At 65.0% G+C, this 57,671-nt stretch carries 42 protein-coding genes, 1 tRNA gene and 4 pseudogenes (1 of these 47 running past the window's edge); 19 read left to right on the top strand and 28 right to left on the bottom strand.

Annotation, left to right across the window (positions count from 1 at the left end; all coding sequences use genetic code 11):
- The 5 genes from ACQUS8_RS14600 to ACQUS8_RS14580 all read right to left on the bottom strand — a co-directional run.
- Window positions 1-657, bottom strand: the 5' portion of a protein-coding gene (locus ACQUS8_RS14600; RefSeq protein ID WP_435102407.1) for a transcription initiation factor IIB. 258 nt of this gene lie to the left of the window's left edge; the window shows 657 of its 915 coding nt (coding positions 1-657); the start codon lies at window positions 655-657; the stop codon falls past the left edge of the window.
- 66 nt (window positions 658-723) lie between these two features.
- Window positions 724-1,875 carry a hypothetical protein gene (locus ACQUS8_RS14595; RefSeq protein WP_435102405.1) on the bottom strand — a complete coding sequence of 384 codons (1,152 nt, stop codon included), beginning with the start codon at window positions 1,873-1,875 and terminating at the stop codon, window positions 724-726.
- Window positions 1,876-1,950: 75 nt separating this feature from the next.
- Window positions 1,951-2,433, bottom strand: coding sequence for an SWIM zinc finger family protein (locus tag ACQUS8_RS14590; protein ID WP_435102403.1), 483 nt, complete (start codon window positions 2,431-2,433; stop codon window positions 1,951-1,953).
- Between the two features lie 286 nt (window positions 2,434-2,719).
- Window positions 2,720-3,022, bottom strand: a complete 303-nt coding sequence (locus ACQUS8_RS14585) for a hypothetical protein (RefSeq protein WP_435102401.1) — start codon at window positions 3,020-3,022, stop codon at window positions 2,720-2,722.
- A gap of 35 nt (window positions 3,023-3,057) precedes the next feature.
- Window positions 3,058-4,287 (bottom strand): hypothetical protein, encoded by a 1,230-nt coding sequence (locus tag ACQUS8_RS14580; protein WP_435102399.1) that lies wholly within the window; start codon window positions 4,285-4,287, stop codon window positions 3,058-3,060.
- Window positions 4,288-4,529: 242 nt separating this feature from the next.
- Between ACQUS8_RS14580 and ACQUS8_RS14575 the strand changes: the two genes are divergently transcribed.
- Both ACQUS8_RS14575 and ACQUS8_RS14570 read left to right on the top strand, forming a co-directional pair.
- A complete protein-coding gene (locus ACQUS8_RS14575) occupies window positions 4,530-4,799 on the top strand; it encodes an AbrB/MazE/SpoVT family DNA-binding domain-containing protein (protein WP_435102397.1) in 270 nt (89 codons plus the stop codon).
- Window positions 4,800-5,261, top strand: a complete 462-nt coding sequence (locus ACQUS8_RS14570; protein ID WP_435102395.1) for a type II toxin-antitoxin system VapC family toxin — start codon at window positions 4,800-4,802, stop codon at window positions 5,259-5,261. It abuts the gene before it with no gap.
- Window positions 5,262-5,374: 113 nt separating this feature from the next.
- On the opposite strand, the gene ACQUS8_RS14565 is transcribed toward ACQUS8_RS14570, so the two are convergent.
- The gene (locus ACQUS8_RS14565) at window positions 5,375-6,208 is read right to left on the bottom strand and encodes an SOSS complex subunit B family protein (RefSeq protein WP_435102393.1); all 834 of its coding nucleotides are present in this window, start codon (window positions 6,206-6,208) and stop codon (window positions 5,375-5,377) included.
- A 1,189-nt stretch (window positions 6,209-7,397) separates the two neighbouring features.
- Between ACQUS8_RS14565 and ACQUS8_RS14560 the strand changes: the two genes are divergently transcribed.
- Window positions 7,398-10,898 (top strand): hypothetical protein, encoded by a 3,501-nt coding sequence (locus ACQUS8_RS14560; protein WP_435102391.1) that lies wholly within the window; start codon window positions 7,398-7,400, stop codon window positions 10,896-10,898.
- Window positions 10,899-11,599: 701 nt separating this feature from the next.
- Here the strand turns inward: ACQUS8_RS14560 and ACQUS8_RS14555 are convergent.
- From ACQUS8_RS14555 to ACQUS8_RS14530, 6 genes are all read right to left on the bottom strand, one after another.
- Window positions 11,600-12,139, bottom strand: coding sequence for a signal peptidase I (locus ACQUS8_RS14555; RefSeq protein ID WP_435102389.1), 540 nt, complete (start codon window positions 12,137-12,139; stop codon window positions 11,600-11,602).
- Between the two features lie 2 nt (window positions 12,140-12,141).
- A complete protein-coding gene (locus ACQUS8_RS14550; RefSeq protein ID WP_435102387.1) occupies window positions 12,142-13,002 on the bottom strand; it encodes a hypothetical protein in 861 nt (286 codons plus the stop codon).
- Between the two features lie 42 nt (window positions 13,003-13,044).
- Complete coding sequence (locus ACQUS8_RS14545; RefSeq protein ID WP_435102385.1) at window positions 13,045-14,256, bottom strand: hypothetical protein; 1,212 nt, start codon at window positions 14,254-14,256, stop codon at window positions 13,045-13,047.
- Between the two features lie 100 nt (window positions 14,257-14,356).
- On the bottom strand, window positions 14,357-15,070 hold the full coding sequence (locus ACQUS8_RS14540; RefSeq protein WP_435102383.1) for a TasA family protein: 714 nt from the start codon (window positions 15,068-15,070) through the stop codon (window positions 14,357-14,359).
- A 12-nt stretch (window positions 15,071-15,082) separates the two neighbouring features.
- Window positions 15,083-16,297, bottom strand: a complete 1,215-nt coding sequence (locus tag ACQUS8_RS14535; RefSeq protein WP_435102382.1) for a TasA family protein — start codon at window positions 16,295-16,297, stop codon at window positions 15,083-15,085.
- Window positions 16,298-16,894 carry a TasA family protein gene (locus tag ACQUS8_RS14530; protein WP_435102380.1) on the bottom strand — a complete coding sequence of 199 codons (597 nt, stop codon included), beginning with the start codon at window positions 16,892-16,894 and terminating at the stop codon, window positions 16,298-16,300.
- 305 nt (window positions 16,895-17,199) lie between these two features.
- Between ACQUS8_RS14530 and ACQUS8_RS14525 the strand changes: the two genes are divergently transcribed.
- Window positions 17,200-17,769, top strand: coding sequence for a DUF7344 domain-containing protein (locus tag ACQUS8_RS14525; RefSeq protein ID WP_435102378.1), 570 nt, complete (start codon window positions 17,200-17,202; stop codon window positions 17,767-17,769).
- A gap of 60 nt (window positions 17,770-17,829) precedes the next feature.
- Window positions 17,830-18,183 (top strand): hypothetical protein, encoded by a 354-nt coding sequence (locus ACQUS8_RS14520; RefSeq protein WP_435102376.1) that lies wholly within the window; start codon window positions 17,830-17,832, stop codon window positions 18,181-18,183.
- A 125-nt stretch (window positions 18,184-18,308) separates the two neighbouring features.
- Here the strand turns inward: ACQUS8_RS14520 and ACQUS8_RS14515 are convergent, their stop codons facing one another.
- Window positions 18,309-19,520 (bottom strand): cytochrome P450, encoded by a 1,212-nt coding sequence (locus tag ACQUS8_RS14515; RefSeq protein ID WP_435102373.1) that lies wholly within the window; start codon window positions 19,518-19,520, stop codon window positions 18,309-18,311.
- Window positions 19,521-19,631: 111 nt separating this feature from the next.
- Complete coding sequence (locus tag ACQUS8_RS14510) at window positions 19,632-20,252, bottom strand: TetR/AcrR family transcriptional regulator (protein ID WP_435102371.1); 621 nt, start codon at window positions 20,250-20,252, stop codon at window positions 19,632-19,634.
- Window positions 20,253-20,504: 252 nt separating this feature from the next.
- On the opposite strand from ACQUS8_RS14510, the gene ACQUS8_RS14505 reads away from it, so the two are divergent.
- Window positions 20,505-21,008, top strand: coding sequence for an HVO_2922 family protein (locus ACQUS8_RS14505; protein ID WP_435102369.1), 504 nt, complete (start codon window positions 20,505-20,507; stop codon window positions 21,006-21,008).
- Window positions 21,009-21,213: 205 nt separating this feature from the next.
- Here ACQUS8_RS14505 and ACQUS8_RS14500 read toward each other — a convergent pair whose 3' ends face one another.
- Window positions 21,214-22,155, bottom strand: a complete 942-nt coding sequence (locus ACQUS8_RS14500) for an FAD-binding oxidoreductase (RefSeq protein WP_435102367.1) — start codon at window positions 22,153-22,155, stop codon at window positions 21,214-21,216.
- Window positions 22,156-22,361: 206 nt separating this feature from the next.
- On the opposite strand from ACQUS8_RS14500, the gene ACQUS8_RS14495 reads away from it, so the two are divergent.
- From ACQUS8_RS14495 to ACQUS8_RS14485, 3 genes and pseudogenes are all read left to right on the top strand, one after another.
- Window positions 22,362-23,342: an EamA family transporter gene (locus ACQUS8_RS14495; protein WP_435102365.1), complete on the top strand. Its 981-nt coding sequence runs from the start codon at window positions 22,362-22,364 to the stop codon at window positions 23,340-23,342.
- Between the two features lie 29 nt (window positions 23,343-23,371).
- Window positions 23,372-23,464: pseudogene (locus ACQUS8_RS14490) on the top strand (IS6 family transposase); the annotation flags it as partial.
- An 80-nt stretch (window positions 23,465-23,544) separates the two neighbouring features.
- A complete protein-coding gene (locus ACQUS8_RS14485; protein WP_435102363.1) occupies window positions 23,545-24,279 on the top strand; it encodes a ZIP family metal transporter in 735 nt (244 codons plus the stop codon).
- 345 nt (window positions 24,280-24,624) lie between these two features.
- Here the strand turns inward: ACQUS8_RS14485 and ACQUS8_RS14480 are convergent, their stop codons facing one another.
- Window positions 24,625-38,388, bottom strand: a complete 13,764-nt coding sequence (locus tag ACQUS8_RS14480; RefSeq protein ID WP_435102361.1) for a putative Ig domain-containing protein — start codon at window positions 38,386-38,388, stop codon at window positions 24,625-24,627.
- A 111-nt stretch (window positions 38,389-38,499) separates the two neighbouring features.
- On the opposite strand from ACQUS8_RS14480, the pseudogene ACQUS8_RS14475 reads away from it, so the two are divergent.
- Window positions 38,500-38,790 (top strand): annotated as a pseudogene (locus tag ACQUS8_RS14475) (integrase core domain-containing protein); the annotation flags it as partial.
- Window positions 38,791-39,160: 370 nt separating this feature from the next.
- Here the strand turns inward: ACQUS8_RS14475 and ACQUS8_RS14470 are convergent.
- Together ACQUS8_RS14470 and ACQUS8_RS14465 are read right to left on the bottom strand one after the other, a co-directional pair.
- A pseudogene (locus tag ACQUS8_RS14470) lies at window positions 39,161-39,247 on the bottom strand (AbrB/MazE/SpoVT family DNA-binding domain-containing protein); the annotation flags it as partial.
- Between the two features lie 162 nt (window positions 39,248-39,409).
- The gene (locus tag ACQUS8_RS14465) at window positions 39,410-39,793 is read right to left on the bottom strand and encodes a DUF2267 domain-containing protein (RefSeq protein ID WP_435102359.1); all 384 of its coding nucleotides are present in this window, start codon (window positions 39,791-39,793) and stop codon (window positions 39,410-39,412) included.
- A 107-nt stretch (window positions 39,794-39,900) separates the two neighbouring features.
- Here ACQUS8_RS14465 and hsp14 point away from each other — a divergent pair, with 107 nt between their 5' ends.
- Together hsp14 and ACQUS8_RS14455 are read left to right on the top strand one after the other, a co-directional pair.
- On the top strand, window positions 39,901-40,323 hold the full coding sequence (gene hsp14 / locus ACQUS8_RS14460; RefSeq protein WP_435102357.1) for an archaeal heat shock protein Hsp14: 423 nt from the start codon (window positions 39,901-39,903) through the stop codon (window positions 40,321-40,323).
- Between the two features lie 183 nt (window positions 40,324-40,506).
- Entirely contained in the window at window positions 40,507-40,863 is a 357-nt protein-coding gene (locus ACQUS8_RS14455; protein WP_435102355.1) for a four-helix bundle copper-binding protein, read from the top strand.
- A gap of 149 nt (window positions 40,864-41,012) precedes the next feature.
- Here the strand turns inward: ACQUS8_RS14455 and ACQUS8_RS14450 are convergent, their stop codons facing one another.
- Entirely contained in the window at window positions 41,013-41,429 is a 417-nt protein-coding gene (locus ACQUS8_RS14450; RefSeq protein WP_435102353.1) for a hypothetical protein, read from the bottom strand.
- A 197-nt stretch (window positions 41,430-41,626) separates the two neighbouring features.
- Here ACQUS8_RS14450 and ACQUS8_RS14445 point away from each other — a divergent pair, with 197 nt between their 5' ends.
- The gene (locus tag ACQUS8_RS14445) at window positions 41,627-42,346 is read left to right on the top strand and encodes a PD-(D/E)XK nuclease family protein (RefSeq protein ID WP_435102351.1); all 720 of its coding nucleotides are present in this window, start codon (window positions 41,627-41,629) and stop codon (window positions 42,344-42,346) included.
- 41 nt (window positions 42,347-42,387) lie between these two features.
- The gene (locus ACQUS8_RS14440; RefSeq protein ID WP_435102349.1) at window positions 42,388-42,759 is read left to right on the top strand and encodes a hypothetical protein; all 372 of its coding nucleotides are present in this window, start codon (window positions 42,388-42,390) and stop codon (window positions 42,757-42,759) included.
- A 113-nt stretch (window positions 42,760-42,872) separates the two neighbouring features.
- Here ACQUS8_RS14440 and ACQUS8_RS14435 read toward each other — a convergent pair whose 3' ends face one another.
- From ACQUS8_RS14435 to ACQUS8_RS14425, 3 genes and pseudogenes are all read right to left on the bottom strand, one after another.
- Window positions 42,873-43,622 carry a DUF2267 domain-containing protein gene (locus ACQUS8_RS14435; RefSeq protein ID WP_435102347.1) on the bottom strand — a complete coding sequence of 250 codons (750 nt, stop codon included), beginning with the start codon at window positions 43,620-43,622 and terminating at the stop codon, window positions 42,873-42,875.
- Between the two features lie 232 nt (window positions 43,623-43,854).
- A pseudogene (locus ACQUS8_RS14430) lies at window positions 43,855-44,493 on the bottom strand (IS6 family transposase); the annotation flags it as partial.
- A gap of 171 nt (window positions 44,494-44,664) precedes the next feature.
- Window positions 44,665-45,927 (bottom strand): MFS transporter, encoded by a 1,263-nt coding sequence (locus ACQUS8_RS14425; protein WP_435102345.1) that lies wholly within the window; start codon window positions 45,925-45,927, stop codon window positions 44,665-44,667.
- Between the two features lie 366 nt (window positions 45,928-46,293).
- Between ACQUS8_RS14425 and ACQUS8_RS14420 the strand changes: the two genes are divergently transcribed.
- The 3 genes from ACQUS8_RS14420 (at window position 46,294) to ACQUS8_RS14410 (ending at window position 49,349) form a co-directional block, all read left to right on the top strand.
- Complete coding sequence (locus tag ACQUS8_RS14420; RefSeq protein ID WP_435102343.1) at window positions 46,294-46,962, top strand: DUF7504 family protein; 669 nt, start codon at window positions 46,294-46,296, stop codon at window positions 46,960-46,962.
- Between the two features lie 134 nt (window positions 46,963-47,096).
- A complete protein-coding gene (locus ACQUS8_RS14415; protein WP_435102341.1) occupies window positions 47,097-47,279 on the top strand; it encodes a DUF5786 family protein in 183 nt (60 codons plus the stop codon).
- A 603-nt stretch (window positions 47,280-47,882) separates the two neighbouring features.
- The gene (locus ACQUS8_RS14410) at window positions 47,883-49,349 is read left to right on the top strand and encodes an aldehyde dehydrogenase family protein (protein ID WP_435102339.1); all 1,467 of its coding nucleotides are present in this window, start codon (window positions 47,883-47,885) and stop codon (window positions 49,347-49,349) included.
- Window positions 49,350-49,738: 389 nt separating this feature from the next.
- On the opposite strand, the gene ACQUS8_RS14405 is transcribed toward ACQUS8_RS14410, so the two are convergent.
- Window positions 49,739-49,813: transfer RNA gene (locus ACQUS8_RS14405), tRNA-Met, on the bottom strand.
- A 130-nt stretch (window positions 49,814-49,943) separates the two neighbouring features.
- On the bottom strand, window positions 49,944-50,450 hold the full coding sequence (locus ACQUS8_RS14400; protein WP_435102337.1) for a macro domain-containing protein: 507 nt from the start codon (window positions 50,448-50,450) through the stop codon (window positions 49,944-49,946).
- A gap of 173 nt (window positions 50,451-50,623) precedes the next feature.
- Here ACQUS8_RS14400 and ACQUS8_RS14395 point away from each other — a divergent pair, with 173 nt between their 5' ends.
- Window positions 50,624-50,929, top strand: coding sequence for a putative quinol monooxygenase (locus tag ACQUS8_RS14395; protein WP_435102335.1), 306 nt, complete (start codon window positions 50,624-50,626; stop codon window positions 50,927-50,929).
- Window positions 50,930-50,973: 44 nt separating this feature from the next.
- Here ACQUS8_RS14395 and ACQUS8_RS14390 read toward each other — a convergent pair whose 3' ends face one another.
- The 4 genes from ACQUS8_RS14390 to ACQUS8_RS14375 form a co-directional block, all read right to left on the bottom strand.
- Window positions 50,974-52,893, bottom strand: a complete 1,920-nt coding sequence (locus tag ACQUS8_RS14390) for a beta-CASP ribonuclease aCPSF1 (protein WP_435102333.1) — start codon at window positions 52,891-52,893, stop codon at window positions 50,974-50,976.
- Between the two features lie 226 nt (window positions 52,894-53,119).
- Window positions 53,120-53,815: a glycosyltransferase gene (locus ACQUS8_RS14385; RefSeq protein ID WP_435102331.1), complete on the bottom strand. Its 696-nt coding sequence runs from the start codon at window positions 53,813-53,815 to the stop codon at window positions 53,120-53,122.
- Window positions 53,816-53,872: 57 nt separating this feature from the next.
- Window positions 53,873-54,316 (bottom strand): GtrA family protein, encoded by a 444-nt coding sequence (locus ACQUS8_RS14380; protein ID WP_435102329.1) that lies wholly within the window; start codon window positions 54,314-54,316, stop codon window positions 53,873-53,875.
- Window positions 54,313-55,074, bottom strand: coding sequence for a glycosyltransferase (locus tag ACQUS8_RS14375; RefSeq protein ID WP_435102327.1), 762 nt, complete (start codon window positions 55,072-55,074; stop codon window positions 54,313-54,315). The genes ACQUS8_RS14380 and ACQUS8_RS14375 overlap by 4 nt, the downstream gene beginning before the upstream one ends.
- Window positions 55,075-55,172: 98 nt before the next feature.
- On the opposite strand from ACQUS8_RS14375, the gene ACQUS8_RS14370 reads away from it, so the two are divergent.
- Window positions 55,173-57,500 (top strand): DUF2298 domain-containing protein, encoded by a 2,328-nt coding sequence (locus ACQUS8_RS14370; RefSeq protein ID WP_435102325.1) that lies wholly within the window; start codon window positions 55,173-55,175, stop codon window positions 57,498-57,500.
- Window positions 57,501-57,671 lie beyond the last annotated feature (171 nt).

The raw sequence follows: 57,671 nt of genomic DNA, 5'->3' as shown, positions 1-57,671 counted from the left end.
GCGCACGACCTGGGCGTCGAGGCCGAGCTCGCGATTGAGCACGCCATACCCGAGCGACACGTCGCCTTTCGAGCAGTGTGCGACGACTGCAACCTCGTCGAGCGTCCGCGTATTACCACGGCATCGACACGCACCGTACACGGCACCGGCGCTCATCAGCTCGATGGAGCGCCCACGAATGAGGTTCGCCGTCTGGGCACGCCGATAGATGGTGCAGGCTTCCTCGACGACGTCCTTCGAGAGGTCGAGTGCGCCCGCGATGCGGTCGATCTCCCCGCAGGCGTGTGCGAGATTCCGCTCGGCCTTCGAGCGCCATTTCGCGCGCGTGTGCTCGCGGCGTAGCCGGCCGAGTTGCCGCCGTTTCCGCCCGGAAAGCGGCGTCCCGTTCGCGTCCCCACCATAGCTGATCTCGGTCGAGAGCCCGCGGTCGTGGCGCGCCGCCGTCAGCGGTGCGCCGGTCTGTCGCGTGTCGTCCTCGTCGTCGTACCACGGCGTCGCGCCGTGGTCGAAGCGTTCCTCCTCCAGAACGAGCCCACACGCCACACAGGCGAGTTCGCCGCCGTCCGCGAGCACCCGCCCCTCGCACTCCGGGCAGCGCCCACTGACTGTTCCATGGTCTTCGTCGAAGCCGTTCTCGTAGTTGGTACTGGTTGCCATCGGTATCAGCAGGGCACTCTCGCGCCCCGCACCCGTCAGGGGGCGATAAATCGTCGTCGGGAGCGGCTACTCTGTTTGGGCGAAGCGCTCGCGGAGACGGGCTTCGCGGGACTCGAAGCGCGCCACCTTCGCACCGAGGTCCTGCTCGACGCGTTCGACCTGGGCGAGCGCCGTCTGACTCCCGAGCCCGGTCTGCCCGTCCGCACTCGTCTCGGCGTCCGCCCGTCGCTTGTAGGCACGGACGAGACGCGCGAGGGTCACCTGCGGGTTGAACAGGATGTCGTTCGCGATCCGGACGTAGGTGTCGAGCGACGCCCCCTCCTTGCCCGTGTAGTGGTGGGTGAGGGCGTAGGTCGCGCCCGAGTGGAGCGTCCACATGTCCATCTCGAAGGGGTCGTCGGCCTCGCCGCGGGCGTCGCTCGCCGCCCGCTGGGCGAGATACTCCGGGAGGTCGAGGAGGGTGTAGAAGTCGACGAGGTCGAACGGCACCTCGCGAAGGTCGAGCGTCACGTCCTGGGCGTCGTGGATGAACGCCGCAAGGTCGTCCGCGACGACCGCGAGCCGCGCGAGGAGACACTCCCACCACGTCTCGAAGTTCGCGATGTCCCCCACATGTTTCACCGTCTGGCGTTCGGTGAGGCGCCGAATCGAGTTCGCGCAATAGGCGTCCTGCGCGTAGCCCTCGACGTAGACGGCGTGTCCGCCGAAGAAGTCGTACCCCGAGGAGAAGCCGACCGCGATCGGGTCGTCGCGACCGGGGAGCGTCACCGAGAGGCCGTCGAAGAGGACGTCCATATGCACCTCGCCGCCGCCGCGGTACTGCCGAATCTCCCCGAAGACGACATCACCGAGCGCCCGCCCGTCCACCGTCTCCTCGGCGACAGCCGTCTCCAAAGGCCCGTAGACGTCGAGGGGGGTGATGATCGAGTAGTGCGCCGTCGGGACGTGGAAGAGCGCATCCACGTCCTCGCCACGCGCGCGGGCGGCCACACGCTCCGGGTCCACGAGCGCCGTGAAGCGCTCGGTCGGCTCCCACGCACCCGTGTACGGGTTTCGGTACGCGACGTCGCTCGCCACCGCTCGCGGGAGACTGCGGACTGCCTCCGCGAACGACACCACCTCATCGTCGCCAACTCGCGTTGCGTACCACTCGGGGAGGACTGCGGCTGCTCGGTCGTCGATTCCTGCGAACACCTGTACGGTTTCCGGTCGGGACATAGTCGTCTCGCGGGCACGCCGTCTCACGCCCCCGCACCCGTCAGGGGGCGAAAAACGTCTCTCGAAGAGACTCCCTCACCGCACGAAGCGCCCGTCCGGTCGCGGCAGACGGCGCGCCAGAATCTCGAGCTCGACACGGCGCAGATGCTTGCAGCCCTGCGGGCCGAGCTCGGCGCCGCGTTTCGCCCAGTCCGGGCACGTGCAGGTGCGCTCGGCGATATCGACCTCGTAGGTGTGGCCGCTCTCGCTGTCGACGGCATAGCGCGCGCCGTCCTCCAGAAAGCGCGTCACCATGGTTTCGGTGAGCGCTCGACGCGTCCGTGGGTCGTCGATGTCGTACTCGCCGTCGCGGACCGCCGAACGCGGGTACGGCGTCGCGCACGCTCGGCCGAACTGCTCGGGCTCTGGACGTTCCTGACCACAGAACCGACAGCGGTAGTACACACGGTCCTCGGCGTCCGCGTTCGAGAGTGCCGTTTCAGTCACGGTGAGGAGGGCGTGGCCGTTCGGCGTCGCGTCGATACGCCGCTCGCCGGTTGGTTGCTGTGTCGAGTGCATGGTTCCGGAGGCGACTCAGTGCGCCCCCAGTCCGACTGGGGCGCGAGAAAACCCGGCGAGGGGGTGACGTCCCTCGCTCGGCGCTCGACCGACCGGCAGCGCACCGCATTGTGGCCGTCGTCGAACGCGACCGTACAGCTGAAGCTCGCGCCGTCCGGCGTGAGTGCGACCCGGTCGTCGACGTCGCCGTCTCTCGCACGCTCGACACCAGTCAGTTCCGTGTCTGCGGTGAGTCTGTCCATGCACGGCGCCGGTCGCCGCGCACGAAAAACGCCCGACGAGACCGTCACCACTCGACGACGACGTCTCCTGCTGTCGAAGCAGACAGGTCGAAGGCGGGGTGCTTGTAAAGGACGGCGTCACAGTCGAGACACTGCACGAAGAGTACTCCTTCACCGTCCCAGTACTCCGCACGCCGCAGTACGACACCGTCGACGCACTCGTACCGGCCGCCGGTCGTCGTGACGTGTCGAAATTCGCGTGCGCCACACTCGGGACACGGGTCGGTCATCCCCTGCCACGTCGGATGGCGCACGGCCGTAATCGTTCTCGTCCGCTCGCCGTCGTCGAGGCGCCACGTTCGCTCCATCGGGGAGTGCTGGTCCCGTCCTCGGTGAAGAACCCTCAGTGCCGACCGACCGGGTGTTCGAGGCGCCACGTGTCGTCGAGGACCTCCGACTTGTCGTCCGTCCCACGCTCGGTGACGAGGCCGACGTGGTAGAGTTGGGCCTTGTACTGGAAGTGGAGGCCGGTCTTGTAGACGCGGGGGTCGCGGAGTGCGTCCGTATCGAGGTCGCCGTCGCGGGTCAGCACGGCCTCGCGTGCGTCCTCGGTGATGCACACCTCGACGGCGAGCGGCTGGTTGATTTCGCACGCCCGCTCGACGAGGTCGGGGAGCGCGACCTCTTCGACGCCGTCCGCGTGGAGCGCTTCGAGCGCGTCGACGATGAGTTGTGTCGGCTCGTACTGCATCGTCACCGAGCGCGCGAGCTGCGCCCACCGCGGCGCGAGTTCGGTGAAGCGCGTCCGTCGACCAGCCCACGCGTCGAACGCCTCGAGGGCACGCTTGACGCTGCCGTGCTCGGCTCGGGCGAAGCGGACGACCTCGGCGCCGAGGTGCGTGAGTCGCTCCTCACCGCGGACGTCGACGAGTCCGAGGAGTGCAGCGCCGCGACGGCCGTCGTCGGGCATCCTGATGACGTGCTCGCTGTAGCGGGCGTCCGTCTCGCCGTCCGCGACGAACGCGAGCACGTAGCCGAGGTAGTTCTTCGGGTGGTTGACCGGGAAGCTCCCCGCAGTGTACTGGTTGGTGCGCGCCTGGAAGCGAATCGCCTCGACGCCGCGCGAGAACTCGCCCGCGCCCGTGATGCGCGCGGGTTCGAGCACCGACGCCGCGTGCGCGTCCTCGACGCCGACGATGCCGACGTTCAGCTCGCGGGCGAGCGCTCGGGCGGTCTCGCTCACGCTCGCCGCGGGTGCCGCGACATACCCGAGATTCACCTCGGGGAGTCGCGAATGCGCCTGTTCGATGCCGCGCGCGACGTCCACCGTCCCCGCGTTCTGCCGATACCCCTTCGCCTCGACGGCGACGACGGGCGTGCTCGCGACGTCGTCGTTCAGCACCTCCCCGTGGGGCATCCCGACGCCGAGCAAATCCGGCTCGCCCGACGTGAGACGCACCGAGTTGAACGGCCGCAGCCGCTCGTGAACCTCGGCCGGAATCGGCTCCGACCCCCACGTGGCCGTCGTGAACTGCGTCTCCGTCACTGCATACTGATCCGGCCGGTCCGCGACGTCCGGGTAGAGGGCGTCCTTCGCCGCCGCGAGGACAGTCGGCTCCGCGAGCGTCGTCATCGCTCGCTGGTTCGACGGACTCCGTCTTAGCTATCGGGGGTCGAGTCGGGCTTACAGTAGAGTACGAAGCAGCAGTGACTCGAAACGAAGCCGACGCCGGTGGGTCGCGCTAGATACGTCACCGTCTGCATGCGGTCTGACGGAGACCGTACACGAGCGTCGCACCTTCGGCTGGTTTCGAACCCGTTCCATCACCACGACTTATGGTGATTGAGTGAGTCAGTTTGTTGTGTGGTGATTCGATGAGCGCAGACACCGGGACGGACGAGAGCGAGGAAACGTACGGAGAAGCGGAACTCAACGACCGGGGCCGACTCACGATTCCGAAAGACCTCCGTGACACACTCAACCTAGAGGGTGGAACGACGTTTACCGTCATTCGAGAGGGCGGCGACATCCGTCTGGTTCGACAACTTCCGGACCTCCACACCCTGACCTCGGGTCGTGACCGTGAGGACTGGACGGACGACGCGTTCCGCGATGCCGGCGAAACGACCTTTGGAGGGCGATAGATGCGCATTCTCCCGGACATAAACGCGCTCGCGATCCAGCTCGTCGATGACCACCCCGGTCATCCATACGTCGCCGAGCATCTCGTCCCGGCCCTTCGCGGCGAGGACACACTCCTTCTCTTCGGCTATCTTCCGCTTCGCGTCCAGTGGGTCCTTGAGGATCTTGGCTTCTCAACTATCGAGGCTCGGAGAGCCGTTCAGTCCATCCTCGACTATCCCACAGAAGCGGTGTCCGTCGACGACGCAGTCATTCGCGACGCCTACGAGATTAGTGCCACGAAAAATCACGACGTCTACGACTGCTTCTACGTCGCGCTGGCGCGCGCGGCAGACGCAGACGTCCTCCTCACGACCGACCGCGACTTCGACGCGCTCTGTGACGACGAGGACGTCGAGTACACGAACCCCGTGCCAGCGGACATCCTTGAGGAGTTCCACGCGTACTCGGCGTCGCGTTCGTAGCGATTCCCACTCCGTTGGCGCGGCGGCGTGCGATGACTCGACGCCGCTCGCCGTCGAGAACGAGCGAGGACGACGGCTGGGGAGGGGCTGGCAGGCGAAAAAAGAGCGTTCGGTTACGGCTCCCACCACTTGCCACGCTCGGGGAAGACGAACTCGCTCCACCCGGTCACGGCGAGGGTCGGCCGGCCCTCGTACTCGCCGAGCGCGGCGCCGCGCACCCGAATACGCTCGCCCGCACGGACACGCGGCTGATTGCTCCGCTCCCACACGGTCAGCTTCACCGTGCCCGTCGCGTCCTCGAGGAGTCCGACCTGCACGATCGCGGGATGACTCGGCGTCCACAAGCGTTCGACCCGTCCCTCCACGCTCACCTCCTCCGTCTCGACCTGCCCGAGCGCCCCGATGGGCACCACTTGGCCCGCGCCGTACTGCAGCGCTTCCCCAAGTTCGATGACGGCATCCACGAGGTCCTGCCCACGCCGCACGCGCGCGGCGAGCATCCGCGCGATCGCCGCCCGCGAGTAGCCACGCGTCCGCCCCGCCAACCGCGCCGCCTGCTGGTTCACCGCCGCCAACATCGTTCGCTCCATGTCCGCCCGTGGGTCGCCCGTCCACGCCTGCCACGTCTTGCTCGGCGTCCGCCCAGCCACGAACTCGCGCGTTCGCACCTCCCTGTCTGAGTCCTGCCGTCGGTCAGCTCTCGACGCCGTCCGCTCGATCTCCCACGCACGCGCCTGCACCCGCTCCTCCGCCTCGAGCGTCAACCCCGCATACGGGTCGTCTTCGACGTCGATCTTCGCCACGATCTCCATCGAGACGGTGGGTCGCAGGTTCCGCTCGCGTTCCGCCGCCTCGTCCACCACCTCGAAGTCGCCCCATCGCTCGACCGCTCGTTCTTCGCTCGTGACACGCGCAGCGTCAGTACCGACTACGTTCCTACTACTCATTGGGGACGTCACCTGAAGGCGTCTTTTGCGACGCCGCCGACCGCGACCCGTATCGCGGTTTTTCCGAATACACCGTATCCAGAGACTCGACAGTACGCGCCGCTCGCGCCTTCGCGCCCCCGTGGGGCGCGAGCGGTGCGCGGAGATACCGACACATCCAGCAGGCACGTTTCTGAGTGGCGCGCGCGGCCCGGCCGGGTGGGTGCGGCCAGCTTCACGCCAGTGTCGCGTCCGCGAGGACCGACACTGCACGTGATGCTGGCGCGTCGACAGACCGAGCCCCCCGCCCGGCCGAGCGGGGCCGCGAGCGACGACGGCCATCCCCATCGGACCACGCCGTCGAGAAACGTCCACCCACTACAGAGAACAACACAAACCACGCGGGGTGGGAGTGAACGGGGCTCGCACGGCTCGCGGCCGGCAGGCCCGTGTGCGCTCGCGGACCCCTCTCGCCCCGTGGGCGAGATGTCCGTCGAGCGTGCGCGAGCCGTCGAGGGGCGTTCGAGACGACGCCAGACGGACCGCGCGTCGTCACTCTGCTCCCCCCCATCGTGTCTGCTTCATCGACGACGTGCTTCGAGAGCGACGCCGTTCCATCGCTGGCTTCTTCGGGCGAACACGGACGCTGTCGCCCTCGAGTTCTGTCCTGTCGCTGATCCCGAGGGTCTCGCGGATTCGCGTCGGGGTCGTCACTTGCCTCTTACACGTACGAACTCCTCACCGGTCGAGGTGCAGCCGTACTGAGGAGTGGGTGGTCGCACGGGTCTTCCTCCGAATCGGAGTCTGGAACAGCTGTGAGAGAGGACTGCTTATATTACGTTCCATCCGGAACCACCACACTGCGAGCAGAGACCGACACCGTAAGCACCGCTGCCGTTGCATGGGCGGCACCTCTCTAGTCGCTCCCCTTGCCGGAGTTTGAACTTGTGGCGGCCGCTTCCATTACATGCCGGGCACTCACCGATCCCTTCCCTCCCCGTACCCCCACAGTAGCCACAATCAACGGCCTCTATCGTCGGCTGCTTCCAGGTCATAGAGCGTCAATCTCATGCAAGAGTTGAAAGGGTTATGACCAACTCACCTGCCTGAAGCCTTCGACGTAGACTACTTAGTGTGGTTGCTGTACCGAACGTCTACGCTCGCAATCCGACGCTAGCCTTATGCTTGCTGTGCGCCTGCTAGGGTGGGCATGGCCGCGACAGACGACCTTCCCGTTCTGGCGGACGACGCGCGGACGTACGTTCGGATTCGGCCATCGCGCGACGGCATCACCCCCGGGGCGTTCGCGACGCAGGTACGCCGCCTGCACGACCTCCTGACACCACCCTCGAAACGCGTCAGGCACACACCCCCACAGCTCCTCGAGGTCCTCATCGTCGTCGACGCCGCGGGCGAATGCTCGTACGTGCTGGGCGCGACCGGCGACGTGGACACGACCATACTCGAGCGGACGCTGCGCGCGCTCTTCCCCCCGTCCTACGAGCTTGAACACCTCACACGGGCGCCACGCTGGCTCACCACGCTCGACGACGGGACCGACGATATCGCGGCCGTCGAGTATCGCGGGACGGGACGCCGCCCGAACGACTGGCAGTTGCGCCTCACACCCGCCGAGGCGTTCGTCGAGGACGAGCACGCGACCGTCCCGCTCGCGACCGTCGTCGACGTACTCGCGACGCGCGAGTCACCGTCGGTCTTCCAGGTGCTCGTCCGGCCGAAGCCCGACTGGACGCACGCCGCCGCGGAGCGCGAGGGACGCCTCGAGCGGCTGCAGGACACGATGCGCGACCAAGTCCTCGAGGCGGTCTGGCCACGCGACCCCGAGACAGAGCGCACGCTGCCCGCACGTGAACGAACACGCCTCGACGAGTTGCGGGCACGCGATACGCACACCTCCTTCGAGGTGGCGGCGCGCGCCGTCGCGCTCGGGCCAGGGGCGGAATCGACCGCGGAGGCACTCCAGAGCGCACTGGCCGCGGTGAGCGGCACCCACCACCGTATCACGGGCCGCATCACCACCGACAGACGGGCACGCCGCGTCTTCGACGAGATCGTCGCGCGCTCCTTCCCGACACGCCGCCTCCACGAGCACCTCCCGGGCTTCCGAACGACGTGGCCGCACGTCGTCGCGGACGCACACGAACTCGCGAGTTTCGTCGCGCTCGACGGCACCGGCCTCACCACCACCGGCGCGCGCACCCTCGCCCCCACACCGGACGAGCGGCGCAAACGCACCCGGCCACCCACCAGCTATCTCGAGCGCTACCACACACCCGGCCTCACACTCGGCCACCCGCTCGACGAGGACGGCCACCCCGACGTCGACCCCGTGAGCCTCCCACCCGCCCTCCAGCGCATGCACTGCGTCTGGATCGGCAAGTCCGGCGCCGGCAAAACAACCGCGCTCACGTCCGCCGCACTCGCCAACGCGGGAGCGACACGCGGCGCGAACATCGTTATCGAACCGAAGGGCGACGGCATGGCCACCGACTACCTCCGCGCCCACTACGCGACGCACGGCACCCTCGACGACGTCCACTACTTCGACTGCCAGACCCTCCTCCCCGCGCTCTCCATTCTGGACATTCGCCCGGACCTCGCGGTGGGCCGCGAGCGCGCCGACGCCGTCACCGACCGCGTCGATCACGTCATGGACCTCCTCCGCCAACTCATGGGCGCCGAGCGCTTCGACGCCGCCGTGCGCTCCCCGACCGTCATCCGGTACGGCCTCCGCGCGGCGTTCGACCCCGTGCACGGCGACGACGTAATCGGCCTCGACGACCTCCACGCCCTCCTCCAGCAGATGCACGCCAGCACGACGCCCCCACCCACAGTCGACGCGACCGTCCAGCGGAGCCTCGACGAACTCGTCGAGACGACCCCACAGACGTTCGACCAGATCATGGGCGGGGCCGCCACCCGAATCGAACACCTGAGCGCAAGCCCACGCCTCAACCAACTCTTCACCCACACGCCCGACGAGGACGACCCCGTCTTCCGCTTCGACGACTACCTCGACACACAGGCAACACTCGTCTTCGACCTCGGCGGACTGCGCGAGCAGACGAAACGCGGGCTCAGCCTCGTCCTCGTCAGCCTCCTCTGGAGCGCCTTGAAGCGCCGCACACACCGCGCCGTCGAGACAGGCGAGAACGAACGACTCCCCCTCGTCAACCTCTACATCGAGGAAGCCGCGTCCATCGCGGGCTCGACCACGCTCGCGAGCGTCCTCCGCGAGGGCCGCGCGTTCGACGTCTCCGTCACGCTCGCCACCCAATACCCGGGCCAACTCCGAAGCAGGGACCCCGACCTCTATCGCGAACTCCTGAACGACGTCTCCACGCTCGTCGTCGGGAACGTCGGCCTCGACCCCGACCTCGCCGCCCGCCTCGCCACCAGCGACGAGGACCCCGCGGCCGTCGCGACCCGCCTCCGCGCGCTCCGCCGCGGCGAATGGCTCTGCAGCCTCCCCGCCGACTTCGACCAGACCGAACCACACCCCTTCGTCGTCCGCTCCACCCCCCTCCCACTCGGCCATCCCGACGGCGACCACCCGCTCACAACACGCCAGCGCACGGCGTTCGAGCGGACGCTCGCCCGCCGCACCACCCAGGTCGAAGCCCGCGTCGGCCGCCGCTTCATCGGCGACTACGCGACCGACCCCGTCCCGGCGGCCCCCTCCGACGACGACGCGCAAGCATCGAGCGAGCCCGAAACCACACCACGCCTCGACAGCCTCCTCCCCTACACCCGCCGACTCCCCGCCGGCATCGCGTACGACACCGAACGCCACGCCGTCCGCTGTCGCACCTGCGACGCCACGCACGCCCCGACGCTTACAGGTGTTCGCGACGCCATCACCTGCTGTGGCTCCCTCGAGGACACAGACCGTGACGACATCCCCGTCACCGAGTGCCACCTCAAACTCACACCAGCCGAGCTCGCCGAGAGCGAGTACTCCCACGCCCAACTCCGCTTCCTCCAAGTCGTCTGGAACGCGCAAGCACGCCGCCTCCACCCCCTCGAGTACGACGTTCGACGCGACAGCATGATCCGCCTCCGCGAATACACGGGCATCGACACCGACGACGTCAACGCCCTCGTCGACGCCGACCTCCTCACCGACCACGGCCGCTACCCCCACCAACTCTACAGCCTCACGCCCGCGGGCCGCGACGCCATCGGCGAACACAATCGCACGGGTCTCGTCCACGGCGACCGCCAAGGCGACCTCGGCGAAACCACCCAGCACGTCATGCTCGTCGACCTCGCCCGCGACTACCTCCACCAAGCATCCGTCCAGAACCCCGACTCACCAGTCACCCGCATCGAACCCTACTACGAACTCGCTGACGGGCATCGCCTCGACATCGCCGGCCTCGACGACGAAGACAACATCGTCCTCACCGTTGAGGCCGAACGCATCAACCACGACCTCGCCACCGCCGTCCTCGACGACTACGACAAAATGGCCGCACTCAACCCCACAGACGCCATCTGGGTCGCCGTCACCCAACCCGCCGCCGCCCGCATCCTCGACGCCCTCCACGACCCCGCCGACGACGAACCGCGCATCCCCCACACCTACGGCCAAACGACGTCCACCCGCAGCTACCGCTACAACACCCCCGGCCTCACCGACGTCTACACCGCACACGACCTCCAAAAACACCTCTTCGCCAACAACTGACCAGCACGCTCGCCGACCCCCACCCACGAGACGCCGCCAACCTTCCTGAGCCGCACAGACGCGAACAGAGCGTCGAGCGGCGCCGATGAACCGTCTCGCCGACTCTCCAAGGCCGCATACCCTACCAGAACCCCCCGGGAAGAACACCCCCAGATAGACAACACGAGTGCCAGTGCGTGGAGTGGCGACGCCGCGCACGCTCAGCACGGCCACCCCACCGAAAGTCCAGCATACGCACTCGACACCGCTCACCGACGCCGAATCCGCGACGCCGAGAGTGGCCCGAAAGCTCTCGGACGACAGGGACATCTCCCCCCCACCAACTCTGCATATGGTGCTGCAGTCGCTCAGTTTGCTCAGCGTATGCAACCAGACAAATACTGGAGGTGTCTCGTAGTCGACACCGCCAGTCCTCGCCACACGCACGCCTCGACACCCCCATCCGCGAAAGAACGCGCCGACACCACCCCACCCCCACAACCACCCGCTCTCGCTCATCACGACGGGGTGATCTTCCGGACGTCTCGACAGGCTATGTGTGGGCGTAGGCTCGTCTATATGTTGTCTCGGCGGCGAGCGTGTCTCCGTTCTACCACCCCGATGCTGCGAGCGACAGCGCGGACACGCATTCCGCTGCCGTGTACCCCCTAGCCGGGGTGGGAGGCGTCTGCGGTCGTGACGTCCTCAGCGTAGAGAGCAGGTCACTCTTCGGTGTCGGGTTTGACGAGGAGGTTGTAGAGTTCGGAGATCGCGAGGAGGGATGCCGGGATGACGACGAGTGCGACCATGCCGAGTGGGGTGTTCGCGAATTGGGTGACGTAGCCGATGAGGGGGATGTGGAACCAGACGACGCCGACGACGTTCGAGGCAGGGACGAGTGCGCTGTCTGTTTCCTCGTTGGCGTCGCCTTTGGTTTCGAAGTAGAGGCTGCCGTCTTGGTGGACGACGTCGACGATGCGGTGGGTGACGCGGTCAACGCCGGCGAGTTGGTGGCCAGCGGGTGGCTGGAACGTGATGACGTCGCCCTCGCTGAGTGTTTGGGGGTCGACGGAGTTCACGACGATGATGTCCCCAGCATCGATCGTGGGTGACATGCTTGAGGAGAGGACGGTGTAGCTGTGCTCGGCGCCGATAACCTGCGGCGCCGCGGTGATGACGAAGGGCGCGACGGCGCCGACGAGGATGAGGATGCCGAGTGCGTTGAGGGCGGTACGACGGTCGATGTCGGAGAGGTGTGCCATAATCAGGTCGCGGTGGAGGTGGTGCTGGTTGTTTGCGTCGTAGTCGTGGTTGATTCAGCGGTCGTCGTAGACGTCTGTGTCGTCGACTCAGTCGTGGTGGTGGTGGTCCCGTTCGCTGTCGTGGTCGTCGTCGACTCTGCCGTGGTCGTTGTCTGCGTCGTGGTCGTCGTCGGCTCTGCCGTGGTCGTTGTCTGCGTCGTGGTCGTCGTCGGCTCGGTCGTGGTGGGTTCGGCTGTGGTAGTGGTCGTAGTCGTCGCCGACTCAGTCGTGGTTGTCTCGTTCGTTGCGGACGTCGTCGACTCTGCCGTGGTCGTTGTCTGATTCGCTGTGGTCGTCTCGTTCGTGGTGGTCGTCGTGGTGTCGGTAGTCGCGGAGATCGGCGCCGTGCGCTGCGTCGGCTGTCTCGGTATCGAGAGGTTGGCTGCGAGGAAGTCTCGGCCGTCTGACCACGTGCCGGTGACTGAGAAGACGTACGCGTCATCTGTCTTGTTCGCGGCCTGCTTCACGGTTGCTTCACTGAACCAGACGACGAATCCGTCCTCACAGCGGCCGCGAGCGTCGGCGTTCACGCCAGTTGTCGTGAGTGAGACGTTCACTACCGATTTCTGCCGTGGGAGGGTGGGGAACGTCACGCGGACGTCGCGCTTGCCGTCGGTGCTGTTGCAGACGTTCGTGTTCGAGCGTTTTGCGCGGTCGACGCGTACGTTCGTCGCGGTGTGTGTGAAGTCGGCGGCGGCCTGCACGCTCACGGTCTGTGATTCGGTGTCGTGGAGGAGGGTGTGCGTACTCACGCCGGCGCCGGCGGTGACGAGCGATGCGACGACGGCGAATGCGACGGCTGTCTGCGTCCGTGTCACCCCCATCGCCCCACCCTCATGTGTGAGTACACAGACATTACACGAGTATTATACCTTTCTGTCAGTTCCACTGCCTGGGGTACTGAGTAGAACCGGCGCTACTGGTCGCCGGACACTCGCCGTCGCAGACGTGGTGTTGGACAGCGCGTACGAGAACGACACACCTGCCGCGTCACTCTGCACGACATTCCCGGCGTCGCGCGGAAGACGCCACTGAGTGACGAGCGTCACGTTCTCGCCCGGTGCGAGCGTCCGTTCGAACTCGAAATCGGACCCCGTCGTCGAGTCGGCCGCCACGAACGCGGATGCACTCCCGGCGAGATACGTCACCCCATCATTCTCGACGACGGCGACACGAACCGCAAGCCCCTCGTAGAGCTCGCCGTCGCTCGCCGTCGCGTCACCGGCGTCTCGCTCGGGCTCGATGCGGTCGTTCTCCGCGTCCGTCCAGTTCGACGCCGCGACGACAAGCCGGCCGCTCGCATTCCCTCGGTTCTCGAGTGTGACACGCGACTCTCCATTCATCCCGGGCGCGACACCAGTCGCCCCGAACCCCGACACGTTGTTCGCGTTCCCCACGATGACGAGTCGCGGCCGTCCCGAGTCGTTCGTGCTCGTCGAGTTCGCAGTGTCGTAGTGCACACCCACTGGTGTCATCGACGCCGACGACGACCCGTCCGCGTCGTTCGTCACCGAGAGCGTGTACGCGCGCGTCCGCGCCGTCGTCCCGACGCGCTCGCCGTCAGCGAACACCTGCACCGAGACGGCCACGTAGCCCCGCCGCTCGACCGTCGTCTCGTCCGCCGGGTTCGAGAACTCGCTCGCGTTCGCCACCTGAATGGACTTCCCCACGACAGACGCCACGTCGAGCGAGCCACCCGTCGGCGTCGCCGTCGCGTTCGCCACCGGCTGCCACTCGCTCTGCGGCGTCCACGACCAGACCGTCACGCGCGCACGCTCGACCGACCCGGCCCACGAGGCCGACCCCGAGAGCGGGAGCGAGACGGTCTCGACAGTACCGTTCGCGTTCGTCACTGACGACGGTGCCGCGATCGAGACCGACACCGACGCGTTCTGCGGGTTCGGACCCGACTCCACGGGTGGCGTCGGCGGCGCCGTAGTCGTCACTGGCGCGGCGTCCTGCGTGTCCGTCGGCACCACGAATCCCGCGCCCGCGCCGAGCACCACCGCCCCCGACACGACGAGAAGGGCGAGATACCGGCCGTCAAGCCACTCGATGAAGCGTGCGAGTCGCGTCACGGATATCGCTGTGAGCGTGTCTGTCGGTCCATCCGGAGGACCCACCGGCGGAGTCGAACCGCCGTACACCGAGTGGGTCGAGAGTGGTTGGCGAGCGGTGCTACAGGACGGTCTGGCCGGACTCTTGGGCGAGCGCGAAGTGAACCTCTACGTCGATGGAGTCGCCCTGGAAGTCGTTGTTTGTAAGGGCGCCCTCATAGGCGTCGGACTCGGTGTCGACGAACTCGAAACCGACGAAGAGCCCCTTCGACCCGCCGTTGTTCGCCGGCGGCGGCTGGATGCCGTCGAGAATGCCGTGAGTGACGATGTCGTCGAGATCGGTGATGCCGTTCTCGTTTGCGTCAGTAATCTCCGCAGTGAGGTCGAAACCGTCCTCAGTGTCGGGATACACCAGCGAGCGGACTTTTATCAACTCTGCCAGTCCAGCGGCGGAGTCTGGAGCCGTGTCGGCTTCGTCGCTTCCCGTCGGTCCGTCACCATCGGTTGCGTCCGCGATCTCGAACTTGATTTCGACGTGGTCGGCTTCGAGCGACCCCGCGTTCTCGAGCGAGATATTTCCTGAGGACGACTGTCCGGGTTTCGCGTTCTCGAGCGTGAACGAACCGGAGACGCCGTTCTGGTCCGTCCCACCACCGTCGCTCAGCGTCAAGTCAATACTCCCAGCCTGAACGGTGTTACCCGTGCTCGCCTCGCTATCGCTGAACAGCGCGAACGACCCCGCTCCGGAGGCGGCGCCGGTCGCGCCGATCGCGCCGAGGCCACCCAGCAGTTTCCGGCGCGAGAGGCGAACACGAGACGACTGTTCGTCTGTCATGGGTGAATCACCTCAGAGGACGTTCTGACCGGACTCCTGTGCGAGACCGAAGTCGAAGGTGATATCAGCACCTTCGCCCTGGAAATCGTTGCCGACGTCGGGATCGAGACGGAAGCTGAACGAGAAGTCGGTCCCCGAACCGGGTGCGGCGAGGCTGTCGACAACAGTGTTTGAGAGGTTAGAGACCGTTGCAGGCGTGCTCGGGAACGAATGCGTCTGGCTCCCGACCTGTAAGTTACCGTAATACAGGTCAGCCTGCACGTCCACGCTTCCGTTCGTGTTTGCGGCACCGACACCAACGAGCAGGACGGTCGCGTCGCCGTACTCCGGAATCGGACTGTCGCCGAGCGACGATGTCGAGCCAGTCGTCATGTCAACCTCTCCCCAGGAGTTCGCGTTCGACGCGCGGCCTCCCTTATTGAGGTCCGAGGAGACGTCACGAGTTTTCCACTCCGTGCTCGTCATATCTGCCTCGTCTCCGCGGTGCTGATAGAGGAAGTGAACGGAGCCGTCAGTGTCCTCAACGACGATCTTCACTTCGTCAGGTGCCTTGACCGTGTTCGCCTCCGTGGCGAAGTAGTCGTACTTGAACGTCCCGGTGTTGAGGTCGTTGAGGGTGAGCTCCTGACTGGAGACATCGACCATCGAATGCGCGTATTTCCCAGTGTCTCCGTCGGAGGCGACGTGCAGGATGTCGCCGCTTGGTGCGCTATCGGAGTTCGGAGCGTCGGAGGCACTGACCGTCTCGAAGGTGATGTCCGAACCGCCGCCGAAGTCGTACGTGTACGCACCCGGAATCTGGACAGTCGGCAACATGGCCATCAGCGCGCCAGACCCGTAGGCGAGTTCGTCCACGTAGAGATGGTCAGCGACGTCGCTTGCGGACTTGTCCGCGGACCCTTCGCCGTCGGGGCTCGTCGTATCCCCGTCAGCGTTAGCAATCGACGCGATGCCGATCTCGAGGTGGTCCGCACTGACCGACCCACCGTTCGTCAGCGTGACCGAGCCACTAGTCGATTGGCCGGGTGCGAGACCGCCAGCGGGGGCCGTGAACGACGTACTCTCCGTCAGATCGAGCGTCCCGGCCTGAATGGTGTTGTTGCTACTCGTCTCGGAGTCGCTGAACAGCGCGAACGTCCCGGCACCGGAGGCCGCGCCGGCCGCGCCGAGCGTCGCGAGCCCGCCGAGGACTTTCCGCCGTGAGAGATTGATTTTATCGTCGCTCATTTATGCGCCCTTCTGCTCAATGGTCGCGCTGACGTTGTACGCGATGGAGTCACTCTGGATGTCGTTAGTCGCGCCCTCGTCGACCGTGTAGTCGATGACGAGGTACTTCGTCTCGCTCGCGTTCAGCGAGAACGTACCGAGGGCCTGATTATCGATGGAGGAGAGGTTCCCGTTCGCGAGTGCCACGTCGATCGCGCCGTCAGCGTTCGAGTCGACGCCGATGGTGTATGTGACGTTCTTGCTCAGCTCACCGGTATCAGTAGTGTCAGACCCCTCGGGCTCCTTGACACTATTCTCGTAGTCCCGCGTTTCGTTGAGTGCGACTGTCACGGTCCCGTCGAGCGAGCCGGAGTTCGTCAGGGTCAGGTTCTGCGTCCCGCTGTCAGTCGGCTTCACGTCACTCAGACCAAGGGAGACGCTCCCCTGATTTGCGGAGAGCGCGTTGAGATTGAGCGTGCCCGCCTGAATGGTGTTCGAGTCACTAGTCTCCTGATCGCTGAACAGCGCCATCGTCCCGGCGCCGGCGCCGGCGGCGACGAGGCCGACGGCGACGACGGCCGCGAGGACGGTGCGTCGCGTGAGTTGGATGTCTGCCATTGGTGGTCTCCGGCGGGGTGACCCGCCGTCGACTCCACGTCACGACTATACCCCCGTATGTATGCACCGCCCCCCGCTGTGGCAGGGAGACCCATGTGTCACGACAAGCAGTTCCCTGTCGGGTCGCAACCCCCTCCTATTGTCTCTCTAGGCCACCCCAGAAGAGCCGGTAATCGAAGCCTACAGCCGGTATGCGGACCCTAATCTCACCCGCCGGATTTGTTTCTGCGATCGTGACTGTCAACCTATCCAACACTATTATGTTGGTATATTGCAATCTTCTGCCCGTCCGAGGGGGACACAGCGTGCCACTATCGACAACACAACAGACGACGACGGTGCCTCGTGGCGAGATCTTCGACCTGCTCAGTAACCAACGACGACGACACACCCTCCACTACCTGCGGCGTGAGGAACGCCCAGTCGAACTCCGCGAACTCTCCGAACAGCTCTCCGCGTGGGAGAACGACGTCAGTCGAGACGCAGTGACGCACAAACAACGCAAGCGCGTCTACACCGCACTCCGACAAACCCACCTTCCGAAACTCGACGACGCCGACATCGTCAACTTCGACAAAAACCGCGGCGTCGTCGAACCAGGCAACCTCGAGGACGTCGAGCTCTACCTCGACGTCGTCCCAGAACACGAGATCAAACGCAGCGAATTCTACCTCGGCTTGAGCGCGATCAGTGCCGCCCTCCTCACGGTCGTCCACCTCAATATCGTCCCCTTCGACGCCCTCCCGATGGGGGTATGGGCAGCCATCATCGTCACTGCATTCGCCCTCGCAGCGGCTGTCGACGTCTACTACGACCGGGTTCGCCGTCTCGGCCACGACGGCCCACCCCGCGACGTCGCCGACCCACACGAGTAAGAGCGGCCAATTCTCCTCACGCGTCCATATCTTCTTACAGTGTGTTGACGACGAGGAAGTATGCGCGCGCTCACCGCCTTTCCCCGCGAGTTCGCGGACGTCGATGAGTTCTACTGGCTCTGGATTTTCGCGACGAGCGCGTACGGCGTCGGCGACGTTCTCACGACACTCACCCTCACGTGGTACGTACCCCACGTCGCCGAAGGAAATCCACTGATGGCGGCCGCCATCGAAACCTTCGGCGTCTCAGGACTTATCGCGTGGAAACTCCTCGCGTTCGCAGGCTGTCTCGCGATCAGTCTCCGTGCAGCACGGACGTGGAACGACCGCTTCACCTACTACCTCCCGCCCGTCGTCCTCACACTCGTCGGCACCTTCTTCACCGTCTACAACCTCCGCCTGCTCCTCGGGTGACCCCGACTAGAAACAAGTCCCGTCCGTGCAGAACCGACGAGCCATAACCCACCGAATACCGCGGACCGAGGGTGTGATACGTTGGTAGTCTCGTCGTTCACGGCGCGGCGGCGGTCACGCGCGGGCTACTGTGTCGGTGAGACACGACACGGGAGGTCTCGGAGGCCGTAGAGGCTGGTGAGCGGCTGCAGGTCGGAGAGGTCGGCGTCGAGTCGGTCGAAGCGCGAGAGGAGTCGCTCGATCGCGATGTCCGCCTCGAGACGTGCGAGCGGCGCGCCCAGACAGTAGTGGATTCCCGTCCCGAACGCGATGTGTGGGTTCGGGCTGCGCTCGGGGCGGAACGCCTCGGGGTCGTCGAAGACGTCGGGGTCGCGGTTCGCGGAGCCGAGCCAGAGTGTCACGACGTCGCCGGCCGCGATCTGCCGGCCGTTCAGTTCGGTGTCTGTGGTGGCGATTCGCTTCAGTGATTGGATGGGGGAGCGATACCGGAGCACTTCCTGGATGGCGTCCGTACGATCGACGTCACCCGTCCGGACGGCGTCCGTAATGCCCTGTTCCTCGAAGGTCCAGATGGCGTTCGTGAGGAGGTTCGTCGTCGTGATGTTCCCCGCGAGGAGGAGGAGGATGCAGAAGCCGACCTTCTCCTGTCGGTCGAGTTCGTCCGCCGTCGCGGCGAGCGTGATGAGGTCGTCGCCGTCACCGTCCTGGCGGTCGGCGAGCAGTGTGGCGAAGTAGCGCCCCATCTCCTCCTGTGCGGTCTGGCGTTCGCGTTCCACCCGTTCGATGGCCGCTGGCGTGTTCTCGGTGGGGCGTGCGACGAGTGCGTCCGACCACTCCTTGAACTGGTCGCGACGCTCGGTAGGAATTCCCAGAAGCTCGGCGATGACCGTCACGGGGAGGGGGACGGCGAACTCCTCGACGAAGTCGAACTCGCCGTCAGTCTCGATGTCGTCGAGCAACTGGTCCGTGAGTTCCTCGAGTCGCGGCCGATAGTCGCGGAGGGCGCCCGGCTGGAAGCGCTCGGTGACGAAGCCTCGCAGCCGACCGTGATCCGGCGGGTCCGAGCTGATCATCGTCTGCAGGACGGACCCGCCGTCGGAATCGCTGGCGGCGTCCTCTTCGAGCGACCGGTTCGCGGTGAACGTGTCGTGGTCGCGGAGGACGCGCTCGACGTCGTCGTAGCGGAAGACGTCCCACGTCTGCCGCTGCTCGTCGTAGTGGACGGGGGCGTCGCGTCGCATCTCCGCGTACCACTCGAACGGGTCGAGTTGGCGCTCGTCGCTCTGGAGTGCTTCGGGGGGCTGTCCGATGCCGACGACCGAGTCAGATGACTGCACGAGTTAATTGACCAATTAATCAGTTGTAGGTCTTGTGGTCAGGGCCACGAGTTTCACGACAGAAGCAACGAGAAAGGCGCTCTCACCGTGTTGAGCGCAGTACAGAAGGCATCAGGTCTCGCGAAGTAGATCGTCGATGACGTCATCGACGATCGTCTCTACACGCTCGCTCACGGCGTCCCGGTTCGTCGTCGCACGCGTGTGAATCGCCTGCTTCAACAGGAAGAACACGTGGTCGGCCTCAAGCTCGGGGTCGACAGAACGGAACTCCCCTCGCTCGATCCCGACTCGGATGATTCGAGCGAGCGTCTCGCAGACTCGTTCTTCGACCGCCGTCGTCTCCTGGCGGAAGTCGTCGTCCCAGATTGCGTGCGCCCATAGCTCGACGAACACCCGAGACAGCGCCGTCTCGATGTCGTCCGGTGGTGATTCCAGTACCTCCGCAACCTGTTCCGAATCCGGGTGGACGAGCTGGGTCGTAACACGCCGAAGCTCCGCTTCCGCATCAGTAATCGGCTCGTCGGCCTCTGCCCCGGTGAAAAGCCCGACGAAGACATCAAGCATCGAAAGCAACAGGTCGTCCTTGCTCTCGAAGTAATGGTAGATCAACGATGGGTTCTGTCCCAGTTCATCACCGATATCCGAAATCGAGAGGTCCGCATATCCGTGCGTCGCGAGTGCCCGGAACGCTGCCTCCCGAATTCGCTGCTCAGTTCCCGCAGTACGATCCATTCGTTCGACAACGATGGAGCGGCTGACTAAAAGGCTGCTTCAACTATGGACGGTGGGTCTGGTTCCTGATTCTTCAGGAGGACTGTCGCTGATTCCATCCGCACAACAATTGCACTATTTGATAGGAGACACATAGGATAGAGGCACTGTCTAGTTAAGCCAGCAAATCTCACGGAGTTGTAGCCAGATTCCTCTTCTGAGGAAGACTTAGGGTTGCGAGGCTTTACCATAGAGGCCACCGTAGGTGGTGTAGTGTCCCGAGAACACGACTACGAGTCCGAACTAACCACTACCCGTGATGACATAGCAGCAATCCTAAGCGGGGTAGCGGATGGAATTCTCTCTGGTTCCATTCGTTTAGGGGATGGCGCTGACGCTGTCGTCGTCGAAACCCCCGACGAAATCACGCTTGAAATCGAACTTGAAACTGAGGACGATGAAGTGAGCCTGGAACTCGAATTGGAATGGCCTCACACAGAGGGTGACGAACCCGCCGTAATCGACACTGAAAATCTGTCCGACGAGAACGGCGACACATCTGTGCCAGTCGGAGCGGCCGACGCATCGCAGATGCTTGCTCGGTTTGAACTCTTCCGCGACCGAGGCGACGAATGGCGCTGGCGGCTCCGACACCGTAATGGAAACATCATCGCTACGAGCGGCGAAGGCTATACGCGAAAACATAACGCGCAGAAGGGCCTCCGGAGCGTCATGCAGAATGCGCCAGAAGCAGAGATTATCGAAGACTCCGAGTAGCGGCCATGGTGAAATTCACGGTCGGTGTTATAGAGTAGCGAGGCGAAAGCCCGCTCCCTCAGGGGTGGGATGAAGCCGGCAACAGAGAGGCAAAGCACTCATTTGTGACGTCATACGACCACGGGCAGACAAAGCTTTCTGCGGGTGAGACAAGCAAGCCGGTATTCTAGTCGTGTTTCACTACTCTTCCAGTCTAGCGAGGATGTCACCCATATCCTTCACAGTGGATCTGCTGTTCAGGGACGCCGAGACGCTGGACTGCTGTTTCAAGGCTGTACACCATCGCATTGATCCCACAGGCGTAGACTTCTAGCTCGTGCGGATCGATACGCGCATCGACCGTGGTGGCCGGCGAGTTTGCAAGCATGGTAGCCATGTGGCGGCCGAATGCGGCATCTTCGAGCGCACGTTCATCGACGTACTTGAGTAATGCGTCCTGGATGTACTCGGTTTCGCCGTTCCACTCGGTGAGCCATGGTTCTCGGGACAGACACGGGACGTAATGGAAGTTCTCGTGTTTCGCCGCTAACTCGCTGAACGCAGCGTGGTATGGGAGGTCGTCCTTCCAGGCTGCACCGAGAAAGAGCCATACGTCGCGTTTCTCACCACGGTATTCGTCACGTCCTTGCTCGAAGATGTAGTCGATCATGCTCTTCATCGGCGCAACGCCAGTTCCGGTGGCTAAAAACGCCATATCCCGCTTCGAGACGTCTTCGAGGAGGAGATGGCCGTTGGGCCCCCGAACCGTTAGTTGATCGCCGACGGAAAGCTCTTCGCAGAGTCGTGTCGAGAGCCGTCCATCCGGAACACGACGGATGCAGAGCTCCGTGTCGTCCCGATTCGGTGAGCTCGCAACCGAGTACGCGCGTGTCCGCTTCCCGTACCGAATCGAGAGATATTGGCCAGCGGCGTGTCCGATCGGCTCGTCGGTTTCGAAGGCGATTCGGACCAACGCCGGATGCGTCCGTTCGTATCGCTCTCGAAGAGACCCGATCTGTGGCGCGAGCATCCGGTTTCTCCGTGTCGCCGCCTCGAATATCGAATCCCAGTCGAGCCGATCTCGGAGATCAACCACGTCGGCGAACTCGTGTTTCTTGGCTACCTGGCGTAGCTTCCTCCGGATCTCATCCGTTCGGGGATGGTCCATTGGTTCTACTTCGGTAACCGTTGCTGTCTTCGAAATTAACGGAAGAGAGTGGGCGTGATCGTGTTGTGACTTGTATTCTCGAATAGAATTTGGCGGCCACAGTTGAGTTTGCTTGGACGATGATGTCCGCATCGAGTCAAAGCTGCTCTCGAAGTCGATGTCTACAGCCGAACAGGACACTACTAAACCGTCATCGACCAAATCAAATGCTAGATGGCCTCACCCCTGTCGAGGAGATGTTCAATTCGACCGTGCCAGCAAAGAGAGAACCGACCTCGAGGAGAATATTTGACCTAATGTCGGTCGAACTGGTCGGAGTTGGGTTGGCCGTATTCGCAGCAGTAGCTCTCGCAGTGCAGAGCCTTACGGTCCGGATGAGTACGAAGGATCAGCCAGTCACCGGCGTAATTACCATCATGTTTGTCGTCAACGCACTGGTTTTGGTGCCGGTGACCTTGATACGATATTACCCGGACTTCGGACTCACCCGTGTCTCGATCGCTGCGTTCGCTGTTGCAGGAGTCCTTGGATCTTTCTTGGCTCGGTTCGCCCTCTTTGTCGGAATCGCTCGGCTTGGTGCGAGCCGAGCGGAACCGTTGAAGTCGACTTTCCCCCTTGTGGCCCTCGTTACGGCCGTGCTGGTATTAGGTGAAGAGCTAACAGTCCCGATCCTTGTTGGTGTGGTTCTCTTGGTTGGCGGGGCTGTCGCAGTCTCGTGGGACGCTCGTGCCAGTCCCGCGACGCCCACTGGACGAAATCTCGTCGTTGACATTAGTTTCCCGTTAGCAGCAGCACTGTTGTTAGGAATCGACCCCGTTTTCGTGAAGCAGGGGCTCGCTGAGGGCACTCCGGCACTTGTCGGCGTGACTGTTCGCGTCCTCGCTGCAGCCGCTGGTTTTGGCTTGTATCTTCTCTGGTATCGGATACGGTCCGGGAAGCACCAGCTAGTGAGACCGACCCGCTGGATTCTCCTCGCGAGCGTCGCCAATACGATATATCTCGTCGCATATTTAGCTGCGCTGGCCCGAGCTCCAGTCTCAGTAATCGCACCGATACTCGGGGCAAGCCCCCTGTTCGTCCTCCTGGGTTCGGCTGTTTTCATACAGAGTGAGGAGAAAGTGACAAGTCGGCTGGTGGTGTCGGTGCTAGTGCTCGTCGCTGGTGTCGTGCTCATTCTGAGCGGGTAGAGTACAAACAGCCGGTATCCAGCAGAACCAACCTCGACTCCATGCTGATTCTCGATGTCGCGTTGTTCGGGTCGCATGACACCGATCCGGCAACTGCGTTTCTGCATCGACTCACCGAGAAACGTAAGCACCACCAATGTCAATAATACCCAATATCTCAAGAATCGATGATATATTATCTATCCACACACAATCAGTTGCCGTGATTTCCCCACAGTTGGTTCAATCGCTTTCCTATGCGATGCTGGCAGTCATCGCGGCACTCATCGGCGGTGTCGTAGCAATCTACTACCGACCCGGACCTGTCACCGAAAGCAATCTCCAACACCTCTCTGCGGGTATTATTTTTGCCGCTGTGGCGGCGAATCTCCTTCCGGACGTCCACGCGCAAGCGCCAGTGTTCGTCGTCGTCGGGTTCGGACTCGGTGTCGCAACAATGCTTGCTGTCCACCAGCTCAGTCGTCGCATCGAGAATGCAGGCGTCGGCGGAGGGTTCGCTGGCGCAACGAGTTTCATAATCGCTGTCAGCCTGAATACACTCATCGACGGGATTCTCATTGGAGTCGCATTCCTGAACGCCCCCAAGACAGGGGTTATCATCTCTCTGGCACTCGCCTTCGAGACACTGTTCATCGCCGCGACCGCGGTTACGATGCTCCCGAAATCACTCTCGACAGTGCGAAAACTCAGCGTGCCGCTCCTCTTCGGGGGCTTGATGCTTTTCGGTGTCACTGCGGGGACACTGGTGTTCGGCGGACTAAGCGGTGCCCCTATCGCCATCGTCATCGCGTTCGGTGCTGCCAATCTGATCTATCTGGTCACGGAAGAACTGCTGGTTAAGGCAGCAAAGGTTCCCGAAACACCGACCAGTACGACGCTGTTTTTCGCCGGATTCCTTCTGATATTCATCTTCGATATGGTGTACACTCTTGCGTAGCACATCGTCGATTTCAGGTCAGGAATCCACCGCTAAAGGGGTGGGTTTCCGCGCTGTATGTGCCAGGGCCGAGCGTCTTCCTCGCCTTTGAACGGACCAGCACCGTCGACGACGTCGCCACCCTCGAAGAGTAGGACCTCTTCGTCGATCACTGTTCGCTCTCGACGCTCGGGTGGGATTTCTCGGGTGCGTGCTCGCGCCATCTGTCTACAAGCAGGGAATCCCGGCCGTCAGAGTGGCCGTCCCGCTCGGCGTCGAGTCACGAGAATCGCGAGTACCGAGAGACGGACCGGAAATCGTGTGCCCTCGCGTTCGTTACAGCGATAGTCGGGTCTGTCCTCGCCGCTAGGTCGCTCGCTCGACGAGACGGTCGACGAGCGTTGCGGCGACGCCGACGGCGGCGAGGAGCACGCCGAGGAGCGGGACGAGCGAGACGACGCCGGTGGTCTCGATGCCGTAGCCGGCGACGAGAACGCCGAGCGCGACGACGGCCGGCCCGATGGCGGCGACGGTGTCGCGACGCCGGCGGTCGTTCCGGAATCGGAGGGCGGCGCCGGCGTATCCACAGAGGATGCCGATGGCGTAGATGAGGCTGGCGACGCCGAGTGAGAGGGCGCCACAGAGGACGCCGAGGAGTGCGAGGCCGATGCCGCCGCCGATTGCGATGCGGCTCGCGCGGTCCACCGTCTCTTGGTCGAGGCCTGTCTCCTCGAATACTGGGTCGAGGACGTCGCCACTGTCGGTGGCGGCGTAGGCGTCTGGGTGGCGTCGGCGGGCGACACCGCGTATCGCGAGGAGGCCGCCGAGTGCGACGAGCCACCAGTACCAGCAGACGACGAAGCGTCCGAGGTCGATGCCGAGGAGTGTGCAGTCGGCGCCGACTGCGATGTCGACGTCGGCGCTCACCTGCCGGACGGATTCGGGGTCTTCGCCGGCGCCGTCAGTGCGGGCGAGCGTCGCGCGGACGGTGTGGCGGCCGCGCGTCTCGAAGATGAGCGTGAAGTCGACGGCGCGTTCTGCGCCGTCGGGGACGGTAACGGTCTTCGCCTGCGCGAGCTCGCCGTTCTTGTAGATGCGGACGCGACCGGTCGTGTTCGTGCCGGCCTGCGCGATGCCGCCGGTGCCGACGGACGCGAAGACGCCGTCGGGCGCGACTGCACGCGGTGCGTCGAGGGCTGCGGTGGTGGTCGGCGCACCGGGTGGGTTGCGCACGGTGACGGTGAACGCGACGGCACCGGGCGAGCGGAGGCGCGACCGGTTCGCGGTGATGTCGGCGATGCGGAGGTCGGCCGGTGCTGGCGTCGTCGTGGTTGTCGTGGTCGTCGTGGGCGGTGTCTCAGTCGTCGTGGGTGGTGGCGTTTCGGTCGTGGTCGTCGGTGGTGTCGTGGTCACGGGGCCGCCACCGCCGCCACCGTCAGTTCCGCCGCCAGTGCTCGGTGTGGTGGTCTGTGCGCCGGTCGTAACGGTCAGCGTGAACTGTGTCGTGGCGCGTGCGCCAGTGGCGTCCGTCGTAGTGATGGAGACGGTGTAGGTCCCGCTGGTGGTGGGTGTGCCCGAGATCCGGCCGGTGGTCGGGTCGATGCTGAGTCCGTCGGGGAGTCCGGTGGCGTTCCACGTGCGGGGCGTGAGACCGCCGGTCGCTACGAGGTTGGCACTGTAGGCGGTGTCGGCGGTCGCGTTCGGGAGACGCGCCGTCGTGATGGCCGGGGGCTGTGCGACGGTGAGTGTGAGCGTTCGTGTCGCAGTCGACTGATCGGCGTCAGTCACGGCGACGGAGACGGTGTAGGTGCCGGCCGTCGTGGGTGTGCCCGTTATTCGGCCCGTCGTGGTGTCGATGCTGAGGCCGGACGGGAGGCCGGACGCGTGCCATTCGTACGCGGGTGTGCCGCCGGACGCGGCGAGCGATGCGCTGTAGCCGGCGCTGCCGGCGGTCCATGCGGGCAGGCGCGTCGTCGAGACGGTGAGCCCGGCGGTGACGTGGAGGGTGTATTGCTTGGTGGTGGTCGCGCCTGTCGCGTCGGTGACACGCACGGTGAACGTGTACGTGCCGGTGGTGGTGGGTGTGCCGGTGATGCGGCCGGTGTCGGCGTCGAGGCTGAGGCCGGCGGGGAGTGCGCCGTCGACGACCGCCCACGAGTAGGGTGCGGTGCCGTCAGCCGTCGTCAGCGACTGGGTGTAGGCGACGCCGTCGATGCCGCTCGGCAGGGTGTCGGTGGCCAGCGTCGGCGGTGCGTTCACGACGAGGTCGTACTGTTTGCTGGTGGTGGTGCCGTCGGCGTCGGTGACGGTGACGGTGAACGTGTAGGTCCCGGGCGTGGTGGGTGCGCCGCTGAGAACGCCAGTCGTCGAGTCGAGTGAGAGTCCCGGTGGGAGACTGCCCGCCGAGACGGTCCACGCGTAGGGTGCGGTGCCGCCCGCCGCCTCGACAGTCTCGGTGTAGTCGGCTTGGCCGGCGGTCCACGCGGGGAGCGTCGGCGTCGTGAGCGTGAGGCCGTCGCCGACGGTAATCGTGACCTGCTTGCTGGTGGTCGCGCCAGTCGCGTCGGTCGCGGTGACGGTGACCGTGTAGGTGCCGGCGGCCGTCGGCGTCCCGGCGAGCTCGCCCGTCGTCGCGTTCAGCGTGAGACCGGGTGGGAGACTGCCGTTCGTCACCGCCCACGTCACGGGCGCGCTCCCGCCGTTGACGGTGAGTGCCTCGTGATACGGCACGCTCTGGACGGCGCCGGGGAGCGTCGCCGGCGTCGTCACACTGGGTGCGTCGTTGACGACGAGCGCGAGCGACTGGAGGGCCGTGGTGCCGTCGGCGTCGGTCACGGCGACGGTGACCGTGTAGGTGCCGGCAGCCGTCGGCGTGCCAGTAATCGCACCCGTCGTCGCGTTCAGCGTGAGACCGTCCGGCAGGTGGCCAGACGCGACACGCCACGTGTAGGGTTCGCTGCCACCTGCGGCCGTCAGCGTCGCGGTATATCCAGTCTGTCCCGCGGTCCATGCGGGGAGTGCAGCTGTCGTCGCCGTCAGGCCGTCGCGGACGGTGACGGTGTACTGCTGGCTGTCTGTCGCGCCGGTCGCGTCGGTCGCGGTGACGGTGAACGTGTAGGTGCCGGCGGTGGTCGGTGTGCCGGCGACGATGCCGGTGAGTCGGCCGTCGTCGGTAATCGAGAGACCGGGTGGGAGCGTGCCGTTCGTCACCGCCCACGTGGTGGGTTCGGTGCCGCCGGTCAACTCGAGGCGCTCGCTGTAGGCGACGCGTTCGGTGGCGTTCGGGAGGCTGGCCGTCGTGATGCTCGGCGCGGCGTTCACGACGAGCGTGTACGTTTCGGTGACCTGTGTGCCGTCGGCGTCCGTGACTGTCGCCTCGACGGTGTACGTTCCGGCAGTCGTCGGTGTGCCGCTGATGACGCCGGTCGTCGGGTCGAGCGAGAGGCCGGCGGGGAGCCCGGTGGCGTTCCACGTGTAGGGGCCGGTGCCGCCCGCGGCCGTCAGCGTCGCGCTGTAGGGTTGGCTGGCCGTCCACGCGGGCAGACTGCCGGTCGTCGTGGTGAGGCCGTCGCCGACGACGAGTGTGTACTGCTGGCTGGTGGTCGCGCCCGACGCGTCGGTCGCGGTGACGGTGACCGTGTAGGTGCCGGCGGTGGTCGGGACGCCGCTGAGGCTTCCGTCGGCGTTGAGCGTGAGGCCGGGCGGGAGGCCGGTGGCGTTCCACTCGTAGGGGCTAGTGCCGCCGGCCGCCGTGAGCGACTCACCGTAGAGGACGCCCGCGACACCGTTCGGGAGCGCCGTCGGCGTGGTGAGCGCGGGTCGCGGGTTCACGGTGAGCGCGAACGTCTGGGAGACGGTGGTGCCGTCCGCGTCGACGACGGTGACGGTCACGTCGAAGGTGCCTTGCTGGGTCGGCGTGCCGGTGATGACTCCCGTTGCGGAGTCGATGCTGAGGCCGTCGGGGAGGCCGGTGGCGCTCCATGTGTAGGGTTCGGTGCCGCCTGCGACGGCGACGCTGGCACTGTAGCCGCTCTGCTCGAGTGTCCATGCCGGCAGGCGCGCCGTCGAGACGGACAGGCCATCTCGGACGGTGAGCGTGTACTGCTGGCTCGCCGTCGCGCCCGCGGCGTCAGTCGCGGTGACGGTGAACGTGTACGTTCCCTGCTGGGTCGGCGTGCCGGAGAGCGTGCCGTCGCTCGCAAGCGTGAGACCGTCGGGGAGCGTGCCGTTCGTCACCGTCCACGTGTATGGTGCGGTGCCGCCGCTCGCCGCGAGCTGCTGACTGTAGGCGACGCGCTCCGTCGCTGCGGGGAGCGTCGTCGTCACGGCCGTCGGGCGCTCCGCGACGACGAGCGTGAGCGTCTGGGAATCAGTGGAGCCGTCGGCGTCCGTCACGGTGACCGTGACGGTGTACGTCCCGGCCGTCGTCGGCGTGCCGGTGATGGCTCCAGTCGTGGTGTTCAGCGACAGACCGGGCGGGAGACTGCCGTTCGCGACCGTCCACGAATACGGTGCGGTGCCACCAGCGGCCGCCAGCGTCGCGCTGTAGCCGCTTTGGTTGACCGTCCAGCCGTCGAGCGTCGTCGTCGTGGCGGTGAGGCCGTCACCGACGACGAGCGTGTACTGCTGGCTGACGGTCGCACCCGTCGCGTCAGTCGCGGTGACGGTGACCGTGTAGGTGCCGGCGCTCGTCGGTGTGCCGGCGAGTTCGCCTGTCGTCGCGTTCAGCGTGACGCCGTCCGGGAGGCTGCCCGCGGAGACGCGCCACGTATAGGGGTCCGTTCCGCCTGTCATCGCGAGCGTCTCCGTGTAGGCGACGTTCTGCACGGCGCTCGAGAGCGACGACGGCGTGGTGAGCGTCGGCGCGGCGTTGACGGTGAGCGTGAACTCCCGGGTGACCTGTGTGCCGTCGGCGTCCGTCACCGTCACCGAGACGGGGAACGTGCCCTGCTGGGTGGGTGTGCCGGTGATGGTGCCCGTCGAGGCGTCGATGACGAGGCCGTCGGGGAGGCCACTCGCGCGCCACGTGTAGGTGGGTGTGCCGCCGCTGGCGTTCAGCGTCGCGTCGTAGCCGGTCTGCCCGGCCGTCCAGTCGGGGAGGCGAGTCGTGTCGAGCGTCAGGCCGCCGCCGACGGTGAGCGTGTACTGCTGGCTCGCCGTCGCGCCCGACGCGTCAGTCGCGGTGACGGTAAAGGTGTAGGTGCCGGCGCTCGTCGGCGTGCCAGTGATGCGGCCGGTGTCGGTGTCGAGACTGAGCCCGGGCGGGAGCGTGCCCGAGGTCAGCGACCACGAGAGCGGTGCGGTGCCGCCCGTCGCGCCGAGCGTCTGCGTGTAGGCGACGCGCTCCGTCGCGTTCGCGAGCGTCCCCGTCGCGATCGTCGGCGCGGGGTTGACGGTGAGCGTGAGCGTCTGCGTGTCGGTGGTGCCGTCCGCATCCCGCACCGTGACGGTCACCGAGTACGACCCGGCGTCCGTCGGCGTGCCGGTGATGGCGCCCGTCGAGCTGTTGAGCGAGAGCCCGGCGGGGAGCCCGGTGGCGTTCCACTCGTAAGGTGCGGTGCCGCCCGCGGCGGTCAGCGTCTCGTTATACGACTGGCCGGCCGTCCACGCGGGCAGACTGGTCGTGGTGGCGGTGAGGCCGTCGCCGACGGTGAGCGTGAGCGTCGCCGTCGTCGTTGCGCCGGCAGCGTCAGTCGCGGTGACGGTGACCGTGTAGGTGCCCGGCGTCGTGGGCGTCCCCGAGATCGTGCCGTCGTCGGCGAGCGAGAGCCCGGGCGGGAGACTGCCCGAAGCGAGACTCCACGTGTAGGGACCCGTGCCGCCCGCGGTCTCGAGCGTCGTGCTGTAGGGGACACCGGTGACGCCGCTCGGGAGCGTGCTCGGCGTCGTGACGGTCGGCGCAGGATTCACGTCGAGCGTGAGTTCGCGGGTGACCGTCGTGCCGTCGGCGTCTGTCACCGTGACGGTGAACGCGTAGGTGCCGGCGCTCGTGGGCGTCCCGGTGAGCTCGCCGGTGTCCGCGTTGAGCGTGAGGCCGGGCGGGAGGCCAGTCGCGCTCCACTCGTAGGGGCCGGTGCCGCCGGCTGCCGTGAGGAGCGCCGAGTAGCCGGACTCGCCGACCGTCCATCCGGGGACTGTCGCGGTGGCGACGGTGAGACCCGCACCGACATCGACGGTGTACTGCTGGCTGGTGGTGGCGCCCGATGCGTCAGTCGCGGTGACGGTGACCGTGTAACTCCCGGCGGTGGTCGGCGTGCCGGTGATGGCGCCCGTCGTGCTGTTGAGCGAGAGGCCGTCCGGGAGACTGCCGTTCGTCACCGTCCACGAGACGGGGTCGGTGCCGCCCGTCGTCGTGAGTGTCGTGCTGTAGGTGACGCCTGCGACGCCGCTCGGGAGCGTGGACGGCGTGGTGCTCGTGAGCGCGGGGTTGACGACGAGCGTGTACGTCTCGGTGAGCTGTGTGCCGTCGGCGTCCGTCACCGTGACGCTGAAGGTGTAGGTGCCCTGTTCGGTGGGTGTGCCAGAGACGGTGCCGTCCGCGGTGAGCGTGAGGCCCTCGGGGAGCGCGCCGTTCGAGACAGTCCACGTGTAGGGTGCGGTGCCACCGGAGACAGCGAGCGGCTGCGAGTAGCCGGCCTGATCGACGGTCCACGCGGGGAGCGTCGCCGTGTCGAGTGAGAGGCCGGCGCCGACGTCGATGGTGTACTGCTGGCTGACCGTCGCACCCGTCGCGTCAGTCGCGGTGACGGTGACCGTGTAGGTGCCGGCCGTCGTCGGCGTGCCCGAGAGGGTGCCGTCACTACTGAGCGAGAGGCCGGGCGGGAGACTCCCGTTCGACACCGTCCACGTGTAGGGTGCGGTGCCGCCAGCCGTCGTGAGTGTCTGGTTGTAGGCGACGCGCGCGGTGGCGTTCGCGAGCGTGCCGGTCGCGATTGTCGGCCGTGCGTCGACGACGAGTGGCAGCGACACGGTGGTCGTCGTGTTGTCGGCGTCCGTGACGGTGAGGGAGACGCTGAACGTCCCGACGTCAGCTGGCGTGCCGGTTATCGCGCCGGTGTCCGGGTCGATGCTGAGGCCGGGCGGGAGGCCGGTGGCGTTCCACGTGTAGGGTGCGGTGCCGCCCGCCGCCTCGACGACCGCCCGATAGTTGGACTGGTTGACGGTCCACGTCGGGAGCGTCGTCGTGGTGACGGTGAGGCCGGCGCCGACGTCGAGCGTGACCTGCTGACTGGTGGTGGCGCCCGTCGCGTCGGTTGCGGTGACGGTGACCGTGTAGCTCCCGGACTCGCTCGGTGTCCCGGAGAGGGTGCCGTCCGCGGTGAGTGTGAGGCCGGGCGGGAGGCTGCCGTTCGTCACCGCCCACGTCACGGTGCCGGTGCCACCCGATGTCTGGAGTGTCTGGCTGTAGGTGACGCCGACGACGCCGCTCGGGAGCGTGCTCGGCGTCGTGACGGTCGGCGGGTCGTTCACGGTGAGCGCGTACTGGCGCGTGACCTGCGTGCCGTCGGCGTCGGTCACGGTGAGTGAGACGCTGAATGTGCCCTGCTGGGTGGGCGTGCCGGTGATGGTGCCCGTCGAGGCGTTCAGTGAGAGGCCGTCAGGAAGGCCGGTGGCGCTCCACGTGTAGGGTGCGGTGCCACCGGACGCGACCATCGACGCGTCGTACCCGGCTTGCCCGACGGTCCACGCGGGCAGTCCCGCCGTCGAGACGGCGAGCGCGTCGCCGATGGTGACGCCGAGCGTCTTCGTCGTCGTCGCGCCCGTCGCGTCGGTCGCGGCGACGGTGAACGTGTAGGTGCCACCCTGACTCGGCGTGCCGGAGAGGGTGCCGTCGCTGGTGAGCGTCAGCCCACTCGGAAGGTTCCCGCTGGCGAGATGCCACGAGACGGGGGCCGTGCCACCCGTCGTCTCGAGCGTCTGACTGTAGGTGACACCCGCGACACCATCAGGAAGCGTCGCTGTCGTCGAAATGCTCGGCGCGGCGTTCACGACGAGCGTGAACTCGCGAGTGACTGTGGTGCCGTCGGCGTCCGTCACCGACACCGCGAACGTGTAGGTGCCGGCGGTGGTCGGCGTGCCGGCGATGGTGCCGGTCGCGGTGTCGAGCGTCAGGCCGTCCGGGAGCGTGCCCGACGACACGGACCACGAGTAGGGGCCGGTGCCGCCCGCGGCCGTCAGCGTCGCGCTGTAGCCGGACTGGCCGGCCGTCCACGAATCGAGCGTCGCCGTCGTGACGGTGAGGCCGTCGCCGACGGCGAGCGTGACCTGCTCGCTGGTGGTCGCGCCCGCGGCGTCGGTGGCCTGTACGGTGACCGTGTAACTCCCCGCGGTCGTCGGCGTCCCGCTGATGACACCCGTGGTGGCGTTCAGCGAGAGCCCGTCCGGGAGGTGTCCGCCAATAACCTGCCACGAGACGGGGTGGGTACCGCCCGTCGTCTCGAGCGTCGTGTAGTAGTCGACGCCCGCGACACCACCGGGCAGTGTCTGCTCAGTCGTGAGTGTCGGCGGCGTGTGAACGGTGAGCGTGTACGATTTCGTGACCTGTGTGCCGTCAGCGTCTGTCACCGTCACGGCGAACGAGTAGGTGCCCGACGTCGTCGGTGTGCCGGAAAGCGTCCCGTCCGCGTTGAGTGTGAGGCCGGGCGGGAGACTGCCCGTGGTGACGTCCCACGAATAGGGTGCGGTGCCGCCCGCGGCGGTCAGCGTCTGGGTATAGGGCTGGCCGCTCGTCCACGCGGGCAGACTCGCCGTCTCGACGGTGAGACCGGCGCTCACGTTGATCGTGTACTGGTGGCTGGTGGTCGCGCCCGTCGCGTCGGTCGCGGTGATGGTGAAGGTGTAACTCCCGGCAGTCGTCGGTGTGCCGGCGACGATGCCGGTGAGCTGACCGTCGTCAGTGAGGGAGAGGCCGGGCGGGAGACTGCCCGACGTGACACGCCACGTCACGGGCTCGGTGCCGCCGCTCACGGAGAGCGAGTGACTGTAGGCGACGCGCTCGGTGGCGTCGGGGAGGCTCGCCGTCGTGAGTGTCGGCGGGTCGTTGACGGTGAGCGTGTACGTCTCGGTGACCTGTGTGCCGTCCGCGTCCGTGACTGTCGCTTCGACGGTGTACGTCCCGGCAGTCGTCGGTGTGCCGCTGATGACGCCCGTCGCCGCGTCGAGTGAGAGACCGGCGGGGAGGCCGGTGACGTTCCACGTGTAGGGGGCGGTGCCGCCGCTCGCCGCGAGGAGTTCGGCGTAGCCGGACTGGCCGGCCGTCCACGAATCGAGCGTCGCCGTCGTGACGGTGAGGCCCGTGCCGACCTCGATGGTGTACTGCTGGCTGGTCGTCGCGCCGACTTCGTCCGTCGCGGTGACAGTGACCGTGTAGGTGCCGGCGGTGGTCGGCGTGCCGCTGATGGTACCGCTCGTGGCGTTCAGCGTGAGCCCGTCCGGAAGGCTGCCCGCGGAGACGTGCCACGAGAGGTCGCCCGTGCCGCCCACCGCGGTGAGCGGGGTACTGTAGGAGACGTTCGCCACGCCGCGCGGGAGCGCCGCCGGCGTGGTGAGTGCGGGCCGCGTGTGCACGGTGAGCGCGTACTGGCGTGTGACCTGCGTACCGTCACCGTCCGTTACCGTCACCGAGACCGTGTACGGGCCCGGCTCGGCGGGCGTGCCGGTAATGCGGCCGGTCTCGGCGTCGAGACTGAGGCCGTCAGGGAGGCCGGCGACACTCCACGTGTAGGGGCCGGTGCCGCCGCTGGCGTTCAGCGTCGCGTCGTAGCCGGCCTGGCCGGTCGTCCAGTCGGGGAGGCGAGTCGTGTCGAGCGCGAGGCCGTCGTGGACGGTGAGTGTGAGCGTCTTCGCCGTCGTCGCGCCCGTCGCGTCAGTCGCGGTGACGGTAAAGGTGTAGGTGCCGGCGCTCGTCGGCGTGCCCGTGATGACGCCGTCCTCGTCGAGGGTGAGCCCGGGCGGGAGACTGCCCGAGGCAACCGTCCACGAGAGTGGTGCGGTGCCGCCCGCCGCGTCGAGCGTCTGCGTGTAGGCGACGCGCTCCGTGGCGTTCGGGAGCATTGTGGCGGCCGTAATCTGCGGGCGGTCAGCGACAGTGAGCGTGAACTGCCGTGTGACCGTCGAGCCGTCGGCGTCCGTGACTGTCGCCTCGACGGTGTACGTTCCGGCAGTCGTCGGTGTGCCGCTGATGACGCCGGTCGTCGGGTCGAGCGAGAGGCCAGCGGGGAGCCCGGTCACGTTCCACGTGTAGGGTGCGGTGCCGCCCGCTGCCGTGAGGAGCGCCGAGTAGCCGGCCTGTCCGACTGTCCACCCCGCAAGCGACCCCGTCGTGAGCGAGAGGCCGTCACCGACGGTGAGCGAGTACTGCTTCGTCGCGGTCGCGCCGTTCGCGTCCGTCGCCTGGACCGTGAACGTGTAGCTCCCGGACTCGCTCGGTGTCCCGGAGAGGGTGCCGGTCGAGCTATCGAGTGTGACACCAGGCGGGAGAGCTCCCGACGTGACGCGCCACGTCACGGGCCCAGTGCCGCCATCGACCGGGAGGTCGGCGCTGTACGTGACGGTCTCGACGCCGAGCGGGAGCGTACTCGGCGCCGTCAGCGTGGGACGGTCGTTGACGGTGAGCGTGTAGTCGCGCGTGACGGTCGTGCCGTCCGCGTCGCGGACGGTAAGCGCGAACTGAAAGGTGCCCTGCTGGGTGGGCGTGCCGGAGAGCGTGCCGTCGCTCGCGAGCGACAGACCACTCGGGAGGGTCCCCGAGGCGACGCTCCACGTATAGGGGCCGGTGCCGCCGCTCGCAGTCAGCGACGTCGAGGTGGCTTGCCCGGCGGTCAGCGTCGGGAGGCTCGCTGTTTCGACGGCGAGCCCCTCACGGACGGTGAGCGTGTACTGCTGGCTCGCCGTCGCGCCCGACGCGTCAGTCGCGGTGACAGTGACCGTGTACGTGCCGGCAGTCGTCGGTGTGCCCGAGAGCGTCCCGTCCCTCGCGAGCGTCAGGCCGTCGGGGAGACTGCCGTTCGTCACCGACCAGAAGACCGGCGCGGTACCGTCCGACGCGGCGAGCGGCTGACTGTAGGCGACGCGCTCGGTGGCGTTGCGGAGCGTCGTCGTGGTGATGCTCGGCGCGCCGGCAATCGTGATGCTGAACGCCTTCGTGACGGTGGTGTTGTCGGCGTCCGTCACCGAGACAGTCACGTCGAAGGTCCCCTGTTGGGTCGGCGTCCCGCTGACGACGCCGGTCGAGGCGTTGAGCGAGAGACCGGCAGGGAGCCCGGTGGCGTTCCACGTGTAGGGGGCGGTGCCGCCTGCCGCATCGAGACGGCCCGTGTACGGTTGGCCGGCCGACCAGTCCGGGAGCGACGAGGTGGCGATGGTGAGGCCATCGCGGACGGTGAGCGTGAACGTTCGAGACGCAGTCGCGCCCGCGGCGTCCGTCACAGTCGCTTCAAACTGGTAGGTGCCGGCGGCCGTCGGCGTGCCTGAGAGGGTGCCGTCACTCCCGAGCGAGAGACCGGGCGGGAGACTGCCCGCCGTGACGCGCCACGAGGTGGGGTCGGTGCCGCCCGTCGCCGTGAGCGTCTCCGTGTAGGCGACGCCAGCGACGCCCGCGCGGAGCGGACTCGTCGTCGCGACGGTCGGCTCGCCGCTGACGACGAGCGTGTACTGTGCAGTGGCGGTGGTTCCGTCCGCGTCACGCACGGTGACGGAGACGGGGAACGTCCCGGTCTGTGTCGGTGTGCCGGTGATTCGGCCAGTCGCCGGGTCGAGCGTGAGGCCGGTGGGGAGGCCCGTGGCGCTCCACGTGTAGGGTGCGGTGCCGCCCGTCGCCGCCAGCGTTCCCGTGTAGCCGGATTGGCTGACGGTCCACTGTGGGAGATTCGTCGTCGAGACGGCGAGCGCGGGCGTCACCGAGAGCGAGTATTGCTTCGTCGCGGTCGCGCCGTTCGCGTCCGTCGCCCGGACCGTGAACGTATAGGTGCCCTGCTGGGTGGGTGCGCCGCTGAGGACGCCGCTCGACGTGAGCGCCAGCCCGGGTGGGAGACTCCCCGACGACACGTTCCACGAGACGGGGGTCGTGCCGCCGTTCGCGAGCAGCGTCTGCGTGTACGTCACGCCCACCGGTGTCGCGGGGAGCGTGTCCGGTGACGCCACCGACAGCGGCGGGGTGACCTGCACGGTGAACTGGCGGGAGACCTGCGTACCGTCCGCGTCACGCACCGTCGCCGTGAACGTGTAGGTGCCGGCGGCCGTCGGCGTCCCCGAGAGGATGCCGTCACTTCCGAGCGAGAGGCCGGGCGGGAGACTGCCCGCGGTGAGTGACCACGAGTAGGGCGTGGTCCCACCGGCCGCCGCGAGACTCGTGCTGTACGACTGCCCGGCCGTCGCCGCCGGGACGCTCGTCGACGTCAGCGACAGCCCGTCACTGACGGTGAGCGTGAACGTTCGAGACGCCGTCGCACCCGCGGCGTCCGTCACGCGCGCCGTGAACGTGTACGACCCGGTCGCGCTCGGCGTCCCAGTGACAGTGCCGCCCGCGGTGAGCGAGAGGCCGGGCGGCAGACTCCCCGAGGCGACCGTCCACGAGAGTGGTGCGGTACCACCGGAGACGGCGAGCGTCTGCGAGTAGCTGACGCCCTGTACCCCGCCGGAGAGCGGGCTCGTCGAGGTAATCGTCGGCGCGGCGTTCACCGTGAGCATGAATGTCTTCGTGGACGTCCGCCCCTTGCTGTCCGTCACGCGCGCCGTGAACGTGTAGGTGCCTGCGGCCGTCGGCGTGCCCGTGATGGTGCCGCCCGACGAGAGCGTCATGCCGGGCGGGAGCGTTCCCGAGGCGACGCTCCACGTGTAGGGGCCGGTGCCACCAGAGGCGGCGAGCGACTGACTGTAGCCAGCCTGCCCGAGCGTCCACGACTGCACGCTCGCCGTCGTAATCGTCGGCGGCGCCACCGTATCGACGGTGAACGTCCGCGTCGTCGTCGTCGCGAGGTTCCCGTCTCTCGTCAGCTCCGCCCGAACCGTGTGTGTGCCGTCCGCGAGCGCCTGCGCGCTCGTAAGCGTATAGGACCACGACTCGCCGACGTTCTCGATCGTGCCGACGAGCACGCCATCGACGTAGACGCGGAGCGTCCCGCCACCAGCGGACGTCGTCCCCGTAATGGTCGGCGTGCTCGTTGTGACCGTCGTGCCCTCACTGGGCGTGCTGAGGCGGACGTTCTGCACGAGCGGGCCCGTGAGGTCGCGCATCGTCACCGTGTTCACCGAATCGAACGTGATCGACCCGACGTTCCCCATCGTGTCGAAGTTGATCGTGTTCGGCTGTGTCGCCGTCCCGAAGAAGAGCCGAATCGGCGTGTCCGAGGAGATGCCGGTCGCCGACTGAATCGCCGAAATCGGCACCTGCACGTCCGTCCAGTACGCACCGTCGTTCCCGTTCGTCGCCCGCGTCACGCGCACCCCCTGTGCTTGCGAGATGTCCTGATTGCCTGCGTAGACAGTGGTCATCGTGCCGTCCGGTTTCGCGATGAAGACGCGACCCCGGTCGTTGATGTGCATCCCGACGTACGCCTGCACGACCCACTGGCCGCTACTGGACTGTGTCGCGATGGCCATCTGGTAGTAGCCCTGATTCTGCCACTGGTTCGTGTCGAACCGATAGGGGCTCCCGAGCGTCCGCAGCCGATAGAAGAGGTTGCTGCCGTCGGAGGCCACCTGCACCGTCGGGAGCGACCCGCGCGCGCCCGTCGCCGACTCGCCACTCGACATCCGGAGCCAGTTGAGGTTCTGTCCCGTGACGAAGTTCCGTATCGTGTAGCCGTTCTGATCGGTGAGCGGCACCCACTCCGGTGGGCCGCCGCTTCCCGGCCACGCCGCCATCGGCATCGTCCGCCCGATCGCGGCGTGCGTTTGCTCCGGTGTGGCGTTCACGTGCGCCGTGCCCGTGCCGTTTTCCGCCCGTAACGCGGCGAGCGTCGTCGTCACGTTCGGGCCGGTGAGTGTCGACTGGTTCGTGCTCGCGTTCGTGCGTGCGCCGTCGTCGTGGGTGCCGCCCTCGATCCCACTCGCGGCGCCGAGCGCGACGTGCGGCACGACGAGTGAGAGAACGACGATAGCGACGACGAGCGAGGTGCGTAGACGAGTCATAGTGCAGGGTGGCTGACTAGTTGACCGACGGCGAACTAGTCAACTGTCTATCCACACAGGCCGAGGCAGTAAGCAAAAATCATTCGGCGACTCGGTCGTCACGACGGTTCTCTCACCGAGAAACATGATCCCTCAGAGGCTGAGTTTCTCGTCGATGCCTACGGCTACCTGACTGCCCCCTCTCGATTAGGGTTGAGCGGTCATCTCGACGATACTGATCGGAACCACGTCGAAAAGTGGTTCTATACCCTCAAAATGCGGATCGACCGCTTCCGTCACTCGTGGGTGGGCAGTAGGTCAAGCGCACGCGAGTGACTTGAACAGTTCGTGCATTACTACAACTATTACAGACCACACCAATCTCTCGATGGAAGAGCAGCAGCTGAAAAGGTGCTAAACTAGACAGTATCCATGGGGTATTCTCTTAATTCTATGAATACCCATAATATCACTCTACATTACACCATGAATGCATATCTCATCATGAATTTTTATAATGTTATGGTATCCGATTGTTCACCGCACTACGGTCAACCGTGCAGACGTATTCCTTGATGGGGTCTGCAAACTCTTCTCGGAGAAGTTCCCGCATGGCGTCAGCACGAGCTTGGTGGCGAGTGCGCTCGTCGAGATAGGTGCGTTCGGAGACGAAGGCGTCACGACTGCCCTAGGAGGCCGCGACGGCAGCCGTTCCGGCCTCGATGCTTGGGCGTTGCTGGCGGTAGAGGCGGTACCACGTCCGGCGTCCCATTTTCGGGAGGGGGTGTTTGCCGTCGAGATCGGGCTCACGGCGGATACGGGCGGGAATGTTCGCCTGATTCCCCGACACCGTGCTTTCCGAATCGACGCTCTCACTTATGTTCTACACGAGGAGGGCGACGCCCGTAATCCTAGTGTGACGGCACTATTAGATGGAGCGCTGTCCAGCACGGCCTCAGGCCGGTGTTTCGAGACTTTTCTTGGTATCTCAGCTGTGCGCTAATCTCCCGAATCTATAAAGAAACAGACGTGATTGGATGGGTTAGGATTTGTCGGCCTCGAATAGTCGGTCGTAGTCGTCCGGGAGCTGGTCCCGAACTCGGGAGAGTTCTTGACCGGGAACGAGGTCCGCGAGTGCGGAGCAGACGGCCGCAGTCTTCACCTCGCGGCCGCCGTGGTCGACGTCGGCGCGCTGTTCGACGTGGTCGAGGAACTCTGCGAGTGTGTACTCTTGAGGATGCCGAGGTGCGGGGCCACGCAGAGTGTCGGCGTGCGGGTCGTCGAGTAGTGCGGCGAGATCGTCGGCCTCCCCTTCAGAGAGGCGTTCGCTGAGCGTCTCAAGGACGGCATCAACGACCTGCGCAGTCTGCTCGTCGGACCGGAACGTCTCATACTTCTGGACCTGTGTGATGAGATCAGTTGTCATGATTCATCTGGGAACATCGCCCACCGGATAGTTTACTCTGGTGCCCGTCCCCGGCCACCACTTCTTTTCGTGGACCGTGAGTCCACCCCAGCGGAGGCAGTACCACTATGCCCCGAAGCCCATTCAAGGAGTTTGAAGAGTTGCTCGAAGAGATGGACGAGCGCTTCTCTCGCGCCCGCGTCGGTCTGGGCGGCGAAATCGCGACCGCGGCGGTCGATGTTTCGGAATGGGACGGCGACATCGTCGTCACCGCCGACCTGCCCGGTTTCGAGAAGGAAGACATCGATATCCGTGTCACGGACAACACCCTCCACATCGACGCCGAACACACAGCCGAAGAGGAGCGCGAGGAAGAGCACTATATCCATAGTGAGCGCGTGAAGACTGACGTGTCGCGGACGATCCCGCTTCCTGAGGAGGTCGAGGAGAGCGAGGCGTCGGCGACCTACGAGAACGGCGTCCTCACCGTCACACTCCCGAAGAAACACGCCGAATCGGAGGACAGCGGCCATCACGTCCCCCTCTCCTAACGCGCCCACGTTCGTTGATTCTTTCGTGAGTAGTCTCAATTTCGACAAGCTCGGATTTTCGGCGTCGAGAACGTTGCCCGCTTCCCCGACAACAAAACCCACTCCCCAGACGGCCGGAATAGCGCGCTCTTTCAAACCCTAGCCACAACCTACGAGAAGGGTCGGGCCGATGTTCTGTCCGCAATGCCCCTAGCAGATAGGCTGGCCGATGCTGACCAGTTGTCCGACGACCGGCGCGAGTGCATTGAGACCTGTATCGAGGCCGCCGAGGTCTGTGAGTGGTGCGCCGACGAGTGCCTCGGGAGTGAGGAAATGGAGGAATGCGCACGCCTCTGCCGGGATGTCGCCGATATCGCATCACTGCACGCTCGACTCACGGCCCGCAACTCGCCCTACAGCGAGCAGCTAGCCGAAGTCTGTATTGACGTCTGTGAGGCATGTGCCGAAGAATGTGCTCGCCACGACGCCGACCACTGTCAGGCCTGTGTCGACGTCCTCGAAGCATGTGTTGAGGACTGCCGAAAGATGCGATCCTCCTGATTACCCTCGTTCCACACAATATCTGGTAAGTCGAGTGAACACGGCAGGGCGTGAGGACGCCTGTACTGCGTCAGAAGCGTGGAGATCGAGCGTCGAGGACGTCTTCGTCGGTGTCGAACTCTTCCTCGATGACGTAGAGAAGTCAAGAATCACTCGGTGGTTGCTGGGATGGCGACGATTGGGATCGTCGTCCGTCGAATGAGCGTCGCGCAGACGCCACTGGCTGATCCGTCTGGGCAGTCGACTGGAACGATGATGGCATCGATCGGTTCCTCGTCGACATATGCGACGGCAAGGTCGTCGAGGTTGCCCTGTCGCCTGTCGTGGTTGACGACGTTGACGCCGTCGGTATTGAGTCGCGACACGACGGCTGTAACAGGAGGCTCATCCTCTGGGTCACGTCGTGGGGGGTCGCTGAGGTAGCCGGTTTCGGTCGCTCGGATGGGAAGGACCGCTGAGAGTACGTGGACTGCTGCGTTCGTTCGGTCGGCGATGTCGGTAGTCGTGGTGGCGAGTGTGTCGACGTCGGCGTCTTCGGTCACGAGGAGTAGGAGTGCGTCGTGCATAGCGACGTTTTGGGGATGTCGGGACGTCGAAATGGTGGTCCAGGTGGGTGATGGGGGAGCACATCAGCTTGGAACCATCACGGTGGCGCGTCAGTGCTGAATGGGGTGTGATACCCCATAACACACCTAGCTCCATGGTAGTTTAACAATAACGGCCGTAGAAAGCAACCGACAGTTCGACGCGGGCGAGTACACCCGTGGCACTTTCCTCATCGAATGCGTACGTATCCATCCAGATGGTTGAACTCTCGGCGACGACACTTGAGCAGTTTGTCGAGTGCTCACGCTGTTTCTGGCTCAACGTCGTCGCTGGGATCGACCGACCGCGACGAGGATTCCCGTCGGCGATGGGTTCGTTCGACCGGGCGATCAAAGCGCACGCCGACGCATACCGTGATTGGGGACGGACGCCACCGATGCTGCGCGACGCCAGCGTCGAGGTGTCGCTGTACCCGGACAGCGTGCTTGTTGATGCGTGTCGGTCGTGGCAGACAGCCCCGCAGTACGTCGACGAAGAACGGGATGCGACACTCGTCGGCGCGATGGACGACTTGCTCGAAGCACCAAACGGCGATCTCGTCGTCTTTGACTACAAGACGAGAGCATCGCTCCCATCAGTCCCGCACGGCCACTATCGCCGTCAACTCGCCATCTATACGCTCCTGTTGCGAGAGGCCGACTATAATACCGCCGACTACGGCGTCCTCTGCTACCTCATTCCCGCGGGCGTTGATGCGGCCGGCAGCCTACGTGTCGAGACTGCCCTCCGCCGTGTCCCGGTGGCCGTCGAGGCTGTCCGCGGCCTCTTTGAGCGTGCGGCAACTGTCGCGCATGGCCCAATTCCACCGCCTGACCCGGATTGCGCGTTCTGCGACTGGGCGCGGCAGAACGCAGACCGCGAGACATTCGATCCGTAGCGGCCACAGTCACTTTCTGTGCCGCGTCCGCTTGCCCGAATATGGCACGAGACCACTGGCGTGTACTACTCGCGCTGCGCGAACTCGATCGCGAACACGCAGAATCGTCTTTCGACGCGTCGGAAGTGGCGACCCGCGCCGGCCTCGACCTTGGTGTGACCGAGCGCGAACTCGAATATCTCGAACGCCTCGGCGCTGCCACCTCCGAGGGCGACGGTGAACTCGAATTTACGCCGACCGACCTTCCGGTCGAGGATACGGGACGGCGTCACGACACGCTCCGTGAACTCGACGCCGAGGAGCGTGAGGCACTCCTCGACGCAATCAACCGCGGCGATGTCGACCCGGCGGACGCGCTCTACGATGTCGACGACGCTGTCGACGCGGCCGAACGCGCGCTCGGCGCGTCATAGCGTTCGGACATCGTCAAGCGACCCCTCGTCCTCACTCCGTCGTCACTATAGTCATGCGCCCCGAATCGAGAGGGTGACGCGTGACACTGGCTTTTCGCCCTTGACGACTCGCCTTACTCAAACAGCGGGTCGTATGTTTCCGGTAACTGTGCACGCATCCGCTCGAACTCGTCCTCGCCAACCGTCTCTGCAAGGACATCCGTCACTGTCTCCAGATGAGTAAGGGCGCGCTCTCGTGAGACGCTCTCTCGGTCAGCGACCCGCCCAACGAGGTCGTCGAAGTCGTAATCGCGCGCAGGTGTCGCTTCAGGGGGCGTGAGCCACGCCGCTGCCTCTGCAGGGAGGTATTCCGCGACGTCTTCTGCCTCCCCCGCGGAGAGTCGCTCGCCGAATACGCCTAATACTGCGCGACTCGCGCGCCGTGCCGTCTCACGATCGATTTCGCCTCGTGATTCCACGGCCTCAACGAACGAGAGTGCGCCCAGCGCCTCACCAGGTGCGAACACCACCTCGTACTCTGGCGGGAACTGCGCCGCTGCGTCCTCAACCTCGTCCGCACCTACGATATCCGCAAGCGCCGCGACCACCGCCTGCGTCCGACTCTCGGCTTCTGACTCCTCAACGTCCAAACGCTTTGCAACGGTTCTGAAGAAAACGGGAAGTGACATTGGTGCGTCCTCACCTTGGTCGGTCTCGAGGAGGACGCGGCCGAAGCGATCGGGGAGCGGCTGAGCGAGGTCGGCGGCCTCGCCATGTGAGAGGTTCTCCGAGAGCGTTCGGAGGACCGCCTCTGCAGTCTCCTCGGCCTCACTTGGCGTGTTTAGTCCTCCACGTCGCTCGACGATGTCGACGAATACAGTCATCGTGACGTCTCGTCCAACGACTCGGCGCACGAACAGTTGAACCTGTGGGCCGGTCATCGCTTCGAGAGACAAGGCAGGGTGTGTGGACGAAGAGGCGATTAGCGGCCTCGACGCAAGCGTATAGCGACGACAACCAGAGCGCGTCGTAGACTGTCACCACAGCAACAGTCCGGAGGGTGTCGCCGGCGAGATAGAACAGGGACAACGCGAGTGCGAAGTCGTGGTCGTCGTGCTCCTCAGCTGGCGTTTTGCCACCGAGAGCGTGATGCGGTCTCTGATGGGTGTAATAATGAATGGACTGTTCAAGCCACTCGCGTGCACTCGATCGACTACCCACCCACGAGTGATGGAAGCGGTCGATTCCCATTTTATGGGTGTGAAACTACTTTTCGATGAGGGTTCGCTCAATAGAGTTGACCCGACTGCTCACTCCTGCTCGAGCAAGGGCAGTCCGATCGCCGGATTGACCGGCGAGAAACTCAGCCTCTGAAAGATCGTGTTTCTCGGTGAGTCGATGCTGAAACACAGCTGCCGGATCGGTGTCACGCGATCCGAACAACGCGACGTTAAGGATCAGTTTCGTCTCGGTGTCTATTGTAGCAGACATCCAAGACCGCTCGCCGTTACTCTCGTTGACCGCGACCCGCTTCGGCTGCGCCTCAGGCGAGTTGCGAGTGATGTTAGCCAGCCGAAATACTCACTTCCATACCCCTCCATGCGAGCGTTCAACATCTAATTCCACCAAAGCCGTTGTCGTCTCTAATTGAACAACTAGTCTGATGGAGGCGGATGGCGAACGCCCTGACGGGCGTCGCCGTCGCTCATCCTCTCAAGAGTTTTCTACATTCGCGTTATAGCGCTCGCTGGACAGGTCTGTGAGTGTATTTGGACAGGAAACTCAGCGACCTGCTCACTTCTCAAACTGACTCAACTAGATAGTGCCACGGAGCAGAGTAATGTTTATTTAGTACATATCTATGTCTGTCCCAGAACAATAATAATTTATGTAATATAATTAAACTGGAGGTGCCGACAGCATGGCCTACCACTCAGTCAATGCGTCCCGCCCGTGATCACGCATGAGGACGAGGAGGAACGTGAGCACACCCGAGACGGCAGCGGCCCCACCGATGTAGAACACCCAGTCCATCCCGACCGAACCCATGAGCCAGCCGCCAAAGACGGGTGCAAGGAGACTACCGGGCCGCCAGACGAGGTCGCGGATACCGAAGCTAGCGGCGACGCCGCTCGACTCGTCACTGCTCCCTTCGTCGGCGAACAGCGCCATACTCGCCGGCTCACGGAACGCTTCTGTAACGCCTAAGAACCCGTTCAGTACGAGCAGCGGGACGAATGCGGTCGAAACGTATCCAATGTGGGGGATCGCCTCTGGAAGGCCGAAGAACGACCCGATCGCTGGCGTGAACGGCACGACGAGTGCGACGAGACCGTACGCGCCGCCACCGATGAAGACGAAGAGCGCACGACCGTAGCGGTCGGAGAGCGAGCCGAGGGTGGGTTGGAGGAGGAGGTTGGCGAGTTTCTCGGCGGTGACGACGAGGGTGACGGCGATTGGGACCATTTCGAGGCCGCCACGCGCGGCGACGACGCCGGCGAACAGCGGCACCCACGTTCGGACGAGCGTGACGGCGACCGAATACTGCGCACGGAAGATGCTCAGCGTGCGAATACGGCGGTTGAAGGCGAGTCCGGAGAACGGGAAGCCCCGAATGACCGTCTCGTCGGGCCGGAGGAAGAACGCGACGGCGAGGAACGTGGCCACGTAGAGGGCGACGAGCACCCAGAACACCGGTTCAAAGCCGACCCAGGGGTAGAGGATGCCGGCAGTGAAACTGCCAGCGATTGCGGCAGCGAATCGAGCCGAGTTCGACTTCCCGATCTTGTTCGCGCGGGTCTCCGGCGTGGCGAGTTCGCCGACGTACGCGAGCGTGATGAGGCCGAGTGCGACGACGATGACGCCCTGGAGGGCGCGAATACCGACGAGTGTCACCGGCGAGGTGACGAACGTGAACAGCGCGTAGACGACCGCACCGAGTCCGAGTGCGCCGAGGAGAACGAGGCGTTTGTCGTAGCGGTCACCCGCCCAGGCGATCGGGACGACCGCGACGAGCTGTGCGGCAGTAAAGCCCGTGTAGAACAGGCCCGTCATCAACCCCGACGCGTGGAGTTGATTGACGTAGTACGGAAGGAGGATGATGAGCGCCGAGAAGCCGAATCGAGCCGCGAACCGGACGAGGTAGAGCGCGACGAATTGGCTGCGGCGCTCCGTATCGGGATCGGTCACATCAGTTCTCACTAGGGGTGTGAAAAAACGAGTTTCGTTTCAGATAGGGAGATATATCCGGGAACGTAGGACACATGAGGGGATACCTCCTCAGAAACAGATAGAATTAAGTATTGGGCGGATATTCGTCCAGGTAGTTGGATACACAGGGAGCTCCCTAGCCCCGCCCGATGACGTCACTGTACAGAGGGTGTGCCCATCTCGTCCGAAGCCGTTAGCCCCGGTTTGGCACGAGCGGCACCGGTTTGAGGTCCCGGCTGGAGAGCGAGTGGACTTCCATCGCTCATCGCCATCTCTTCAGCCTCATAGGTCGTCAGCATGTCCGAATAGACGGTTGGCGCCTCTCCAGCCCCATCCTTTCATCACATGCAAGACGGACAAACACATACCGATAAAGCGGAGTCGCAGTCGTCGAGTAAGGGCCAACAGAACCTCACGCGCCACACTCGACGCGCGCTCCGCGACGCGCAGTATATCGAGCGAGAGCTGGACGAACCAGCCGACCAAATCGTCATCGCGACTGACGACCTCGACTATGCATGGGCCGTCGCGCTCGCGTTCCTCGCGCATCACGAAGTGCGCGATCGCGCGGGTAGCAGCGTCGTCACAACCGAGCGTGACGCAGATCTGATCGAGGCGGATTTCGAGGAGTTCCTGCCGGACCACCAGCTTGGCGTTCTCGACATCGACTCCGGTCAGCAGGCACAGCCCTACCGGACACCACCAGTCTATACGCTCTCGAACGTCGGGGACTTCACGTCTCTCTTCCTCACGATCGACAAGATACACAACGGCTTCGACGGTGACGCCTCACTTATCGTCCACTCACTCGACGATCTCCTCGCGGAGACGTCAGTCCAGACGGTGACGCGACTCCTCAAGCTGTTCGAGTGGCGGCTGTCGGCCACCCCACAACTGTTCACACTTGATCTCGAGCGGTGTTCGGAGCAGTCCTTGGAGAACGTTCAATCGATGGTTGATACACTGGTTCGAATCGAAGGTGCACCCGACGAGACGTGGGTTACCGTCGAGTAGAGTCCGCTAGCACGCCTCAAGTACTCGCCGTACAAGTGCGCTAGCTTGACGGGGAGAAATGTGTTCCCGTGGAGTGCGTACGCTGACGCGAGACAAGCCGTCCGTTTTTCCAGATGGAGACGTGGCTATCGCATATGGGGTTCGGAAGTTACGACGAATCCGAACAGCAGAAACAGGAGATGGATACTGACGACGATGGCGAGGGCGTCAGCGTTCACGAGAACGATTACGAGGGAGAGGTGAACTTCGAGACGGACGCGTCGGCTGACGAACTCATCGGGCGGCTTGAGGAGATCAAGGAGTCCGCGGACGACTGAACGGTTCGGAGGGCCGGTATCGGCCCGTGTTTTCTGAAAGAGGGGATTTTCGCCAGCTGTATTGTCGACAAGCTAATAGAATAGACAACGTTGTACATTGGCTCGGTACGGTGAGGGTGGAGAGTACCGATCTGTTCTCGAATGGCGTCGAAAATATAGGAGTGTCCAATCTGGGTGGCAGGGTTATGTGCTGACAAGAAGATAGTGCGGATATATAGTTGATGTACACGCCTGTCCATCATAGAGTGGTCAAATTTTAATACTCGCGGGATCATAGTGGCATGTGTTCGCCTAGTGGCATTGCTATACAGCCAATTACATCTATACCAGCGTAAAGCACAACCAGAGCAGAGACAGTTGCATTCGGCGGATGTCCTACAAGATACTTACTCAGTCAATCTGCCATGTATTTACGTCATTCTCCACAATACCAATCATATTCCGTGGTTCTTAGTTATCGGAGGTACTCGAGTCTGTGTGGTCGCGGGCAACGCGAGTTTTATGACGACTTGGTCGAGTGAACGGACGGCGATGGAGCGAGGGCTCGCGTGGTCAGTGCCTACGGTGCAGACTGAACCACCGACGACGATCGGAATGAGACAAATGTCACTTGAGACAGACACAGCGACGACCGACGCACACTCACAGTACGAGCAGCTCTACATCGATGGAGAATGGGTCGACGCAGCCGATACGATGGCCGTCACCGACCTCGCTAGCGGCGGAACGTTTGCTGACGCAGCAGCAGCGGACGAAGAAGCGGCTGAGCGAGCGCTTGAGGCCGCACAACGTGTGAAACCCACCCTCCGGGAGACCACGATTCCGCAGCGCGTGGACTGGCTCAACGCCATCGCCGACGGCCTCGAGGAGCGACAGGATGCGCTCGCGGAAGTGATTACTCGCGAGGCCGGCAAGCCGATTACGTCCGCTCGTGGCGAAGTCGAGAGTGCCGCCGAGCGCTTCCGGCGTGCTGGCGAGGAGCTTCGTGCGCTGAAGGGCGAATATCGTGAAGGAACGACGGAAGGCCACGAAGGCTGGCGCGCGCTCGTCACGCACGAACCGATCGGAGCCGTCCTCTGCGTGACGCCGTACAACTACCCGCTCGCGACGACCGCGCTCCAGGTCGCGCCGGCGCTCGCTGCGGGGAACGCGGTCATTCTGAAGCCCGCGTCCAAGACGCCGGTTTCGGCGTCAATCCTCGCCGACGTCATCGCCGATGTCGACCTCCCCGATGGAGCGTTCAACTTCGTCCCGGGTCGCGGCTCAGTCATCGGAGACACGCTCGCCGGCGACGACCGGATCAACGCCATCGCGATGACCGGGTCGTCGAGCGCCGGCGAGCACATCGCGAAGGAGTCCGGGATGGTGACCCTCCATATGGAACTCGGCGGAAACGCGCCCGCCGTCGTCTTCGAGGACGCTGACCTCGATGCGGCTGTGAGCGCCGCTGCGAAGGGGTCGCTCAAGTACGCCGGCCAGCGGTGTTCTGCCGTCTCACGAATCGTCGTCCAGGAATCCGTCCACGACGACGTCGTCGCGAAACTCGACGACGAACTCGACGCGTGGACGGTCGGCGACCTCTTCGACGAGGAGACGGACCTCGGACCGGTCATCTCCGAAGCGCAGGCAGAGTGGATTCAGGAACTCGTCGACGACGCCGTCGAACGAGGTGCGGATCTCCGGCGTGGTGGTGCCTACGCGGAGACTGCGGACGGCGTATTTACCTACGAGCCGACGCTGCTCGCGGACGTCCCGCAGAATGCACGGATCGTTCACGAAGAGCAGTTCGGCCCCGTTGCGGCCGTGACGACGTTCGAAGACGAGGCTGATGCCCTTCAGGTGGTCAACGAATCCGACCTCGCACTCGACGGCGCCGTCTTCACGTCCGATTACGACCGCGCACTCCGCGTCGCCGAGCGTCTCGATGCCGGTGCGGTCCGCATCAACGGTGCGCCATCGCACGGTCTTGGTGATATCCCCTTCGGTGGGAACGGGGCCTCCGGTATCGGCCGTGAGGGGCTGCACGAGACGATTGAGGAGTTCACTCGGAAGAAATCAATTATCCTCTGAGGGATCGATAGCGTCGTCGCCAGTCTCCAACGAGGTGTTTACCGCGGACAGATTTAACAGATGCGCAGCCCATATACCCAGTCGCGGTACGGGGTACACAGCGCACTCATTTTTTGGCTGGTCGAATCGGGACGCCCAGCCCCGATTGGCTAGAGCCATCTACGGCCGAAGCAGCCCTAACTCTGGGCTGGATTCTTGATGTGATCGAGGCGACACGCGACAGCGATTCGCACACGTTGCCTCTCGGCGTCGTGACCGGGTCGGAGCGTAGCGCACAGAATTCCGGTTCTGTTTCTACAGGGGGAACAAGGCGAGTACCTCGGGGCTTGACCTCGAGGTGGTTCACCGTACGGTTGAGGGTGAAACCGCCGAAAGAAGTCGACGAGGAATAGCGGGAGGTGGATTTGAACCACCGATCTCCGGGATATGAGCCCAGCGGAATCTCCGAGCTATCCTATCCCGCTACTACTGTCCAGTCTCGCCGGACGAAAGTACCTGTCGTTCTCCACCGACGAGAGGGCCGGCAGTCGTCTCAGACGTCACGTCGCGCTCGTGTCCGCACGGCAGTCGAGTGGAAGCGCCAGCGTGCCGTTGTCACGGGGAAAGTTGCGCAGCGATGGTTCGGACGGTCTCGTATTCGGCGTCCGAATACGCGATGACGCGAACGTCGGACAGTGAGTCCGGGTCGTAGTCCCGGATCGCCTCACAGACTTCGCGTGCACCGGCTTCGAAGTCGAATCCGGCAGCGCCAGTCCCGAGAATCGGGATGACGAGCGACTCGCAGCCGAGTTCGTCGGCCGTCCCGAGCGCGTTCTGCGTCGCCGTATGGATGCTGGCGGCGGTCGCCCGCCCGTCACCGTAGTGGGGCATCGCCGCCGCGTGGATGACGTAGTCCGCATCGAGGTCGTACGCGTCGGTGACGGCGACTTCACCGAGGTCGACCGGCCCCTTCGACGTCGCCTCGTCGTTTATTGGGCCGTTCGCCCCACAGCGGAGCGCGCCGGCGACGCCGCTCCCCATCCGGAGGCTCGTTCCGGCGGCGTTCACGAGGGCGTCCGCCTGTGCTTCGGCGATGTCTCCCTGAACGACGCGGAACTCCATGCACGTCCGTCCGACCGCGAGACACGAAAATCCCGGGGCCGCGTCGCGTCCTGCTCGGCTCTAGGGAATCGCCATCGTCGGAAACCGACCAGCGGAACGGACCGAGAGAGGCCGCTGAATACCTGACGCTGCAGGTATCTTTTTGGGTAGAGAGTCGCTGGTCGAAGACGTTGATGCTCGTCGTACACGCAAGTTTTCCGATCAAGCCGGATCGATTCGATGACGCACTCGACTTAGCCGAAGAACTCGTCGAGCAGTCACAGGCCGAGAGCGGGATGCTCGACTATCGAGCGGCGACCGACGTGCAGGACCCGAACACGATCCGGTTCTTCGAACGCTACGAGGACGAGGCGGCGTTCGAGTCGCACACGCAGACGACGCACTTCCAGGAGTTCGAGGAGGCACTCCCCGACCTTCTCGCGGGAGAACCCGAGGTGACGCGGTTCGACGTCGGTCGCGCTCTCGACGTCGAACTGTAGCCGTCTCTCTCCTTCTCCGCTCGTCGGGTGAGCAGAGTGGGTCTTTAGTCGTCGAGTCGGAACGTCTCCGTGTTCCGCGGCGTGTACGTCCGCATCCCGAACTCCTGGTAGAGCCCGGAGGAGAGCTGGTCCGTCGACGTCTCATCCCCGTGCACACAGAGGGCTTCTTCGGGGCGTGGGTTCATCGTCCGGACGAAGTTCTCGAGGCCACGCCGATCGGCGTGCCCGGAGAACCCGCTCACGGTCGACACGCCGAACCGGAGCGTCAACTGCTCGCTGCGGCTGCCACGGTCGCTGAACGGGATTTCGCGGCGGCCGCTCTGAATGCTCCGCCCGAGCGTCCCCTGCGCCTGATAGCCGACGAAGATGAGTTCGTTCTCCGGGTCACTGCCGAGGCGTTCGAGCCACGACATGATGGGGCCACCGGTGACCATCCCGGACGTCGAGAGGATGATGCACTCGTCGCCGCCCGCGATGTCCTCGCGCATCTCCTCGCCGCCGTCGACCTGCTGGAACTGCTCGGCGAGGAAGGGGTTCTCGCCCTCGTGGAGGATGCGGTCGCGGAGGCCGTCGCGGAGGAACTCGGGATAGGCCGTGTGAATCGCCGTCGCCTCGCGAATCATCCCGTCGAGGTAGATCGGCATCGTCGGGAGCTTCCCCTCGCGCATCGCCTCCTCGAGGACGAGCATCAACTCCTGGGAGCGCCCGACGGCGAACGCCGGAATGACCACCTTCCCGCCGTCCTCGTACGTCTCGTTGATGAGCTCGATGAGCTTGCGCTCCGAGTCCTCCTGATCCGTCTGATAGTCGTTGTTCCCGCCGTACGTCGACTCCATCACGAGCGTCTCGACGCGCGGGAAGTCGTTGACCGCGCCGTTGAACAGTCGGGTGTTTTCGTAGTGGATGTCGCCGCTGAAGACGACGTTGTGGAAACCGTCACCGATGTGGAAGTGCGTCACCGCACTCCCGAGAATGTGGCCGGCGTTGTGGAAGGTGAGCTTGATGTCCGGTGCGATGTCCGTCACGTCACCGTACTCAACCGGAATCGTATGCTTCAGCTCCTTCCGAACCATCTCGGAGTCGTACGGCGGTGTGCGCCCCTCCTTTGCGGCGACGTCGAGATAGTCGAGCTGGAGGAGTCCCATCAGGTCACGCGTCGGCTGTGTCGTGTAGACCGGTCCATCGTAGCCGTACTTGAAGAGGAGTGGGAGCAGCGCGGAGTGATCGAGGTGCGCGTGCGTCAGCACGACCGCATCGAGATCCATAATCGGATTCGCCTCCGGCAACTGCAGGTATGGGACCTCACCCTCCGCGCCAGGTTTGTCGCCACAGTCGATGAGCACGCGCGTCTCCGGCGTCGAGAGAATGAAACTCGCCCGCCCAACCTCGCGACAGCACCCCAGCGTCGTAATCCGGACCCACTCCGTCTCGTGCATCTGCTCGCGATGAATCTCCTTGCCCGTCTCCTCGAGGAACTCGCGGCGTTCGTCGCGCTCCTGCAGAAGGAAATTCCGGACGTTATCGACGGTCGAGGACTCCATCGGCGGCGTCCGAAGCACCTCCGGCGTCCATCCGATCGCCTGCTGAATCTCCCTGAGCGTGCTCCCGTGACTCCCGATGACGAGCCCAGGCTTCTCAGCCTCGATGAGCACCTCGCCGGTTTCCGGATAGAACCGAACGTTCGTGATGCCCGCGTCCTCCGGGACCATCTCGAGAACTTGACTGCGGGCGTCGTCCGGACTCGTTTGCGCCCCACCGGTGGGCCGAATGGTGATACGCGTCCGGAGCGTGCTCGCTAACCGACCGACGAGCCCCTCTCGTTCCGCGAACTCTCGTGGCATCTCAGTATACACGACGAGCTGCGGCCCTTCGAACGTCACTCGAGAAATCGAGAGGTCCTCCGGGAGTTCAGCTTCGAGCTCAGCGCGAACGTCGTCAATCGGCGTCGAATCGTCAGTGGACATGGTGAGTGGTCGACAGAGGCGCGCTTCGGACGGTAGCACGTCGGTCTGACCGTCGGTGAGCGCGCCGGATGAATCGATCCGAACGGACAACGGGTGGGGAGACGTCAACGCGAGCGGCGAGAACTGCTCGACGTCGAGAGAATCCTGACGACCAGGGCCACAGTGTACGGTCGGATGATTCGACTGACTGCAACTAGTGGTGGAGACCTATAAAAAATCCCCGACGCTAGTCGTTGTGGAAATACTCCCCTCGAAGGTCACGCCCGAGGAGATAATAACTCGTGTACGCGCGAGCGTACGTCGCGAACAGGGACAAATATCCCTCCTCCACCTCGCGACGCGGCGAGGTCGCAACCTCCGTCGCCGGGTCGTAGACGATTTCGCCGCGCTCCTTCATCCGCAGCGAGAGTTCGGTGTCCTCCATGAACGGAATCTCCTCGTCGAAACCACCGACCTCGCGGAAGTCCGAATACCGGAAACTACAGTTGAATCCCGGCTGCTGGACGAACCCGAGCGGCCACGAAACGCGATACCAGTAGTCCGAAAGGAGTTTGAACAGGATGTCGTCCTTGAGACTTCCTTCGAGCGCCGTCGCGGGCCCGCCGACGCCGACGACGTCCGGGTCCGTGTAGTGCCGTCGATGCGTCTCGACCCAGTCGTCCGGGACGCGGGTGTCCGCGTCTGTGAACAGGACGATGTCGCCGAGGGCGCGCTCGGCACCACGATTCCGGGCCGCCCCTGTGCCGTTGCCGCTGCCCGAAACGACGACGTCGACGACGTCGTGGTCGGCGGCGATACGGCGTGTCTCAGCCGTCCCGGTGACGACGATGACTTCCGTCGACTGGCCGCGTAGCGAGTCAAGCGTCGCCCCAATCGTCTCCACCTCATCGTATGCGGGCACGACGACGGAAGTAGTAGTCATGACGGTCGAGTATTGGACGGACGGGACTATCAAACCACGCGACACCGGACGAGTCGCTCAGAGGTCGGTGTTCTCCCCGGCTACGTCGGCGATTCGCCACGTGATCGTGCTTTCCGCGACGTAGTTCACGACGAACCCGACGCCGATCCCGGCGACGTTCGCGGCGACGTACCACACGCCGAACCAGCCGTTGAGAACGGTGAGCACGCAGAGCGCGATCCCGGCACCGACCCAGCGGACGAGGTTCGAGCGTCCGAAGCGGCGGAGGAGCGACCCCCGGCCGGGGGTGCGTGCCTGCCGGAACGTCCAGTACTCGTTCAGCACGAACATCACGCAGATCGACAGCTCCGCACTCCCGACCTTCGCCAGTGTCGGGTCGGCGCCGGTCGCCTCGACCAGGACGAGCAGTCCGACCGTATCGATCACCGCGCCGAGCACGCCGACCGAGAGGAACTGGCCGACGCGCCGCCCCGAGAGCAGCGCGCGGAGCAGCCGTCTCATCGCCCCTCGCGGCCGTGACGATGAACGAGCGGTTCGCTCGACGGGAGTTGGCGGCGAACGGTCCGATACGTCGATGCCGAGACGCCCCTGCGTGCCCGGAGGGTGACGAGCGCACGCAACAACTGCGCAGCAGTCGGGAGCGTGTCGACCGTCGAATCCGGGTCGTCGTCCCAGGTCACCGGGACTTCGACCACGTCGTAGCCGGCGGTGTCGACTGTCGCGATGAGCTCGACGTCCCACGCGAAGCCGGGTTCGAAGAGCGACTCCCGAACTGCCATCCAGACGTCCTGCGGGAGCGCCTTCGCGCCACACTGGAAGTCGTGAAGCGGAATGTCGAGCAGGACACGCGCCAGCGACGCGAAGACGTCACCGAATCCCCGACGAACGACCGACTGGTGCTGTTCGACCTCGGCGGCCGGGTGGCGACGCGACCCGACGGCGAGCGTGTCGTCCGCTCGGTCGATGACCGCTGCGAGTGACGACACCGGAACGCTCCCGTCCGCGTCCGCGAACGCGAGAACGTCGGTGTCGAGCGCGTCGAATCCGTCCGTAATCGCCGTGCCCTTGCCGCGCCGGTCGTCGCTCGCGGCGACGACTGCGGGAGTGTCGGCGAGCGCATCGAGCGTCCGCTCCGACGGCTGATCGACCTCGATTCGTACCGTCGCCGGCTGGAGTTCGTCGTGGAGGGCGTCGACGTACGAGGTGAGGGTCTGTGTGTCGGGCCGGTAGGCGGGGACGACGATCCCGACTGTAGTCACACGAAAAACTCGTTCTCGGAGATATTATAAGGATTGTGTGTTCGAGGACAGGTCGTGGATGTGAGAAGGCACTTATTCGGGACCCGTCATGGGGACGTATGGAGTACACGCTCGCCCTCGCGTGGCTCTGTTTCGTCCTCGTCCTGGGATTTCTCGGTCTCCCGATCAGCGCGATGCTGTTCGCGCGATTCCCGGATCGAGGCGCAACATTCGCCCTCCCATGTTCGCTCACGCTCGTCACGATAGCCGCATACTGGGTCGGCCACGTCCGATTCGGCTTCGTCGCGGCAGTCGTCGCCGTCGCGGCCCTGACCATCGTCGCGGTCACGATTATCGCCCGGGGTGTGACCCTTCCGTTCCGCCCATACGCCCGCGCCGCGACCGTGTTCACCATCGCGTTCGGCCTGCTCGTCGCCGTTCGAGCCGTCACACCCGGTATCGTCCCGGCCGGTGGCGAGAAATTCCTCGACTACAGCCTGATACAGGCCGTCCTTCGCGCGGGAGTTCTCCCACCCGAAGACCCCTGGTTCGCCGGCGAAGCCGTGCGCTACTACTACGGCGGCCAACTTCGCGCCGCCCTTCTCGTCCGACTCACCGGCGTGAGCGCGAGCATCGGGTACAACCTCGCGCTCGCGACGGCGTTCGGGACGCTCGTCACGGCAGCCTATGGTCTCGCCGGCGCGCTCGCGGACGCACGCGGCCACAGTGCACGAATCGGCGGCGTGCTCGGGGCGTTCTTCGTCGGGTTCGCTGGGAACCTCGCGACGCCCGTCCGCGCGCTCTTCGGGCTACTCCCGGCCGACCTCGCGCGCCAGTACGGACACGAGGTGTTCGGTGCGATTCGCGTACCGTACACCGAGGCGGTCAGCGCCGGATCATCGATTGACCCCTACACGTACTGGTACGCGCGCTACGTCATCGAGGGAACGCTGACGCCGTTCCCGCTCTGGGCGTTCTACAACGGCGACCTCAACGCGTACATGCTGGCGACACCACTCCTCCTCCTCGTCGCCGCGCTCTGCTTCGCCTACTACCAAACGCCAGCCGAGGCAGTCGGCCGCCGCCGCCTCCTCGTATTCGGTGCAGTCCCGGTCGTCGGCAGCGTCATCGGCATCACGAGCACGTGGAGCGTCCCCACCACTGGTGGGCTCCTCTGGCTCGCGCTCGTCTTCGCCGCCGCAGACCCCGTCACGCTCCTCCCGAAACGCGTCGCCGCGTCGCTGCCCGGTGACGACGATGGGACGCTCCGACTCACGCACGAACTCCGGCGCGCCGTCGTCTCGCTGGCGATTGCCGCCGTCAGCCTGACCACCGCCCTCGCGCTCGTCTCGCCGTTCTACCTCTTCCACACGCCGATCAACCGCGGTCTCGGTCTGCTCCCGCCGCGGAGCGACCTCGTTCCGCTCCTCCTCGTCTGGGGGGTCTTCGTCGCGCTGTTCGTGGGCTATCTCTACCCGCGGCTTCGCGAGGGCGTCCCACGGCGGACACGCCGGCTCGCGGCCGTCGGGTATCTCGTACTCTCGGTCGCGCTGCTCGCCGCCGACCTCGCGGCAGTCGCACTCTTCGTTCCGCTTCTCCTCGGGGGCTGGATCCTCCTGCGGCGCGACGCCGACGTCGGCTACGAGGCCGTGCTCGTGGTCGCCGGTATCGGCCTCCTCCTCGCCGTCGAGTTCGCCTACGCACGCGTCTACCCGTTCAACCCGGCAACGCCGCGTTGGAACACAGTCTACAAGGTCTCGATGCAGATCTGGGTACTCTGGGGCGTCGCCGCCGGTGCCATCGCCGTGAGCCTCATCAGCCGTCTCCGGTCGTCCACGACCGACGAGACCACATTCATCGGGCGACGGGTCTTGCACGCGGGCCACTGGAAAGTCGCGCTCGTCGTACTACTGCTCGGAAGCGCCTCGTTCGGAGCGCTCACGCTTGGTGGCCATTTCGAGGGGTCGCTCGACGATCAGCACACGCTCGACGGCACCGCGTACGTCGAAACGTGGCACCCACACGAGGCCGACGCCATCGCATGGCTCGACGCGCGCAACGGAACGCCGACGCTCGTGAGCAAGCCGGGTACGACGACGTACACCTGGGTGAATGCGCCGTCGAGTCTCACCGGCGTCCCAACCGTCCTCGGGTGGGACCACCAAATCGGATACCGCGGTTCGGACGCGTATACCGACCGACAACACGACGTCCAACTCATCTTCACGGCGAACGAGACGTACACCGTCCGCCTCCTCCTCGAAAAATACGACGTGACCTACATCTACGTCGGCCCGAACGAACGACAGGCGTACGACCTCCGGAATTTCTCGGCTATTCCGGGCGTCGAACCAGCCTATCAGAATCAGGCAGTGACGATCTATCGCGTGTCGAGTCGCACGTATCCGACCGCCAATCGAAGTCGCGACGTGTATCGCCTCCGGTAGGACACACTCCCCGACCGAGTGTCTCGAGGAGAGCAGTCGCTAGCGACGATCTCGTCCGTATTGCGTTGTCGACACTAACGACTCATCAGAAATACGAAAAGCCCCCGAGCGATACCGCTATCGCTCGGAGGCTTATAACCGGGGTTCAATCGAACCCCACTATGAATGGAG

This window comes from Halarchaeum sp. P4, from assembly GCF_051195175.1.
GTDB lineage: Archaea > Halobacteriota > Halobacteria > Halobacteriales > Halobacteriaceae > Halarchaeum.
The sequence above is the reverse complement of the archived record's forward strand: the minus strand, read 5'-3'. Positions and strand labels throughout refer to the sequence as shown.

What these genes read in the sequence shown, in the direction of transcription:
- ACQUS8_RS14495 (WP_435102365.1), top strand. Translation starts at nt 22,362, where the DNA reads ATGCTAGATGGCCTCACCCCTGTCGAGGAGATGTTCAATTCGACCGTG.
- ACQUS8_RS14465 (WP_435102359.1), bottom strand. Translation starts at nt 39,793, where the DNA reads ATGACAACTGATCTCATCACACAGGTCCAGAAGTATGAGACGTTCCGG.
- ACQUS8_RS14440 (WP_435102349.1), top strand. Translation starts at nt 42,388, where the DNA reads ATGGCACGAGACCACTGGCGTGTACTACTCGCGCTGCGCGAACTCGAT.
- ACQUS8_RS14395 (WP_435102335.1), top strand. Translation starts at nt 50,624, where the DNA reads ATGCTCGTCGTACACGCAAGTTTTCCGATCAAGCCGGATCGATTCGAT.
- ACQUS8_RS14535 (WP_435102382.1), bottom strand. Translation starts at nt 16,297, where the DNA reads ATGAGCGACGATAAAATCAATCTCTCACGGCGGAAAGTCCTCGGCGGG.
- ACQUS8_RS14455 (WP_435102355.1), top strand. Translation starts at nt 40,507, where the DNA reads ATGCCCCTAGCAGATAGGCTGGCCGATGCTGACCAGTTGTCCGACGAC.
- ACQUS8_RS14510 (WP_435102371.1), bottom strand. Translation starts at nt 20,252, where the DNA reads ATGGATCGTACTGCGGGAACTGAGCAGCGAATTCGGGAGGCAGCGTTC.
- ACQUS8_RS14500 (WP_435102367.1), bottom strand. Translation starts at nt 22,155, where the DNA reads ATGGACCATCCCCGAACGGATGAGATCCGGAGGAAGCTACGCCAGGTA.
- ACQUS8_RS14540 (WP_435102383.1), bottom strand. Translation starts at nt 15,070, where the DNA reads ATGACAGACGAACAGTCGTCTCGTGTTCGCCTCTCGCGCCGGAAACTG.
- ACQUS8_RS14385 (WP_435102331.1), bottom strand. Translation starts at nt 53,815, where the DNA reads ATGACTACTACTTCCGTCGTCGTGCCCGCATACGATGAGGTGGAGACG.
- ACQUS8_RS14555 (WP_435102389.1), bottom strand. Translation starts at nt 12,139, where the DNA reads ATGGCACACCTCTCCGACATCGACCGTCGTACCGCCCTCAACGCACTC.
- ACQUS8_RS14450 (WP_435102353.1), bottom strand. Translation starts at nt 41,429, where the DNA reads ATGCACGACGCACTCCTACTCCTCGTGACCGAAGACGCCGACGTCGAC.
- ACQUS8_RS14570 (WP_435102395.1), top strand. Translation starts at nt 4,800, where the DNA reads ATGCGCATTCTCCCGGACATAAACGCGCTCGCGATCCAGCTCGTCGAT.
- ACQUS8_RS14550 (WP_435102387.1), bottom strand. Translation starts at nt 13,002, where the DNA reads ATGGGGGTGACACGGACGCAGACAGCCGTCGCATTCGCCGTCGTCGCA.
- ACQUS8_RS14370 (WP_435102325.1), top strand. Translation starts at nt 55,173, where the DNA reads ATGGAGTACACGCTCGCCCTCGCGTGGCTCTGTTTCGTCCTCGTCCTG.
- ACQUS8_RS14590 (WP_435102403.1), bottom strand. Translation starts at nt 2,433, where the DNA reads ATGCACTCGACACAGCAACCAACCGGCGAGCGGCGTATCGACGCGACG.
- ACQUS8_RS14520 (WP_435102376.1), top strand. Translation starts at nt 17,830, where the DNA reads ATGCGCGCGCTCACCGCCTTTCCCCGCGAGTTCGCGGACGTCGATGAG.
- ACQUS8_RS14420 (WP_435102343.1), top strand. Translation starts at nt 46,294, where the DNA reads ATGCAAGACGGACAAACACATACCGATAAAGCGGAGTCGCAGTCGTCG.
- ACQUS8_RS14380 (WP_435102329.1), bottom strand. Translation starts at nt 54,316, where the DNA reads ATGAGACGGCTGCTCCGCGCGCTGCTCTCGGGGCGGCGCGTCGGCCAG.
- ACQUS8_RS14560 (WP_435102391.1), top strand. Translation starts at nt 7,398, where the DNA reads ATGGCCGCGACAGACGACCTTCCCGTTCTGGCGGACGACGCGCGGACG.
- ACQUS8_RS14480 (WP_435102361.1), bottom strand. Translation starts at nt 38,388, where the DNA reads ATGACTCGTCTACGCACCTCGCTCGTCGTCGCTATCGTCGTTCTCTCA.
- ACQUS8_RS14400 (WP_435102337.1), bottom strand. Translation starts at nt 50,450, where the DNA reads ATGGAGTTCCGCGTCGTTCAGGGAGACATCGCCGAAGCACAGGCGGAC.
- ACQUS8_RS14415 (WP_435102341.1), top strand. Translation starts at nt 47,097, where the DNA reads ATGGGGTTCGGAAGTTACGACGAATCCGAACAGCAGAAACAGGAGATG.
- ACQUS8_RS14575 (WP_435102397.1), top strand. Translation starts at nt 4,530, where the DNA reads ATGAGCGCAGACACCGGGACGGACGAGAGCGAGGAAACGTACGGAGAA.
- ACQUS8_RS14565 (WP_435102393.1), bottom strand. Translation starts at nt 6,208, where the DNA reads ATGAGTAGTAGGAACGTAGTCGGTACTGACGCTGCGCGTGTCACGAGC.
- ACQUS8_RS14390 (WP_435102333.1), bottom strand. Translation starts at nt 52,893, where the DNA reads ATGTCCACTGACGATTCGACGCCGATTGACGACGTTCGCGCTGAGCTC.
- ACQUS8_RS14580 (WP_435102399.1), bottom strand. Translation starts at nt 4,287, where the DNA reads ATGACGACGCTCGCGGAGCCGACTGTCCTCGCGGCGGCGAAGGACGCC.
- ACQUS8_RS14435 (WP_435102347.1), bottom strand. Translation starts at nt 43,622, where the DNA reads ATGACTGTATTCGTCGACATCGTCGAGCGACGTGGAGGACTAAACACG.
- ACQUS8_RS14530 (WP_435102380.1), bottom strand. Translation starts at nt 16,894, where the DNA reads ATGGCAGACATCCAACTCACGCGACGCACCGTCCTCGCGGCCGTCGTC.
- ACQUS8_RS14585 (WP_435102401.1), bottom strand. Translation starts at nt 3,022, where the DNA reads ATGGAGCGAACGTGGCGCCTCGACGACGGCGAGCGGACGAGAACGATT.
- ACQUS8_RS14595 (WP_435102405.1), bottom strand. Translation starts at nt 1,875, where the DNA reads ATGTCCCGACCGGAAACCGTACAGGTGTTCGCAGGAATCGACGACCGA.
- hsp14 (WP_435102357.1), top strand. Translation starts at nt 39,901, where the DNA reads ATGCCCCGAAGCCCATTCAAGGAGTTTGAAGAGTTGCTCGAAGAGATG.
- ACQUS8_RS14410 (WP_435102339.1), top strand. Translation starts at nt 47,883, where the DNA reads ATGTCACTTGAGACAGACACAGCGACGACCGACGCACACTCACAGTAC.